32 protein-coding genes are annotated in these 45,185 nt (G+C 71.7%); 22 read left to right on the plus strand and 10 right to left on the minus strand.

The window, feature by feature from the left end; genetic code table 11:
* Positions 1-411: 411 nt before the first annotated feature.
* Together ACWEV0_RS25570 and ACWEV0_RS25575 are read right to left on the minus strand one after the other, a co-directional pair.
* Positions 412-1,833: a non-reducing end alpha-L-arabinofuranosidase family hydrolase gene (locus tag ACWEV0_RS25570; RefSeq protein ID WP_453151796.1), complete on the minus strand. Its 1,422-nt coding sequence runs from the start codon at positions 1,831-1,833 to the stop codon at positions 412-414.
* Between the two features lie 405 nt (positions 1,834-2,238).
* Entirely contained in the window at positions 2,239-3,021 is a 783-nt protein-coding gene (locus ACWEV0_RS25575; protein ID WP_453151830.1) for a helix-turn-helix transcriptional regulator, read from the minus strand.
* Positions 3,022-3,165: 144 nt separating this feature from the next.
* Between ACWEV0_RS25575 and ACWEV0_RS25580 the strand changes: the two genes are divergently transcribed.
* The 3 genes from ACWEV0_RS25580 to ACWEV0_RS25590 all read left to right on the plus strand — a co-directional run bounded on the left by ACWEV0_RS25580 (position 3,166) and on the right by ACWEV0_RS25590 (position 6,484).
* Positions 3,166-3,981, plus strand: coding sequence for a phytanoyl-CoA dioxygenase family protein (locus tag ACWEV0_RS25580; protein WP_453151797.1), 816 nt, complete (start codon positions 3,166-3,168; stop codon positions 3,979-3,981).
* On the plus strand, positions 3,978-4,268 hold the full coding sequence (locus ACWEV0_RS25585; protein ID WP_453151798.1) for a hypothetical protein: 291 nt from the start codon (positions 3,978-3,980) through the stop codon (positions 4,266-4,268). Before ACWEV0_RS25580 ends, ACWEV0_RS25585 begins: the two co-directional genes overlap by 4 nt.
* Positions 4,269-4,339: 71 nt before the next feature.
* Positions 4,340-6,484 carry an alpha-galactosidase gene (locus ACWEV0_RS25590; RefSeq protein WP_453151799.1) on the plus strand — a complete coding sequence of 715 codons (2,145 nt, stop codon included), beginning with the start codon at positions 4,340-4,342 and terminating at the stop codon, positions 6,482-6,484.
* 186 nt (positions 6,485-6,670) lie between these two features.
* On the opposite strand, the gene ACWEV0_RS25595 is transcribed toward ACWEV0_RS25590, so the two are convergent.
* From ACWEV0_RS25595 to ACWEV0_RS25625, 7 genes are all read right to left on the minus strand, one after another.
* Positions 6,671-8,656 carry a glycoside hydrolase family 31 protein gene (locus ACWEV0_RS25595; protein ID WP_453151800.1) on the minus strand — a complete coding sequence of 662 codons (1,986 nt, stop codon included), beginning with the start codon at positions 8,654-8,656 and terminating at the stop codon, positions 6,671-6,673.
* Positions 8,657-8,777: 121 nt separating this feature from the next.
* Positions 8,778-10,331, minus strand: coding sequence for an alpha-L-arabinofuranosidase B (locus ACWEV0_RS25600; RefSeq protein ID WP_453151802.1), 1,554 nt, complete (start codon positions 10,329-10,331; stop codon positions 8,778-8,780).
* Between the two features lie 166 nt (positions 10,332-10,497).
* On the minus strand, positions 10,498-11,040 hold the full coding sequence (locus tag ACWEV0_RS25605) for a phosphotransferase (RefSeq protein WP_453151803.1): 543 nt from the start codon (positions 11,038-11,040) through the stop codon (positions 10,498-10,500).
* 87 nt (positions 11,041-11,127) lie between these two features.
* Positions 11,128-13,410, minus strand: coding sequence for an alpha-xylosidase (gene yicI / locus ACWEV0_RS25610; RefSeq protein WP_453151804.1), 2,283 nt, complete (start codon positions 13,408-13,410; stop codon positions 11,128-11,130).
* Positions 13,407-14,864, minus strand: coding sequence for a GH1 family beta-glucosidase (locus ACWEV0_RS25615; protein WP_453151805.1), 1,458 nt, complete (start codon positions 14,862-14,864; stop codon positions 13,407-13,409). Before ACWEV0_RS25615 ends, yicI begins: the two co-directional genes overlap by 4 nt.
* Entirely contained in the window at positions 14,861-15,844 is a 984-nt protein-coding gene (locus tag ACWEV0_RS25620; RefSeq protein ID WP_453151806.1) for an acetylxylan esterase, read from the minus strand. The genes ACWEV0_RS25615 and ACWEV0_RS25620 overlap by 4 nt, the downstream gene beginning before the upstream one ends.
* 201 nt (positions 15,845-16,045) lie before the next feature.
* On the minus strand, positions 16,046-18,898 hold the full coding sequence (locus ACWEV0_RS25625) for a glycoside hydrolase family 3 C-terminal domain-containing protein (RefSeq protein WP_453151807.1): 2,853 nt from the start codon (positions 18,896-18,898) through the stop codon (positions 16,046-16,048).
* Positions 18,899-19,117: 219 nt separating this feature from the next.
* Here ACWEV0_RS25625 and ACWEV0_RS25630 point away from each other — a divergent pair, with 219 nt between their 5' ends.
* The 15 genes from ACWEV0_RS25630 to ACWEV0_RS25700 all read left to right on the plus strand — a co-directional run bounded on the left by ACWEV0_RS25630 (position 19,118) and on the right by ACWEV0_RS25700 (position 40,456).
* Positions 19,118-20,800, plus strand: coding sequence for a Tat pathway signal sequence domain protein (locus ACWEV0_RS25630; RefSeq protein ID WP_453151808.1), 1,683 nt, complete (start codon positions 19,118-19,120; stop codon positions 20,798-20,800).
* Complete coding sequence (locus tag ACWEV0_RS25635) at positions 20,797-21,744, plus strand: ABC transporter permease (protein WP_453151809.1); 948 nt, start codon at positions 20,797-20,799, stop codon at positions 21,742-21,744. The genes ACWEV0_RS25630 and ACWEV0_RS25635 overlap by 4 nt, the downstream gene beginning before the upstream one ends.
* Entirely contained in the window at positions 21,741-22,715 is a 975-nt protein-coding gene (locus tag ACWEV0_RS25640) for a carbohydrate ABC transporter permease (RefSeq protein ID WP_453151811.1), read from the plus strand. The genes ACWEV0_RS25635 and ACWEV0_RS25640 overlap by 4 nt, the downstream gene beginning before the upstream one ends.
* 92 nt (positions 22,716-22,807) lie before the next feature.
* Positions 22,808-23,836 carry a LacI family DNA-binding transcriptional regulator gene (locus tag ACWEV0_RS25645; RefSeq protein ID WP_453151812.1) on the plus strand — a complete coding sequence of 343 codons (1,029 nt, stop codon included), beginning with the start codon at positions 22,808-22,810 and terminating at the stop codon, positions 23,834-23,836.
* A 29-nt stretch (positions 23,837-23,865) separates the two neighbouring features.
* Complete coding sequence (locus tag ACWEV0_RS25650) at positions 23,866-25,851, plus strand: beta-galactosidase (RefSeq protein WP_453151813.1); 1,986 nt, start codon at positions 23,866-23,868, stop codon at positions 25,849-25,851.
* Positions 25,852-25,892: 41 nt separating this feature from the next.
* Positions 25,893-28,034, plus strand: a complete 2,142-nt coding sequence (locus ACWEV0_RS25655; protein WP_453151814.1) for an alpha-galactosidase — start codon at positions 25,893-25,895, stop codon at positions 28,032-28,034.
* 168 nt (positions 28,035-28,202) lie between these two features.
* Entirely contained in the window at positions 28,203-29,984 is a 1,782-nt protein-coding gene (locus ACWEV0_RS25660; RefSeq protein ID WP_453151815.1) for a cellulose binding domain-containing protein, read from the plus strand.
* Positions 29,985-30,068: 84 nt separating this feature from the next.
* The gene (locus ACWEV0_RS25665) at positions 30,069-31,580 is read left to right on the plus strand and encodes a glycoside hydrolase family 43 protein (RefSeq protein ID WP_453151816.1); all 1,512 of its coding nucleotides are present in this window, start codon (positions 30,069-30,071) and stop codon (positions 31,578-31,580) included.
* A gap of 47 nt (positions 31,581-31,627) precedes the next feature.
* Positions 31,628-33,370 (plus strand): cellulase family glycosylhydrolase, encoded by a 1,743-nt coding sequence (locus tag ACWEV0_RS25670; RefSeq protein WP_453151817.1) that lies wholly within the window; start codon positions 31,628-31,630, stop codon positions 33,368-33,370.
* A 77-nt stretch (positions 33,371-33,447) separates the two neighbouring features.
* Positions 33,448-35,187, plus strand: a complete 1,740-nt coding sequence (locus ACWEV0_RS25675; RefSeq protein ID WP_453151818.1) for a cellulase family glycosylhydrolase — start codon at positions 33,448-33,450, stop codon at positions 35,185-35,187.
* Between the two features lie 67 nt (positions 35,188-35,254).
* Positions 35,255-37,372, plus strand: coding sequence for a beta-galactosidase (locus tag ACWEV0_RS25680; RefSeq protein WP_453151819.1), 2,118 nt, complete (start codon positions 35,255-35,257; stop codon positions 37,370-37,372).
* A gap of 186 nt (positions 37,373-37,558) precedes the next feature.
* Positions 37,559-38,764 (plus strand): MFS transporter, encoded by a 1,206-nt coding sequence (locus tag ACWEV0_RS25685; protein WP_453151820.1) that lies wholly within the window; start codon positions 37,559-37,561, stop codon positions 38,762-38,764.
* Between the two features lie 32 nt (positions 38,765-38,796).
* Positions 38,797-39,222: a GlcG/HbpS family heme-binding protein gene (locus tag ACWEV0_RS25690; RefSeq protein WP_453151821.1), complete on the plus strand. Its 426-nt coding sequence runs from the start codon at positions 38,797-38,799 to the stop codon at positions 39,220-39,222.
* A complete protein-coding gene (locus ACWEV0_RS25695) occupies positions 39,219-39,593 on the plus strand; it encodes a nuclear transport factor 2 family protein (protein ID WP_453151822.1) in 375 nt (124 codons plus the stop codon). The genes ACWEV0_RS25690 and ACWEV0_RS25695 overlap by 4 nt, the downstream gene beginning before the upstream one ends.
* Before the next feature lie 17 nt (positions 39,594-39,610).
* Positions 39,611-40,456, plus strand: coding sequence for an aldo/keto reductase (locus tag ACWEV0_RS25700; RefSeq protein WP_453151823.1), 846 nt, complete (start codon positions 39,611-39,613; stop codon positions 40,454-40,456).
* Positions 40,457-40,498: 42 nt separating this feature from the next.
* Here the strand turns inward: ACWEV0_RS25700 and ACWEV0_RS25705 are convergent, their stop codons facing one another.
* Complete coding sequence (locus tag ACWEV0_RS25705; protein WP_453151824.1) at positions 40,499-41,599, minus strand: hypothetical protein; 1,101 nt, start codon at positions 41,597-41,599, stop codon at positions 40,499-40,501.
* 208 nt (positions 41,600-41,807) lie between these two features.
* Here ACWEV0_RS25705 and ACWEV0_RS25710 point away from each other — a divergent pair, with 208 nt between their 5' ends.
* The 4 genes from ACWEV0_RS25710 to ACWEV0_RS25725 all read left to right on the plus strand — a co-directional run bounded on the left by ACWEV0_RS25710 (position 41,808) and on the right by ACWEV0_RS25725 (position 45,121).
* Positions 41,808-42,998 carry a cytochrome P450 gene (locus ACWEV0_RS25710; protein WP_453151825.1) on the plus strand — a complete coding sequence of 397 codons (1,191 nt, stop codon included), beginning with the start codon at positions 41,808-41,810 and terminating at the stop codon, positions 42,996-42,998.
* 102 nt (positions 42,999-43,100) lie between these two features.
* On the plus strand, positions 43,101-43,292 hold the full coding sequence (locus tag ACWEV0_RS25715; protein ID WP_453151826.1) for a ferredoxin: 192 nt from the start codon (positions 43,101-43,103) through the stop codon (positions 43,290-43,292).
* Positions 43,293-43,595: 303 nt separating this feature from the next.
* The gene (locus ACWEV0_RS25720) at positions 43,596-44,690 is read left to right on the plus strand and encodes a nitric oxide synthase oxygenase (RefSeq protein WP_453151828.1); all 1,095 of its coding nucleotides are present in this window, start codon (positions 43,596-43,598) and stop codon (positions 44,688-44,690) included.
* Between the two features lie 68 nt (positions 44,691-44,758).
* Positions 44,759-45,121 (plus strand): hypothetical protein, encoded by a 363-nt coding sequence (locus ACWEV0_RS25725; protein ID WP_453151829.1) that lies wholly within the window; start codon positions 44,759-44,761, stop codon positions 45,119-45,121.
* Positions 45,122-45,185 lie beyond the last annotated feature (64 nt).

Below are 45,185 nucleotides of genomic sequence, written 5' to 3' on the forward strand. Positions count from 1 at the left end.
GGTGGCGCGCGGGGCCTCGTGCCTGGGCCGGCCTCAGGCCGGGTAGGGCAGGTCCGCCTCGCGCGGCCGGCCTGACGTGTACGGCGCCGTTCGGCCCGCCGGTCCGCAGCCGCCAGGAGTGCGGGCTGTCGGAGCTGACCCCGCCGGTCTCTCCGCGCGGCAGTACCGGCCCCGCGCCGTCCGCGCAGCACGGTGGCGGCTGCCGACCCCGGTCATCGGCGTGGGCACCATGTCGCTGACGGCACACGTCGGGCTCTTCGTGGCCTCCACGACGCCGAGCACGCCGCTCGGCGACAGCGGTCCGGCACCAGGCGCCCTGGAACCGGACGCGCACAGGGAAGGGACCCCGGCCACCGCACGGCCGGGGTCCCCCAAGGCGTTGAGTGCCGGCTCTCAGGTGAACCGGGCGGGTCAGCGCTGCAGGGTGAGCACGCCCGGCCGGTACGGCAGTTGCAGGTAGGGAGTGCCGTCCGAGGAGGGGCTCCTGCCCTGGTAGAGGAGCTGCAGGTTGCAGGGGTCGATGGTCATGGTCTGGTCGGGGTTGTTGCGGACCAGGTCACCGTGGCTGATGTCGTTGGTCCAGGTGGCACCGCTGTTGGCCTGGCTTGCGAAGGAGTTGCTCGGGGTGGCGGCCTGCGGGGTCCAGGAGCCGTTCAGGCTGGTGGCGGTGAACGAGCGGAAGTAGCGATGCTCGTTCGCGTCCCGAGCCTCGACGATCATGAGGTACTGGTTCTGGCCCTGGACCTTGTAGACCTGGGGCGCCTCGAACAGGTTCTGCACCGTGTCGCTCATGACCGTGGTGTACGAGGAGCCGAAGCTGCCGGGGAAGTTCCCGATCGGCATGCTCGCCCGGTAGACGCTGCCGTTGTCACCGGCGAAGAACAGGTACATGTTCTGGTCGTCGGCGATCAGGGTCGGGTCGATCGGGCCGCCGGTGGGGAGGCTGCCGGTGAACAGCGGCTGCGGCGCGGACCAGCCGGTGGGGTTGGTGGGGTCGCTGGACGTGCGGTAGGTGAAGGGCCAGGCGGTCCCCCACCCCAGTGAGGCCAGCACCCAGATGTTCTTGGGCGCGAAGTAGAACAGGGTGGGCGCCACCGCGGACGAGGGCATGGAGGTCTGGGTGGCCGAGGCCATGTCCGACCAGTTCGCGAAGGGAGCGAATCCCATCGACTTCCACGACGATCCGTCGGAGTAGGTCGCGTAGACCAGGTGCTTGCCGTTGTGGACCACGTCGGTGAAGTCCTTCAGCGACGCCCAGCCGTTCGCCGGCTCCGCCAGCGGACCGGTCGAGGTCCACCGGTACGTCGACGGAAGAGCACACGTGGTGCCCGTCCCTGACAGGCCGGTCCACTTCTGATTGTCGGCGCCACTGCAGTTCCAGAGCTGCACCGCCGTCCCGTTGGCCGTACCGCCGCCGCTGACGTCCAGGCACAGCCCGGACTCCACCCCGACGACCGAGCCGTCGGAGTTCACCCGCCACTGCTGGTTCGCGCCGCCGTGGCAGGCCCAGATCTCCACCCGGGTGCCGGCCGTGGTGGCGTGGCCCGGAACGTCCAGGCACTTGTTGCCGTACACCGTCAGCTGGTTGCCGGAGGTCAACGTCCACTGCTGGTTGGTCCCGCCCGAGCAGTCCCAGATCTGCAGCAACGCTCCGTCGCTCTGGCTGGCGTTCGGCACATCGAGACACCGGCCGGAACCCACACCACGCAAGGCGCCACTGGTGGCCGCCTGAGCCGGGGCTGCGACGAGCATCGACGCACACGCCACCACGGCCGCAACCACGGCGGTGAGCACTACGGACAGAGGCCTGCGGTGGGAACTTCGTCCACGCATCGAGATGTCCTATCTGTAGGGATGGAGCTGCCACACGGTCTGGTTGCCGTCGACACGCGCGCTACCTGACGGTGCGCCAGGAGGTGGGATCGGCCGGCAGGAAACCTCGCCCTTGCCCCTCGGGCTTCAGAAGTCCCGTACGGGCGCTTCTCCCGGCAGGGGCGAGGGAGCCGGCGGAGGGGTACACCCCGACCGGCCGTGCGCGAAGGCGTCGCCGTCAACCGGGTCGGCGAGGGGCGAAGTACAGCTCCGCACGGATGTTAGCGCTAACAATTCAGAGTTCGAAGTGAGCCTTCCTGTTGGGAGGCAGACGAGATCTTGAATGCGAGCGGAGTCAATACCCGCCCACCAGGGCCCGTCAAGACCGCTGCAACAACTTTCGATGACGGAGGCTGCGCAGGGTGTCTACCGGACGGAACGGGCGGCACGGATGCCGCGCGGGGAAGCCCCCAGTTCACGACGGCAGATCTTGTTGAACGCCTGCAGGTCGGGAATGCCGACCGAGGCGGCGACGGCGGGGATGGAGAGCGTGGTGGCGCGCAGGAAGTGCCTCGCCCGGTCCATCCGCCGGGCCCGGATGTAGCCGACCACCGTCTGCCCCGTGGCGGCCCGGAACAGCCGGGTCAGGTGGTTGTGGGAGACGCCGACCGTCCGCGCGATCTCCGCCACCGTCAGGGGCTCCGCCAGCCGCGCCTCGACCAGGGCCACTGCGGCCGCCACCGCGGGGTGGACGGCCTGCGCGCTCCGCCCCTGGGGTGGGGTGAGCCGGGCGACCCGCCACAGGGCACCCCACACCTCGGCGACCGCCCGTGACGGCGTGTGCGGCCAGGCGGCCAGCGCCTGCCGCAGCTGCACGGAGAGGAAACCCAGTTCCGGACCGGCCTGCTGGATCACCGGGATGCTCGTGGCCGCTCCCCCGGCACCCAGACGGAGGTGGACGTAGAGGTGCTCGGAGCGGCCCCGGTAGCGGTAGCGGACTTCGGCCCCGGGCGGTACGAGGCTGACCCGGCCGGGGCGGATCGCGTGCTCGGTGCCGTCGACCGTCAAGTCGGCGTCGTAGCCGTACAGATGGAGCTGCCACAGGTCCGGCAGCGAGAACACGTCCACGTGGCCGGCCGGCCCGTGCACGCCGATGCCGACGGCGGCGAGTTCCGGAGGCTCGTCGAGATGGGCGATGGCCGTGTGCATGGTCACGTGTTCTACCACGGCGTCCGCAGCACGATCCAGGGTCGTGAACCTCGGTTCACGGCAGGGGGGCAGGGTGAGAATCGACCACTACTGGGTGAACTCGGCCCACCCGGCAGGGCGGCGGGCGGGCCTAGCGTGGCCGTCATGGAGAACAGGCAGGAACTGCTCAGCTCAGTGCAGATGGCGCGCTTCGTCGCGCGCGGATCGCTGCGGCTGGACGCGGTGGTCCCGGCGGAGATGAACGCCGAGGGCCTGAAGGTGCTGGCTGACGACGTGCCGCCGGTGCCGTACGGGACGCCGTTGTCCGCGGCCTACCCCGAAGGCTCGTTCGTCCGCAGGCTGCTCGAACTGCCGCGGATCGCAGGGGCGCTGCGCAGCCTGGTGGGCGTCGAGCCGTGGGTGGACCACCACTTCGTGCACACCCGCGAACCCCACGGCGGCGAAGCCCAGCCGCTGCACGGGGACGCCATCATCGATGTCCGGCAGGACGCCTTCGACGTGCAGATGATGTACTACCCGCAGGCGGTGACGCTGGAGATGGGCGGCACCCTCAGCGTGCCGGGCAGCCATCTGCGCCGGACCAACGAGTCGGACACCGGCCGCTACCAGAACCTGCGCGGCCAGGACCGGCTGGTCTGCCCGGCCGGGACGGTGGTGTTTCTGCACCACGGCCTCTGGCACGGGGGACGGCGCAACGACAGCGACACGCTGCGCTACATGTTCAAGATCCGCTTCAATCCGACGGAGCGGCAACAACGGCTGTGGGACACCTCGGATCTCCACGATCCGCAGGTGAACGCGGAGTTGGACGCGATGTTCCCGTGGTACGAGTGGGCGACCGGTCGCCTGGAGCGGTACAACCGCATCCTGCTGTGGCGGGCGCTGACCGGCGACGACAGCTACGACCTCGACCACTGGGTGACCAGGGTCTCCAACCGCCCCGCGGGGAGGACGGCATGACGACCGACGCCGCCCGGCAGCAGATACTGGTGCTGTACCTCTCCAACTCCGCGCTGGACTCCCACGTCGTCGGCTGGGCGAGGTACGACGGCACCGGCCGCACCTCGCCCACCACCGGCGACAGCGACGAGCCGCCGTACGAGACGGGAGTCGCGGCGCTCCGGGACGGCTGGCGACTGTTCCAGGCCGCTCAGCTGATCCCGCCGTACCCGGGCCACGAGTACGACGTCTCCTTCCTCAAACACGAGTTCTTCTTCGAACGGATCGTCGACGCATCGGCGGCGTGACCCGCCCAGGGCATTTGTGAGCGCTGACCGAACTGACGGAACCGAAAAACCACCCCCTGAACGAGGACGAAATGACCGAGGCGAATCTCGTCGTGCTGTCGGCCGGTGACGCGGCCCTCGCGCTCGACGCCACCGGACCCGAGATGCCCCGGGTGCTGCACTGGGGCGTCGATCCCGGCTTCCGCGCCGGCGACGCCGCGCAGGTGCTCGACGCCATGGGCCGGACCTCGCGCCACCAGGCCGGGAGCCTGATGCCCTCCCAGGGGCGGGGCTGGGGTTGGTTCGGACGTCCGGCCCTCGCCGGGCACCGCGACGGCCGGGTCCGCCCGACGCGCTTCGAACTCTCCGAACCGGTCGCCGTACGCGCCCAGGACGGCCGGGGCGGCAGCCTCCACGTGCGGGCCCTGGACCCCGGCGCGGGGCTCGCGCTGGACACCGAGCTGCAGATGACGGAGCAGGGCGTGGTGCGGCTGCGCCACACCCTGACCAACACGGCGACGGACACCTACACCCTGGACGTGCTGGCGTGCGTGCTGCCGGTCCCCGCCCACGCCGCGGAACTGCTGGACTTCGCCGGCCGCTGGGCCCGTGAGCGCTCCCCGCAGCGCGCCCCGCTGCGGCAGGGCGTCTGGTCGAGGGAGAACCGGCGCGGCCGCACCGGCTTCGACGCCGGGCTGCTGCTCGCCGGAACCGGAGGCTTCGGCTTCCGGCACGGCGAGGTCTGGGGCGTGCACCCCGCCTGGAGCGGCAACCACGTCCAGTACGCGGAGCGGCTGGCCGACGGGACGACGGTCCTGGGCGGCGGCGAACTGCTGGACGCGGGTGAGATCCGGCTGGCGGAGGGCGAGTCCTACCGAACCCCGTGGGTGTACTTCGCGACCTCCGGCACGGGTCTGGACGGAATCAGCCGAGGCTTCCACGACATGCTGCGGGCCCGGCCACAGCACCCGGCCACCGCCCGGCCGGTCACCATGAACATCTGGGAGGCGGTCTACTTCGACCACGACCCCGAACGGGTACGCGCCCTAGCGAGCACCGCGGCGGCGGTCGGCGTGGAACGGTTCGTCGTGGACGACGGCTGGTTCCGGCACCGCCGCCACGACCGGGCCGGCCTCGGCGACTGGTACGTCGACGAGAAGGTGTGGCCCGACGGACTCCGTCCGCTCGCCGACCACGTCCACGGGCTCGGCATGCAGTTCGGCCTCTGGTTCGAGCCCGAGATGGTCAACCCCGACTCCGACCTGGCCCGCGCCCACCCCGACTGGTTCCTCGCCGACCCCGACCGCCTCCCGTTCGAGCAGCGCAGCCAGCACGTCCTGGACGTCGCGCACCCCGACGCCCACGCCTACCTGCTGGAGCGGATCAGCACCCTCGTCGGGGACGTGGGCATCGACTACATCAAGTGGGACCACAACCGCGACCTCGCCGACGCCGTCCACGACGGCCGACCCGGCGTGCACGCGCAGACCACGGCCGTCTACCGGCTCCTGGACGAACTGCGCGGCCGCCACCCCGGGCTGGAGATCGAGTCCTGCTCCTCCGGCGGGGCCCGCGCCGACCTCGGCATCCTCGAACGCACCGACCGGATCTGGGGATCGGACAACATCGACCCGATCGAACGCCAGGCCATCCAGCGGTGGACCGGCCTGCTCCTGCCCCACGAGCTGATCGGCTCCCACATCGGCTCCGCTCCCGCCCACATCAGCCACCGCGACACCACGCTCGCCTTCCGCTGCGCCACCGCCCTGTTCGGACACGCCGGCATCGAATCCGACATCTCGAACTGGTCGCAGGACGAGCTGAACACGCTCACCACGTGGGTCAGTGCCTACAAGCAGCTGCGCCCGCTGCTCCACGGCGGCGACGTCGTCCGCACCGACCACCCCGACCCGGCCGCCTGGGTCCACGGCGTCGTCTCGCGGGACCGGACCCACGCCGTCTTCGCCTACGTCCAACTGGACACCTCCGTCGCCGAGAACGGCGCGCCCGTACGCCTCCCGGGGCTCGAGCCCGCGACCCGCTACGCCGTGCGGGTGCGCCCCGAACTCTCCTCCCCCGAGGACACCTGGCCCGCCTGGGCACGGCGTACGACCGCACTCACCCTGACCGGCCGGTACCTGGCCAAGGTCGGTCTGGCCTCCCCGGGCCTGGCCAACCGCCCCGGCCACGCGTTGGTGGTCGAGGCGCAGGCGCAGGCGTCGGCCGCGCAGAAGTAGTCGTCCGCCCACCGCAGGGCTCCCCGCCCCGACCGCAGGAGCAGGACCCTGCGGTCGGGGCGGGCCGGTGTGCCGCGGACCGGCGGGCTCCGGCTCGGCACGTCGGCAACCGGATCTTCTCGGGCCGGTGCTCAAGGGCCCCTACGACGACGACCACCTCAAGGACACCGCCCACGTGGGGGCGGGCTACCAGCCGAGACTGGCCGCGACGTCGGCGCCTTCCCGTACGAAGACCGGGATGCGCTCCAGCGGGGCCCCGGCGTCGAGCGTCGTTCCGCCCTCCAGCACACCGCCGGTGGCCGGGTCCCGCCAGCGGGTGCCGGACGGCAGGTACACCCGGCGGGCCCGGACGCCCGCCTCGTACACGGGGGCCACCAGCAGGTCGGGGCCGAGCAGGAACTGGTCGTCCACCTCCCAGGCGTGTTCGTCCTCGGGGAAATCGAAGAACAGCGGACGCATGGGCGGGGCGCCGGTGCGGTGGGCGTCCTCGGACAGCCGGTGCAGGTACGGGCGCAGGCGCTCGCGCAGCGACAGGTGGTCGCGGAGGATGCCGTACGCCTCCTCCCCGTACGACCAGACCTCGTTCGGCCCGCCGGTCATGTCCGTGGCGAAGGCGGGGTGGTTGGGCTCGCGGTCCCCGTGCAGCCGCATGACCGGGCTGAAGGTGCCGTACTGGAACCACCGGATCAGCAGTTCACGGTACTCCGGGTCGTCCGGGTCGCCGCCGAAGAAGCCGCCGATGTCGGTGTTCCACCAGGGGATGCCGCTCATCGCGACGTTCAGCCCCGCCCTGATCTGCCGCCCGAGGGAGTCGAAGGTCGTGGGGATGTCGCCGGACCACAGCAGGGCGCCGTACTTCTGGCTGCCCGCCCACGCCGAGCGGACCAGCGACAGCGGCCGGTCCTCGCCCGCCGCGCGCAGGCCCTCGGCCACCGTGCGGGCATGCTCCAGCGGGTAGAGGTTCGCGGCCTCGGCGGCCGGCCCTGCCGCGTAGACGGCGCGCTCGGCGAGGCCCGGGGGCACGTCGGGTTCGCAGGCGTCCAGCCAGAGGCACGCCACGCCCAGCGAACGGTAGTTGTCGTTCAGCCGCTGCCACAGCGCGGCGCGCGCTCCGGGGTGGGTGGCGTCGTAGTACGCCATCGGGCGGATCAGGGCATCCCCGCCGAACCGGGAGGGCCACGGGAAGGTGAGCAGGCCGCCGTCCGCGTGCCGCACGAGGTGTCCGGCCGCGCGCAGTTCCTCGTACGCGTCGCTTCCGGGCTCGACGGTGGGCCACACCGAGACGGCGAGCTTCACACCAAGGTCCGACAGTTCCTTGACCATGGCGGCGGGATCGGGCCACTCGCTCTCCTCGAAGCGCCAGTCGCCCATCCTCGGCCAGTGGAAGAAGTCGCAGACGATGACGGACAGCGGCAGTCCCCGCTCCTTGTACTGCCGTGCCACGGCCAGGAGTTCGTCCTGGGTGCGGTAGCGGAGTTTCGACTGCCAGAAGCCGGACGCCCACTCGGGGAGGAGGGGCGGACGGCCGGTGGCCCGGGTGTAGGAGTCCAGGATCCGGGCCGGGGTGTCGCCGGCGGTGATCCAGTAGTCGATGCGCCCGCCGCCGTCGGCGGTCCACCGGGTGGTGTCGGCGCCCAGTTCGACGCGGCCGGTGGCGGGGTTGTTCCACAGCAGTCCGTAGCCGCGCGAGGAGTGCAGGAAGGGGACGGCCGCCACGGTGTTGTGCTGAACGAGGTCGATCACACAGCCCTTCTGGTCCAGGCGCCCGTGCAGGTGCTGCCCCAGGCCGTGCAGCCGTTCGCCGTCGTAGGCCTCGAAGGACTGCTCCGTCCGGCCGCCCGTCGCGTGGACGCGGGAGCCGGCATGGTGCGCGTGCGGGCTGCGCTCGGCGAGGAGTTCGCGGCCCGACGCGGCATCGACGAACCGCAGCCGGCCGTCCGCCGCGGCCTCGACGGCGATGCAGCCGTTGACCAGACGGGCGGAGCCGTCGTCCGAAACGGACACCTCGGCGTGCGGGGCGGGCCGCGGGTTCTCCAGCGCACCGGGGGCGGTGGGGTCGATGGTCCCGGACGAGGCCCGCACCCGGACGGCGTCCGGGCCCCAGGGCTCGATACGGAGGATCTCTGCGGCGGTGTGCCGTTCCAGGGCGCCCGCTCGGATGCTGTAGGACAAGGGTCGGTTCCTCTGCTCCTGGAGTCGGTCGGGTGGTGTCACGCGGTTCGTCGTGGACCGGCCCGCCACCGCCGGCGAAGCGGGGGCGGGCCGGTGCGCGCGGTGGTGCTGCCCCGGTGGCTCAGCCCCAGGGCTGGGCGATGAGCCAGCTGGTGTCGGCGGCCCAGCTGGTGCCGCTGTCCCAGCTGTTGGAGCCGCCGTTGCTCGCTATGTAGGCCGTGTAGTTGTAGTGCCGGATGTACTTCGCCGGGAAGTTGACGGACTGGAAGGAGGTGCCGACCCCGCTGTTGCCCCTGGTGGGGCAGAAGGTGGCGTCCTGGGCGAAGGCGCCGGCGCCGTTGTCGAAGTCCAGGTAGAGCTCGTAGTCGTAGTGGTGCAGGAACTGCCCGGGGTTGTTGGCGGACTCGAAGGAGAGGCAGGAGCTGTTGGCCAGGCCGGCGCGGACGATCCAGGTGGCGTCGGCCTTGTCGGTGGCCGAGCTGGAGGACCCGGTGCTGGAGATGACGACCTTGTTGTCGGCGTCGTTGTGGCGGAGGAAGTGCGAGGTGCAGCAGGGCGCGGTGGTGGCCTGCAGGGAGATCCGGGAGCCGGGAGTCAGCGTGCCGGTGCCGGTCGAGCCGCTGTTGTAGCCGGCGGCGGTGATGTTGGCCTGGACCGCGTTCTCGGTGGCGTCCGACGGGTAGCCCTGGGTCATGACCCCTTCGTAGAAGGTGCCTTGGGCCCACTTGCTGTTGTCGCCGCCGATGCCGAGGATGATCGCGCCCTCCTTGTGCATCGGGTTGTAGCCGGTGGCGTTGGGGCGTGCGCCGTTGTAGAAGGTGGACAGGCCGCCCGACTGGGCGTCGCCACCGCGGAGGGCCCACTGGTTCGGACCGCCCTTGAGCATGGCGGTCAGGAATCGGTGGTTGACGCTGGGGTCGTTGGCGTTGAACCCGCGGTTGACCCCGGAGAACAGGCCGTTCTCCAGGTCGGCCATGACCCAGGGGCCGTTGCCGCTGCCCCAGCCCCAGCTCTTGTTGTTGCCGAAGTAGAGGGCTTCCATGTGGCCGTTGCCGGTGTCCAGGTTGTTGGTCTCGGCGTTGCCGTAGTCGAAGCAGCAGCCGCCGTTGAAGTGCGTGCCGTCGAAGATGGCGTACATGCCCTCGGGCTGGTCGCCGGTGGCGATGCCGTTGGTGTTGTTGTTGCGGTAGCCGGTCCCGGGGGCCACGTAGACGCCGTACGCCTTGTGCCCGCCGACGGTGACCGGCGCCTCGAAGGCGTTGGCGAGGTTGTCCGGCCCGCCGGCCGCCCCGCCGGCAGGCGCCTGGGTGAGGTGGTTGCCCTTGCCGGACTGGTCGTAGAGCACGGTGATGACGCAGCTGGTGCCGGCGCAGAAGGAGTCCTGCGCGGCGGCGTCGGCGTATCCGCCGGCGCTCAGCGGGGCGATGTCCCTGGTCGCGTTGTCGGAGGCGCGCCTGAGCTGGTACAGCGGGCCGTCGTACGCCCCGTACAGGGCCCGGGTGGTGCTGTGCGCCGCCACGCACGGCGTGCCACCGGCGCGGTAGATGTCGCACGGACCCTGGGTGGCCGCCTGCGAGGTCCCGGCCGTGGCGGTGAGCAGGCCGACGGAGAGCGCGGCGGTCGCACCGACCGCGAGGAGGGCCCGCCCGGCCCTGCGGATCGACGATTTGATCATGAAGCACTCCATTCACAGGTGGGGGGTGAGGTGAGCGGTCCGGTTCGGGCTCCGTCCCTCGTCGTCGTCGCCGGACCCGGCTCGGGCTCCCGCTCGTCAGCTCCAGGGGGCGGCCGCGAGCACTCCTTCGCGGGTGGAAGGAGGAAGGCTACTGATTTTGTTAGCGCTAACAATTTTCACCGGAGGGGGCGCGCGTGATGACGGAACGGACACCTCCCGTGCCGCAACGGGCATCACTATGGCCAGCCGCCAGGACGCCGTCAAGACATCGCGCATCGACGGACGGTCCAGCCTCAACTGCCGGTTGGTACGTCGCATCGGTCCGGCAGCGTGCGGGGCCGGGGTCGGCCGTCACCCCAGGGCCCGGAGGCGGGTGACGGCGTCGGCGAGCATCCCACAGGACGATGAACTCCTCGTCCGCGTCGAGCAGTTCGGGTGCCGGGACGCTGCCCTCCGGCAGGTCCGCGAGCCGCCGGTAGACCATCGTCTCCGTCCCGAGGATGCCCCGCTCGTAGTGGAGCACCGGTGCGTCGGGCGGTGGGGCGGGCTTGACGACGGCGGGTCGGCCGTCGTCCAGCAGGACGCGGTAGGCACTGTTGGACCAGCCGTCGGTCAGCTCGTGTTCCAGGCGGCACCCCACGCCGGCGGAGCCGCGCGGCAGGGCGTCGAGCGCGGCGGGCGTCAGGTGGCGCTTCGTGCGGCTCTGCATACGGCACTTCCGGGCGTGGGTCGGGCGGAAGGGGTCGAGGTCACGCGCCACGGTGCGGTGGCGCGTGACCTCGCGTCGGGGCCGGCCTCAGGCCGGGTAGGGCAGGTCCGCCTCACGGGTACCCGCCGGGCTGACGTGCACGGCGCCGCTCGGGCCGCCGATCCGCAGCCGCCAGGAGTGCGGGCTGTCGGTGGTCACCCGGATCCGGTCGCCGGTGCGGCGCAGGTGGAAGCGGGCGCTCTCGCCCGGGCCCGCGCTGCGCGGGATCACCACGGTGCACTCGGCGCCGTCGCCGAAGGCGTGGACCCGCAGCTCGACGCCCTCGGCCCAGGCGGAGACCGGACGCTGGTCGTCCGCCCCGAGCGGGATGACCGAGTCGGGGCGGGCGAGCAGCGGCAGGGTGTGGAAGTCGTGCTGCTCGCGCACCCACCGCGGGCCGGTGACCTGGTCGCCGGTCAGGATGTTGGTCCACGTCCCCTCGGGCACGTAGTACTCGACGGTGCCGTCCTCGGTGAAGACGGGGGCGACGAGCAGGTCGTCGCCGAGCAGGTACTGCCGGTCGAGCGTGGCGGCGGCCGGGTCGTCCGGGAACTCCAGCACCATCGCGCGCATCACCGGCAGGCCGGTGGCGTGCGCCTGCTGCGCGGCGCGCTGGAGGTAGGGCGCCAGGCGGTGCTTGAGCAGGGTGAACTCGCGGGTGACCGCGACGGCCTCCGCGCCGAAGTCCCACGGCACCCGATAGGACTTGCTGCCGTGCAGCCGGCTGTGCGAGGAGAGCAGGCCGAACTGCGTCCAGCGCTTGAACACGGCCGGGGTCGGGGTGCCCTCGAAGCCGCCGATGTCGTGGCTCCAGAACCCGAAGCCGGACAGACCGAGGGACAGGCCCCCGCGCAGCGACTCGGCCATGGCGTTGAAGTGCGACTCGCAGTCGCCGCCCCAGTGCACCGGGTACTGCTGGCCGCCCGCGGTGGCGGAGCGGGCGAACAGCATCGCCTCCCCCTCCCCGCGCTCCTCGCGGAGCAGCTCGAACACCGCCTGGTTGTACAGCTGGGTGTAGTAGTTGTGCATCCGCTCCGGGTCGGAACCGTCGTGCCAGACCACGTCGGTGGGGACGCGCTCGCCGAAGTCCGTCTTGAAGCAGTCCACCCCGACGTCCAGCAGCGCGCGCAGCTTGCCGGCGTACCAGTCGCGGGCGGCGGGGTTGGTGAAGTCCACCAGGGCCATGCCCGGCTGCCACAGGTCCCACTGCCACACCGTGCCGTCCGCGCGCCGCACGAGGTAGCCCTCGCGCATGCCCTCGGCGAACAGCTCCGACTTCTGCGCGATGTACGGGTTGATCCACAGGCAGATGCGCAGCCCCTGCTCCTTGAGCCTGGCGAGCATGCCGGCCGGGTCCGGGAAGGTGTCCGGGTCCCAGTGGAAGTCGCTCCACTGGTACCCGCGCATCCAGAAACAGTCGAAGTGGAAGACGCTCAGCGGGATGCCGCGCTCGGCCATGCCGCCGACGAAGCCGTTGACGGTGGCCTCGTCGTAGTCGGTGGTGAAGGAGGTGGTCAGCCACAGGCCCAGCGCCCAGGCCGGGGGCAGGGCCGGGCGGCCGGTGAGCGCGGTGTAGCGCTCCAGGATCGCCTTGGGGGTCGGGCCGTGGACGACGAAGTACTCCAGCGACTGGTCCTCGACGCTGAACTGGACCTGGCCGACGGACTCGGAGCCGACCTCGTAGCTGACCTTGCCGGGGTGGTTGACGAAGACGCCGTAGCCCCGGTTGGTCAGGTGGAACGGGACGTTCTTGTAGGCCTGTTCGCTGCTGGTGCCGCCGTCGGCCTGCCAGATGTCCACCACCTGGCCGTTGCGGACGAACGGGGTGAACCGCTCGCCCAGGCCGTAGACCAGCTCGCCGACGCCCAACGAGAGCTGTCCGAGCATGTGGTGGCGGCCGTCGGCGTCGGTGACGAAACCCGTGCCGCGCTCCCCCACCGAGGTCAGCACCCGGCCGTCGGCGGTGAACTCCAGCTGCCACGGCTTGGAGGTGTCCACCCGCAGCGTCAGCTCGCCCGAGCAGAGTTCCACGACGTCGCCGTCCCGGCGCACCTTCCCGGCGCCCTGCTCGGCGCCGGGCAGCGCGAACTCCGGCCCGCGCCGCACCGAGCCGGCGTGGTGGGTGGCGCGCACCCCGATCACGCCCTCGGCCGGGGACCAGCACTCGACGGTGAGCAGCGGGCTGTTGAGCGTGTCACCGCGGCCGCGCACGTGTCTGACGGGCGCGTAGAGGGTCATCCGGTCCTCGCCGGTGCGGAGGTCGGCGACCTCGGTGGCGTAGCGCGCCGTGACACCCGGGCGCATCAGCCAGTAGCCGTCGGTGAACTTCATCGGGCAGGTTCCTCCGTCCGCGCACGGTGCGCGGTGATCAGGCCCCGGTACCAGTGGTAGCTGTCCTTGGGCGTTCGGGTCAGGGTTTCGTAGTCGACGTGGACCAGGCCGAAGCGCTGCTCGTAGCCGCGGGCCCACTCGAAGTTGTCCAGCAGGGACCAGACGTAGTAACCGCGCACGTCGACCCCGGCGGCGATGGCGGCGGCGACGGCGGCGAGGTGGCCGGCCAGGTAGTCGATCCGTTCCTGGTCGTGCACCCGGCCGTCGGGGGTGAGGCTGTCGGCCTCGGCGGAGCCGTTCTCGGTGATCCAGAGCGGCGGGAGCCGCGGGTAGCGGGCGTGGAGCCCGGTGAGCAGCTCGGTGAACGCGGACGGGACGACGGGCCAGCCCATGGTGGTGAGGCGGCTGCCGTACGGGTTCGGTTCGCTGACGCCGATGTCCGTGGCGGTGCGCAGTTCGGGGTCGGCCTCGCGGTGCGGGGCGGCGGCGACGGTGACCGGCCGGTAGAAGTTGATGCCGACGAAGTCCAGCGGCGCGCCGATCAGTTCGAGGTCTCCCGGCAGGCGCCAGGGACCGTCGGCCAGCCCCGGCCAGGTCTCGGCCTCGTGCGCGGGGTAGCGCCCGGCGAACAGCGGCTCGGTCCAGACCTCGTTGTGCAGGACCTCGGCGCGGCGCAGTGCGGCGAGGTCCTCGGACCGGCCGGAGGCGGGGTGGAGGCGGTCGAGGTTGAGCGTGATGCCGACCTGTCCCACGCCCGCCGCGTGGAGCGCCTGGACGGCGAGCCCGTGGCCGACGAGGAGGTGGTGGGCCGCCGCCAGTGCCCCGCGGCCCTCCTGCGCGCCGGGGGCGTGCCGGCCTTCGGCGTAGCCGACGAAGGCGGAGCAGAACGGCTCGTTGAGGGTGATCCAGCGCTCGACCCGGTCGCCGTAGCGGTCGGCGGCGAGGGCCGCGTACTCGGCGAACGCCTCGGCGGTCTCCCGCACCCGCCAGCCGCCGCCCACGGTGGAGCCGCTGTTCTGCGGCGTCTCCAGGGCCTGTGGCAGGTCCCAGTGGTACAGGCTTGCGGCGGGCGCGATCCCGGCGGCCAGCAGTGCGTCGATCAGCCGGTCGTAGAAGTCCAGGCCCTTGGGGTTGACCGGGCCGGTGCCCTGCGGCAGCAGGCGCGGCCAGGAGATCGAGAAGCGGTAGCCGTCGACCCCGAGCCCGCGGAGCAGCGCGATGTCCTCCGGGTAGCGGTGGTAGTGGTCGCAGGCGGTGTCGCCGGTGGCACCGCCGAGGGTGCGGCCCGGGGTGTGGCTGAAGGTGTCCCAGACGGACGGGCCGCGGCCGTCCTCGTCGTGGGCGCCCTCGATCTGGTAGGCGGCGGTGGCGGCGCCGAAGCGGAAGCCGGCGGGCAGCTCCGGGAAGGCCGGGGACGTCACGGGTGTCCCGGCGCCGGAGGGCACGGCGCTCACAGCTCCGGTGCCAGCCCGCGCTCGCGCAGCCAGGCCAGCTGGGCGGGCGGGGTCGAGCCGCAGCCGCCGGCGTGGTCGGCGAACGGCCACACCGTCATGGTGCGGTCCTCGCCCGCGTAGTGGTTGAAGGCGGCGTAGACCGTCCGGGGCGGGCAGATCGGGTCCATCAGGCCGACGCTGAACAGGGCCGGAGCGGTGGCCCGCTGGGCGAAGTGGACACCGTCGAAGTAGTCGAGGGTCGCGAAGGTCGGCTGCAGACGGTGCCGGCTGTGCCAGCGCAGGTACTTGACGAGTTCCTGGTACGGACCGTCCAGGGAGGTCTGCGCGCCCTCGCGGTAGTGGCACAGGAACGGGACGTCGGGCATCACGGCGGCCACCCGGTCCCCGATGAGTCCGGCGACGGCGAGGGACAGGCCGCCGCCCTGGCTGCCGCCGGCCACGACGATCCGGTCGGCGTCGAGACCGGGCAGCTGCGCGACGGCGTCGACGGCGCGCACGCAGTCGGTCATCAGCCGCCGGTAGTAGTGGTTCTCGGGGGAGTCGATGCCCTTGGTCATGAAGCCCCCGACCCACTGGGTGGCGTCGCCCATGGCCCCGTCCGGGGTGTCGTGGCCCTGGCCCCGGCTGTCGACGACGAGCTGGGCGTAGCCGGCGGCGGACCAGAACAGGTGCTCGGTCGGCAGCCCGCGACCGCAGCCGTACCCCTGGTAACCGACGACGACGGGCAGCGGCCCGTCCACGCCGCGCGGGCGCAGCAGCCAGGCGGCCACCGGCTCGCCGTTCCAGCCGGGGAAGCGCACGTCGTCGACCTCGACGGTGCGCAGTCCGTACTGCGCGGTGACGCGTTCGGCCTTGACCGCCCCGCCGTGCGAGCGGGCCTCGGCGAGGGTGCGCTGCCAGAACTCGTCGAAGTCCTGTGGGGCGGTCGACTCGGGCCGGTAGCCGACGAGTTCGTCGACGCCGAAGTCGGTGACGGGCATGAGGGATTCCTCCGGGTGCTGCGAGTTCGAGGTCAGGTGGTGGGGTGTGAGCATTGACGTGCGGGCCGCCTCCGGGCGGCTGGTGACTGCGGGTCGACGCCCATGTGGCGGGCGGGATCGCCCGGGCGGTGAGCCAGGCTGGAACGGGTGGCGGCCCGTCTTCCCCCCGGGACGGGCCGCCGGTCTGTGGGGCGGGAGGCGTCAGCCGGCCGCGAAGCGGAAGACGGAGAGCCGGTAGTCGCCGTGCAGGGTCAGGCTCAGGTCGTGCACGCCGTCGAGCGGGGCGGCGAGTTCGGCCGTGACCGTCGTCCAGGCGTAGCGGTCGCCGGTCACCGGCACGTCGATGTCGGCCAGCACCCGGCCGCCGGCCCGGACCTCCAGCCGGGCAGCGCCGTTCGCTCCGTCCGCGCGGGCGGTCTCGACCTCGACCCGGACGGCGCCGGAGAGGTCGGCCTCACGGAACAGCAGCGTCGCGGGCTGCCCGGGGTGGGCGGGCGTGACGGCGTCGCCGTCGGCGCGGGTGGCGTCGACGACGGTGATGTCCGTGTGGTCGTCGAAGTCGACGGCCCGGACGGTCCGTCCGACGACGGCGCGGGCAGCGGGCGCCGTCCCCGTCACGGTGAGCGGCGTGACGAGGACCTCGTCCTCGGCCGACCGCGCCACGACGACCTCGTAGTCGCCGGGGTCGACGGCGAAGGCGCCCGTGGCGACGTCCCAGTGGGCGAACCGCTCGGCCGGCAGCCGGAACGTCAGTTCGCGGGTCTCCCCCGGCTCCAGGCGGACCTTGCGGAAGTCGGCCAGGCGCACCCGGGGCGCCGCGTAGCGGGCGTCCAGGGCCCGGACGTAGACCTGGACGACGTCGCCACCGGATCGCCCGCCGCGGTTCTCCACGGTGACGGTGAGGTCGACCACGCCGTCCGGGCCGATCGACGGCTGCGACAGGCGCGGGTCGCGGTAGGCGATGTCGGTGTAGGACAGCCCGTGGCCGAAGGGGTAGAGGGCGGCGCCCTGGTGGTACTGGTAGGTCCAGCCGGCCTTGATGATGTCGTAGTCGAGCGGGGCGGGGAGCGGGTCGCCGCCGCGGTACCAGGTCTGCGGCAGCCGGCCTGCGGGCTCGGCCTCGCCGAGCAGCACGGCGGCCAGCGCGTGGCCTGTCTCCTGCCCGCCGTGGGAGGTCCACACCACGGCGGGCAGGTGCTCGTCGGCCCAGTCGACGGCGTAGGGGTAGCTGCTCATCAGCACCAGTGCCGTCTGCGGGCGGGCTTCGGCGACGGCGCGCAGCAGTGCCTCCTGGCCCTCGGGCAGGCGGATGTCGGCGCGGTCCTCGGTCTCGCGGCCGTTGATCATCGGGTGGTTGCCGAGGACGACGACGGCGGCGTCCGCCGTCGCGGCGGCTTCGCGCGCCTCGGCGCGGCCGTCGCGCAGCAGCTCGCGCTGCCAGCGCTCGGCGGCGTCCGGGGTCTCGGCGGTGACCGTCACCCGGCCGTCGGTCGGGTCCACCGCGGCGTAGCGGCCGGTGAACACGTTGCACAGCAGCACGGTGTCCTCGCCGGCCGGTTCGAACCGGAAGGTCTCCTTGACGAACCAGGCCTTGATGACGTCCTGGTCGGCGGCCAGGCCCTCGTCGTCCTGGAGGGTCAGGTAGCGGCCGCTGTCGACGGCGCGCAGCGTGGAGGCGCCGCCGCCCCAGTCGGTCACGTCGAAGGAGGTCTTGCCGAGCAGGTCACCGGTGGTGCGCGAGCGCAGGGCGATCCGGTCACAGCCCTCCACCCGGACGATCTCGCCGCCGTGCGGGGCGAGGGCCGCGGCGAGGCCGGTGGCCAGGCCGACCTGGTACGGCATGGTGCCGCTGTACCAGTCCTCGAAGAGCGCGTCGGCGAGCGGGCCGATGACGGCGATCCGCGGCGTGCGGGCGGGGTCGAGCGGCAGCAGGCCGTCGTTCTTGAGCAGGACGGCCGACTCGACCGCGGCCTGTCGGGCCAGGGCCCGGTGCTCGGGGCAGTCGATCACCTCGGGGCCGGTCCCGGCGTACGGGTCGAGGTCGGGGTCGAACTCGCCGAGGCGGAAGCGCACTTCGAGCTGGCGGCGGACGGCGCGGTCGACGTCGGCCTCCTCGATCAGGCCGCGTTCCAGCGCCTCGCGCAGCCGGCCGACCACGGTCTCCGTGTCCTCGCCGTGGTCGGTGAAGCTGTCGATGCCGGCCTTGAGCGCGGCCGCGTGGGACTCGGCGTGGTCGTCGAAGTAGTGCTCCGGGTCGACCAGGTTGGACGGGGCCTCGGCGTCGCTGACCACGAACAGGTCGTGCCCGGTCGGCCGGGCCCAGCGGCGCAGCTCCGTCTCGATCAGCGGACTCACGTGGCAGGGGCGGCCGTTGACCAGGTTGTAGGCGGCCATCGCGCCGGTCGCGGCGCCCGAGGCGATGACGGGCCGGAAGGCTGCGAGGTCGTACTCCTGGAGCACGCGCGGGCGCAGGGCGGAGGAGGTGGTGCAACGGTCGTCCTCGTTGTTGTAGGCGAGGAAGTGCTTGAGCACCGGGGCGGCCCGCAGGTAGTCCGGGTGATCGCCGGTCAGACCCCGGCAGAACGCCTCACCGATGCGCGCGGTGTGCACCGGGTCCTCGGAGTAGCCCTCCTCGTTGCGCCCCCAGCGCGGGTCGCGCAGCAGGTTGAGCACCGGGGCCCAGACCTGCAGGGAGTTCGCCCCGCGCTCGGGGCTGCCGACGGCCGGCGGGCGGTGGTAGTGGAAGGCCCGCAGCTCGGTGGAGACCGCCTCGGCCACCCGGCGCACCAGCTCCTCGTCCCAGCTGGCGCCCAGGCCGACGGCCTGCGGGAACACCGTCGCCACGCCCAGCCACGAGACGCCGTGCAGGCCCTCGCTGCCGGTACGGAAGGGGCCGACCCCCAGTCGCGGCACCGCCGGCGCGTACTGGTGCAGCATCGCGAGCCGTTCGTCGGGCGTGAGCCGCTGGAGCAGGTCGTCGACACGCTCCCGCAGGGCGAGCGTGGGATTGCGGAAGCCGGGCAGGCCGGCAGCTGACACGGACACGGAACTCACGTGGAACACCCTTCGGGCGGCTCGGCTCGGCGACCGGATGATCGAAGCGTTTCGACGCTGGCATGTGTCCGGCGGGACTGTCAACTACCCCGGGAACAAACGGTTTTGGATTTGTTCAGGCTCTTGCCCAACTGGTAACGCGTCGTTAGTGTCGCCGAAACATCCAAGCGCTTCGACGCTTCGGTGCTTCAACGCTTCGACGGAGAGGGCCACGCCACCATGAGATCCGGGTTGAACCGCAGGAGCTTCCTCACCACCGCCGCCACGGTCGCGGGAGCCGCCGCGATGGCGCCCCTGCTGTCCGCCTGCGGCAGCGGCTCGGGCAAGAAGGCCGGGGCGAACACCAAGGAGGGTCTCAAGGCCGCGCTGCCGGCCTACGTACCCAACGCCAACGCGGTCAAGCCGGACATAGCCCCCGTGCAGGGCAAGGGCGACGCCGCGACCGACCCGGCCTACCTCTCCTACCCGGCCTCGCCGCCCTCCAGCGTCTCCGGCGTTCCCGGCAAGGGCGGCAGCTACACGGCGATCACCCCGCTGTGGGGCACGGCCCCGCCGGTCGGCAACTCCTTCTACCAGGCGATGAACAAGGCACTCGGGGTCGACCTGACCGTCAAGCCGACGGACGGGATCAACTACAACACCATCATCCCGACGATGACCGCCGCCAAGAAGCTGCCGGACTGGATCAACCTGCCGTCCTGGCTGAACGACGCCTTCAACACCGGTGGGCTGGCCGGCACCCAGCTCGCGGACCTGACCCCCTACCTGTCCGGCGACAACATCAAGAAGTACCCCAACCTGGCCGCTCTGCCCACCGGCGCCTGGCAGCACGGCGTCTGGGGCGACAAGCTCTACGGGATTCCCTGCTTCTCCACCAGCTTCGGCATCCCCGGCGCCACCTTCTACCGCCGGGACATCCTCGAGGCCCGGGGCATCACGGCCGACCAGATCAGGTCCGCCGACGACCTGATGAACCTCGGCAAGGAACTGACCGACGCCAAACGGGGCGTGTGGGCCTTCGACGACGTGTGGACCTACCTCCAGTTCTCCTGGAACGTCCCCATGAGGTGGAGGGTCGACAACGGCAAGCTGGTCCACCCGTTCGAGACCCAGGAGTTCCTGGAGGCCATCGACTGGCACAACCGCCTGGCCACCTCGGGCTACATGCACCCGGACGCGCTCGCCGGTGACGTCGCCAACGGAGCCACCCGCTTCTACAGCGGCAAGACGCTCATCGGAGGCGGCGGACTGGGCGCCTGGAACCTGGCCGACCACCAGTCCGGCACCGCCGCGGACCCGAACTACCGGCGCGGCGCCTTCAACGCCATCACCGCCGACGGCAAGGGCACGCCGGTGGTCTACATGGGCGCCGCCGCCAGCATGATCAGCTACCTCAACGCCAATCTGAGGCCGGAGCAGATCCAGGAACTGCTCGCCGTCGCGAACTACCTCGCCGCGCCCTACGGAACGGCCGAGTACACCATGGTCAACTTCGGCGTCGAGGGCGTCCACCACACCCGGGTGAACGGCATGCCGACCTTCACGGAGGAGGGGAAGAAGGACGTCCAGGTGACGAGCTACCCGTTCCTTGCCGCCGCCCCCTCCGTGACCAGCAACCCGGGCGGCGAGCAGATCACCAGGGACTACGCGAGCTGGTCGGCCGCCAACGTCAAGTACCTCACCAAGCCGCCCTTCTGGGGCATGAACCTCAGCATGCCGCCGTCCATCGCCTCGGCCTCGGCCGCGCAGAACGTCAACGACACCCTCAAGGACTGCTACCACGGCAAGAAGAAGGTCTCCGAGTTGCAGGACGCCATCGCGAGCTGGCGGTCCGGCCCCGGGGAGCGACTCAAGCAGTGGATGACCGACAACGTCCTCGACAAGTACGGCACCGGCCAGTGAGCACCGCGGCCCCGAAGCACCCGGCCGGCCCCGCACGGCTCAACTGGCGGACCAGGCTGCGGCGCGACAAGTCCCTCCTCCTGATGACGGTGCCCGCGGTCGTCCTGCTCCTGGTGTTCAACTACGCACCGCTGTTCGGCATCGTCACCGCCTTCCAGGAGTACGACCCGCTGGTCGGGGTATGGCAGAGCGAATGGGTCGGGTTCGACCAGTTCCAGCAGCTGCTCGGCGACCCGGCGTTCTGGGCCTCGATGAAGAACACGCTGTACCTCAGCTTCGTCCAGCTGATCCTCTTCTTCCCGGTCCCGATCGCCCTGGCCCTGCTGCTCAACTCGGTGATCAGCGAGCGGGTCCGCAACTTCTTCCAGTCCGTGGTCTACCTGCCGCACTTCTTCTCGTGGGTGCTGGCGATCACGATCTTCCAGCAGATGCTCGGCGGCGCCGGCGTGCTCAACCAGTTCCTGCGCCAGCACGACATCGGCACCTGGGACATCATGACCAACCCGCACACCTTCGCCCTGCTGGTCACCTCGCAGGCGATCTGGAAGGAGGCGGGCTGGGGGATCATCGTCTTCCTCGCGGCGCTGAGCGCGATCAACAGCGAGCTGTACGAGGCCGCGGCCGCCGACGGCGCGGGACGGCTGCGGCGGATGTGGCACATCACGCTGCCGGGGCTGCGCGGGGTGATCGTGCTGATGCTGGTCCTGCGGCTCGGCAACGCCCTGTCCGTCGGGTTCGAGCAGTTCCTGATCCAGCGCGACGCCGTCGGCCACGAGGCCGCGGACGTCCTGGACACCTTCTCCTTCTACTACGGCATCGCCACCGGCGGCTACAGCTACGGCGCGGCGGCCGGGCTCTTCAAGAGCGTGGTCTCCCTGCTGCTCATCTGGGGCGCCAACAAGCTGGCGCACGCCTTCGGCGAGGACGGGCTGTATCGCAAATGACGAACGCACTCACCATCGGTTCACGGGGCGAGAAGCGCCGCACGGCGGCTACAGCGGCCCGACGCCGGACCCGCTCCGCCCGCCCGCCCTGGGACGAGCCGCCGACCCCGGTCGGCCAGGCCGCGAAGGGCCTCACGCTCGGCGGGACGCTCGCCGTCATCCTGGTCCCGCTCTGGATCATCGTCCTGACCAGCTTCTCCACCCCCGGCGCCATCAACCGGGCCGGCGGCCTGGTGATCTGGCCGGACGGCCTGACCACCGAGACGTACCGCCAGATGCTCAGCGACTCGACGATCATCACCGCGCTGGGGGTGAGCCTGGGCATCACCGTGGTCGGCACCGTGCTGTCCATGGCGGTCTCCATCCTGTGCGCCTACGGCCTCTCCCGGCCGCGCTCCCTCGGGCACCGCTTCGTCCTGCTGCTGCTGATCACCACGATGTTCATCAGCGGCGGCCTGATCCCGAGCTTCCTGGTCGTCACCGGCCTCGGCGGCTACGGCCAGTGGTGGGCGCTGATCCTGCCGAGCGCGGTCTCCGTCTTCAACATCCTGGTGCTGCGCGCCTTCTACCAGGAGACCTCCTCCGAACTGATCGACGCGGCCCGGATGGACGGCGCCGGGGACTGGCGGATCCTGTGGTCCGTCGTGCTGCCCACCTCACGCGCCGTCACCGCCGTCACCGCGCTGTTCTACGCCGTCGGGTACTGGAACTCCTTCTTCAACGTCATGCTCTACATGCCGACGGACAGTCAGAAATGGCCGCTCCAATACGTGTTGCTCACCTATGTCAACCGGGCGAACGGCCTGCCCGGGTCCGTCAACTCGGGCTTCGGGAACACCCATGTGCAGACCGCGCCGCTGTCGCTGCAGATGGCGGTCGTGGTCCTCACCCTGGTACCACTGGTGATCGTGTACCCGTTCGTGCAGAAGCACCTGCGCACCGGTGTCCTCACCGGAGCGATCAAGGGCTGAGCCGTCCGCACCGGTTCGGCGCGCCCGCCGCCGGACCAGGACCGGACCGGGCACACGCCCCTCAACGGAACCGACACGAAGGAAGCAGCGCGATGGTGACACTCGCCGATGTGGCCAGGCACGCCGGCGTCTCGTCGAGCACGGTCAGCTACGCCCTCAGCGGCAAGCGGCCGATCTCCGACGAGACCAGAACCCGCATCGAACGGGCCATCACGGACCTCGGCTACCACCCGAACGCGGGCGCCCGGGCCCTGGCCGGCAAGCGCTCGCACATCATCGCCCTGGTCGTGCCGCTCAACCCCGAGGTGCACGTGCCCACGATGACGGAGATCGCCATCGCCGTCACCGTCGCGGCCCGGGAACACGGCTACGACGTCCTGCTGCTCACCAACGACGAAGGCCCCGAAGGCGTCCGCCGGGTCGCCGCCACCGGACTCGCCGACGGCGTCATCCTGATGGACGTCCGGCTGGACGACGACCGCATCCCGGTCCTGCGCGCCGAGGACATCCCCGCCGCACTCATCGGCCTGCCCGACGACCCCACCGGACTCTCCTGCGTCGACCACGACTTCGCCACCGCCGGCGCCCTGTGCGCCGACCACCTCGCCGACCTCGGCCACCGCGACGTCGCCTTCATCGGCTACAGCAGCGGCGTCTACCGGCGCCACTCCGGCTACGCCGAACGCACCCTGAACGGCTTCCGCTCCCGCGCCGAACGGCGCGGCCTGCGCTTCCTCCACCGGCCCTGCGAGGGCACCTACGAGAGCACCGCGGGCACCCTGGCCCGCATCCTCGCGGACCGCCCCGAGACCACCGGGTTCGTCGTCCAGAACGAGGCCGCGATCGGCCCACTGCTGAGCCTGCTGCGCGCCAGCGGACGGACCGTGCCGGAGGACGCCTCCGTCATCGCCATCTGCCCCGACTCGCTGGCCGAGCAGCACGCACCGCGCCTCACCTCCGTCACCAGCCCGAAGAAGGACCTCGGACAGGTCGCCGTGGACCAGGTCATGGCGAGGATCGCCGCGACCACCGCGGGCGGGCAGCCCGACGACCAGCTCCTCCTGATGCCACCGGAACTCGTCGTCCGCGAAAGCACCGCACCGGTCCCGCACCACAGTTGACACCACTACCGGAAAGACGGTTCCCCCCCATGGACATCCGCCGGCTCACCGACCGCCTCGGCGGCCTCGCCTACGGCGGGGACTACAACCCCGAGCAGTGGGACGCGGAGGTGTGGAAGCAGGACGACGAGCTGATGCGCCGGGCGCGCGTCAACCTCGCCACCGTCGGCGTCTTCTCCTGGGCCCTGATGGAACCCGAAGAGGGCCGCTACGACTTCGACTGGCTCGACGCCCACCTCGACCGGCTCCACGCGGCCGGCGTCGCCGTCGACCTGGCCACCCCCACCGCCTCCCCGCCGCCCTGGTTCACCCCGGCCCACCCGGACGCCCTGCCCGTCGGCCCCGACGGCACCCGCCTGACCCACGGCAGCCGGGACACCTACTGCCTCACCGCCCCCGCCTACCGCCAGGCCGCCCGCCGCATCGCCACCGCTCTCGCCGAACGCTACGGCGACCACCCCGCACTCGCCCTGTGGCACGTCCACAACGAGTACGTCACCCTCTGCTTCTGCGACCACACCGCCGCCGCCTTCCGCGTCTGGCTGCGCGCCCGCCACGGCTCCCTGGACGCCCTCAACGAGGCCTGGGGGACCGCCTTCTGGAGCCAGCACTACACCTCGTGGGAGCAGATCCTCCCGCCCCGCAAGAGCCAGTGGCACCGCAATCCCGGCCAGGCCCTGGACTACAAGCGCTTCTGGTCCGACGAAACCCTCGCCGCCTACCGCGAGCAGCGCGACGCGATCCGCGCCCACAGCGACCGGCCGGTGACCACCAACCTCATGGTGCCCGACTACCAGAACCTGGACCTGTGGGCCTTCGGCCGCGAGGTCGACCTGGTCTCGGTCGACCACTACCCCAGTGCACCCGGCGTCGACGCCGCCGCCCACGCCGCCTTCGACGCCGACCGGGCCCGCTCGTTCGCCGGCGGCGCCCCCTGGCTGCTGATGGAATCGGGCACCAACACCGTCTACGTCGGCGACCGCGTCCTCCCCAAGGAGCCGGGCGACATCCTGCGCCACTCGCTCGCCCACATCGCCCGCGGCTCGGAGGGTGCGCTGTTCTTCCAGTGGCGCCAGTCCAAGGCCGGGGCCGAAACGTGGCACTCGGCGATGGTCCCGCACGCCGGGCCGGACAGCCGCACCTTCCGCGAGGTCACGGCGACCGGCGAGGCCGTCGCCCGGCTCGGCGAGCTCGCCGGCTCCACCGTCCGGGCCGAAGTCGCCGTGCTGCACGACTCCGACGCCTGGTGGGCCATGAACGTCGACGGCCTCCCGTCCGCCGAGCTCGGCTACTACCCCGCGCTGCGCCGTGCCCACCAGGCGCTGTGGGACGCCGGCCTGGCGGTCGACTTCGCCCACCCCGAACACGACCTCAGCCGCTACGGGGTCGTCCTCGCCCCCGCCCTCTTCCTGCTCACCGACGCGGGCGCCGAGAACCTGTGCCGCTACGTCGCCGACGGCGGCACCCTGCTCGTCCAGCACTTCAACGGCATCGTCGACGAGCGCCTGCACGCCCGGCTCGGCGGCTACCCGGCCGCCCCGCTGCGCGAGGCCCTGGGCATTCACGTCGAGGAGCACCGCCCGCTGCCGCAGGACGAGGAGATCGCACTCTCCGACGGCTCGACGGGCTCCTCCTGGAGCGAGTCCCTGCGCACCGAGGGCGCCGAGGCGCTCGCCACCTACACCCGCGGCATGCTCGCCGGCAGCCCGGCGCTCACCCGCCACGACTTCGGCTCCGGCCACGGCTGGTACCTCTCCACCCGCCTCGACGACGCGAGCTACACCGCGCTGATCGGCCGGCTGCTCACGGAGGCCGGGGTCGTCCCGGACCTGCCGGGCCTGCCGGCCGGCGTCGAGGCCGTCACCCGGCGCGCACCGGACGGCCGCGGCTGGCACGTGCTGATCAACCACCTCGACGAGCCCGTCCCGCTGCCGCAGCCCGGTCACGATCTGCTCACGGACGCCACGGTGAGCCGGCTGCCCGTCGGCGGCTGCGCCGTCCTGCGCGAATTGTGAGCGCTCACAAAGTCTCTCCCGCCTCATCGAGGAAGGCCACCATGAGCGACCCGCACGAGACGATTCGCTGGGGCCACGACGCCCTGGAGCTGGAGATCGCCCTGGGCGAGCACGGCACCCCCCGCCTGGTCCGCCTCGGCGCCCCCGGCGAGAAGAGCACCGCCCCCCGCCCCGGCGCACCACTGCCGCTGGTGGAGGTGACGACCGCCGGTCTCGGCCGCTACTGGTCGGGCCGGCACCTCGTCAACAGTGCCCTCGGCGGACGGTTGCGCCACCGCTCCCACCGCACGACCCGGGACGGCGACCGGCACGTGCTCACCGTCGAACTCCACGACCCGGAGACCGGCCTGACCGCCGAGGCGGTCTACCGGTCCCCGGACGGCCTGCCCGTGCTGCGCGCCGAGGTGCTGCTGCGCAACGAGGGGGCGGCGACGCTGCACCTGGAATCGGTCGCCTCGCTCGTGGCGGGCTGCCTCACCGGGGGCGACCCGGTGGATCTGGACACCGCCGACCTGCTGTGGGCGGAGAACGAGTGGTTCGCCGAATGCCGCTGGCACCGCCAGCCGCTGCGCATGTCCTCGCCCGAACGGAGCGGCCGCTTCCACACCGCCTCCGGCCGCAGCACTCGCGTCGTGGCCGGACAGGGCGTGTGGTCCAGCTGCGGCCACCTGCCGATGGGGGGCCTGACCGACCGGGAGTCCGGCCGCACCTGGCTGTGGCAGATCGAGCACAACGGCGGCGGCTGGCGCTGGGAGTGCGGGGTGCGCGACGACACCGCCTACGCGGCGCTGTACGGGCCGAACGACGCCGACCACGGCTGGCGCCACCCACTGGAGCCGGGCGCCGAGTTCCGTACCGTGCCCGTGGCGCTCGCACTGGCCCCGAGCGGCGGCCCGGACGACGCCTTCGCCGCCCTCACCCGCTACCGCCGCGCCACCCGCCGCCCGCACCCCGACCACCGGCGGCTGCCGGTGATCTTCAACGACTACATGAACTGCCTGATGGGCGACCCGACCACGGCCAGGCTGCTGCCCCTGGTCGACGCCGCCGCCGAGGCCGGCGCGGAGTACTTCGTCATCGACGCCGGCTGGTACGACGACGGCGGCAACTGGTGGAGCTCCGTCGGGGCCTGGGAGCCGTCGGCCTCCCGTTTCCCCGGGCCGAAGGGGATCCACGAGGTCCTGGACCGCATCCGGGAGCGGGGCATGGTCCCCGGACTGTGGCTGGAGCCGGAGGCGGTCGGGGTGAACAGCCCGGTCGCCCGGTCCCTGCCGGAGGAGGCGTTCTTCCGCCGCGACGGACGGCGCGTCGAGGAGGGCGGGGGCCGGTACCACCTGGACCTGCGCCATCCGGCTGCCCGCGCCCACCTGGACCGGGTGGTGGACCGCCTGGTCGGGGAGTGGGGCGTCGGCTACCTCAAGCTCGACCACAACACCGACCCGGGCTCCGGCACCAGCATGCATCCGGGAGAGGCACCGGCGGCCGGCCTGCTCGGCCACAACCGGGCCCAGCTCGACTGGCTGGACGGCATCCTGGACCGGCACCCGGACCTGGTGATCGAGAACTGCGCCTCCGGCGGCATGCGGATGGACCACGCCCTGCTCTCCCGGCTCCAGTTGCAGTCCACCAGCGACCAGCAGGACCTGCTGCGCTACGCACCGATCGCGGCGTCGGCCCCCACCGCCGTCACGCCCGAGCAGGGCGCGGTCTGGGCCTACCCGCTGCCCGAGGACTCCCCCGACGAGGTCGCCCTGACCATGGCCAACGCGCTCCTCGGCCGCATCCACCTCTCCGGGCGGATCTCCGAACTCTCCCCGGAGGCACGGAACCTGGTCCATGAGGGGGTGACCGTCCACAAGTCGATCCGCGCCGACCTGCCACAGGCGCTGCCCGCCTGGCCGCTCGGGCTCCCGGGCTGGGAGGACCCGTGGATCGCCCTGGCCCTGCGCACCCCGGCCACGACCTACCTCACCGCCTGGCGGCGCTCCGGCGAGGACACCGTCAGGGACCTCGCCCTGCCCCACCTGCTCGGCGCCGACGTCCGGGCCGAGGTGCTCTACCCGTCCGACAGCAAGGCGTCGGCCACCTGGCACCCGGACACCTCCGCCCTGACCCTGACCCTGCCGGCGGCCCCGTCCGCCGTCCTGCTGCGCCTCACCTCGCGGCCGAGCGTACGGAGTTGACGATCGGCCGGACGATCGCGCGCGGCCCGCCGCGCCGACCCGCGTTCCGACCAAGCAGTCGAGCGTCCGGGCCCGATCCTGCAACCGCGCGGGCCCCTGCCGTCCAGATCGCGGGAGTTCGTTTCCCCACTCGAACACCTCGCACCCCCACCCCACTGGAGGGACGCAATGAAATGGTCAGCCCGCACATGTCATGATCGCGTCATCGCTGCCACGGCAGCCCTGGCGCTCGCGGCCACCGGCGCGATCGCCGCCGTCGCACCGCCCGCCGCCGCCGCACCGCCCGCCGTCACCGCCAGCACCGTGTCGGTGTCGGTCGACGCCGCCCTGCAGCTCGCCACCGTTCCCGCCACCGGCGTCGGCGTGAACATCCCGGTCTACGACGCCAACATGAACGCCGCCGCCACCTCCGGCCTGCTCGGCACGGCCGGCATCAACACCGTCCGCTACCCCGGCGGCAGCCACTCTGACGTCTACCACTGGCAGACCGGCACCGCCGACGACGGTGCGTACGTCGCTCCGAACACCGGCTTCGACGCCTTCATGGGCACCGTGCGCGCCGCCGGAGCGCAGCCGATCATCACCGCCAACTACGGCTCCGGCACCCCCCAGGAGGCCGCCGCCTGGGTCAGGTACGCCAACGTCACCAAGGGCTACGGCATCAAGTACTGGGAGATCGGCAACGAGGTCTACGGCAACGGCGAGTACGGCGCCAAGTGGGAGTACGACACCCACAGCAGCAAGAGCGCCACGACCTACGCGAACAACGTGCTCCAGTACGTCTCGGCCATGAAGGCGGCCGACCCGAGCGTCAAGATCGGCGCGGTGCTGACCACCCCCGGCTACTGGCCGGACGGCATGGTCGGGCCGGGCGACACCATGGACTGGAACCACACGGTCATGTCGATCGCCGGCTCCAAGATCGACTTCGCCATCGTGCACGCCTACCCCACCAGCACCAGCCCGGCCGACCTGCTCACCAAGCCGCAGGCCCAGAACGCCGGCATCACCGGCGCCGTGCGCTCGCTGATCAACCAGTACGCCGGATCCAACGCCCCCAACGTCGGCATCGCGGTGACCGAGGCGAACGCCCAGGCCTACCTGGACACCTCCCCCAACGGACTGTTCGCCCCGGACAACTACCTCACCTGGCTGGAGAACGGCGCGTTCAACGTGGACTGGTGGGACCTGCGCAACGGCACCGACTGCACGAACGTGACCACGGTCGAGGGCGCCACCGACTACGACGACGGCGGCATGGTCTCCAGCGGCTCCCCCTGCGAGCCGGCCGTCAACACGCCCTTCCCCGCCTACTACGGCATCCAGATGATCAGCAGGCTGGGCGCGCCCGGGGACACCCTGGTCAAGGCCGCCAGCTCGTCCTCGCTGCTCACCGCGCACGCCGTCCGCCGCGCCGACGGCGACGTGGCCGTCATGCTGATCAACAAGGACCCGAGGAACGACGCCACGGTGAACCTCTCCTACACCGGGTTCACCCCGTCCTCCGCCACCCCGACCGTCCATTCGTACCTCAAGAACGCCCACGGGATCGGCACGGCCCAGTCCGGCAGTCCGACCATCCAGACCGTGCCCGCCTACGGCATCACGGTCGTCCAGATGCACCCGACCAGCGCGCCCTGCCGGGTCGTCTACAACAAGAACGAGTGGCAGGGCGTCATGGTCGGCTCCGTCACCGTCGTCAACAACGGACTCGGCCAGGTCAACGGCTGGTCCCTCGGCTTCGACTTCCCCGGCGACAACAGCATCACCAACAGCTGGAACGCCTCGGTGTCGCAGAGCGGCCCGAGCGTCAACGCCGGATACGTGTCCTACAACGCCTCGGTCCCGCAGGGCGGCAGCGTCCAGTGGGGATTCAAGGCCACCTGGTCCAGCAGTGACGCCAACCCCTCCGCCTTCCGGTTCAACGGCGCCTCCTGCGCGATCGGCTGAACCCGACGAGCCGGTGGTGTCCCGGGCTCCCCAGGGCCCGGGACACCACCAACCCGACATGCGCCTCCGAAAGGAACCGACCACGTGTCAGACCAGCCCCAGCCGACCGGCACCCTCCCCAACCCGGTGATCCCCGGATTCCACCCGGACCCGAGTGTCTGCCGCGTGGGCGACGACTACTACCTCGTCTGCTCCAGCTTCGAGTACTTCCCCGGCATCCCCGTCTTCCACAGCCGCGACCTGTTCAACTGGACCCAGATCGGCAACGCCCTCGACCGGCCGAGCCAGCTGCGCCTGCCGCGCGAGTCCCCGTCCTCCGGAGGGATCTACGCCCCCACGCTGCGCCACCACGACGGCCGCTTCTGGCTGATCGTCACCAACGTCAGCGGCGACGGCAACCTGCTCTTCACCGCCACCGACCCGGCCGGACCCTGGTCCGACCCGATCCGGCTGCCCGGCGTCCACGGCATCGACCCGGACCTCGCCTGGGACGAGGACGGCACCTGCTGGTGCACCGTCGCCGGCGTCTCCCAGGTCCGCCTCGACCCGGCCACCGGCGAAACCCTCGGCGAGCCGAAGCGGATCTGGTCCGGCGCGCCCGGCGCCATGGCCCCCGAGGCTCCGCACCTGTACCGGATCGGCGAGTACTGGTACCTGATGATCGCCGAGGGCGGCACCGAGCGCGGCCACGCCGTCTCCATCGCCCGCGGCACCTCGCCCTCCGGCCCCTTCGAGCCTTGCCCGGCCAACCCGGTGCTGACCCACCGCGGCATCAACAGCCCCATCCAGAACACCGGGCACGCCGACCTCGTCCAGGCGCCCGACGGCTCCTGGTGGATGGTGCTGCTCGCCGTCCGGCCGCGCGGCGGCACCCCCGCCTGGTACGTGCTCGGCCGGGAGACCTTCCTCGCCCCGGTGGAGTGGGTGGACGGCTGGCCGGTGGTCGGCCCGCTCGCCCCCGAACTGCCCACCCCTGCCTGGCCGCTGCATCCCGCGCCCGCCGTACCGGCCCGGGACGACTTCGACCAGGCCGAGCTGCACCCCCAGTGGATCTCGGTGCGCGAGCGCCCCGAGCACCTGTGCACCACGAAGGAACGTTCCGGCTGGCTCACCCTGCGCGCCGCGGGTGCCTCCCTGGACGAGAACGACGTGGTGTTCGTCGGCCGGCGCCAGCAGGACCTCGGCTGCCGGGCCCGCACGCTGATCGATCCCGCCAGGGGCCGCGGCGGCCTCGCCGTCCGCATGGACGAGGAGCACCACTACGAGATCGAGGCGGCCGACGGCGAGGTGAAGGTCTTCGCCCGGATCGGCTCGCTGCGCACCGAGGTCGCCTCCCGGGCGGTGCCCGCCGGAGCCGTGGTGCTCGGTGTCGATGTCGTCCCGCGGCCGACGCGCGGCCCGCGCACCGGTCCCGACGACGTCGTCCTCGGCGTCGAAGAGCCCGACGGCACCTTCACCGTGCTCGCCACCCTCGACGGGCGCTACCTGTCCACCGAGGTGGCCGGCGGCTTCACCGGCCGGGTCATCGGCATGTACGCCGCCGCCGGCACCGTCCACTTCGACCGCTTCGACTACGAGTCGCTCCCGCTTCCCTGACCACCCGTCAGGGCATTCCACTCCTGTTCCACACGAAAGGGACACCCGTGAACGACGCACAGCAGACCGCACGCCCGCTGGGCCGCCGACTCCACCGCACCGCCTGCCTCGTGGCGGCGCTGGTCACCGCGGGCAGCCTCGCCGTTGGCACGGCCGTCGCCGCACCGGCCGACCAGGCCAAGCACCGGACCCCGGCGGTCTCGGTTCCGAGCGACCCGATGGCCGCGGTCGCCGCGATGCAGCCCAGCTGGAACCTCGGCAACACCTTCGACGCCCTCCCCGACGAGACCTCCTGGGGCAACCCGCTCACCACCAAGGCGACCTTCGACGGCCTCAAGGCGCAGGGCTTCCGCAGCGTCCGCATCCCCGTCAGCTGGTACCCCCACCAGTCCGCCACCGCGCCGTACACCATCGACGCGGCGTGGATGGCCCGGGTCAAGCAGGTGGTCGACTGGGCCCTGCAGGACGGCCTCTACGTCGAGATCAACGTGCACCACGACTCCTGGCAGTGGATCAGGTACATGTCCACCGACCACGACAACATCATGGCCCGGTTCAACTCGACCTGGCAGCAGATCGCCGCCGCTTTCAAGGACGAGCCCCGCACGCTGCTCATGGAGAGCATCAACGAGCCGCAGTTCGCGGACGCGACCGACGCCCAGCGAACCCAGTACCTGCGCGAGCTCAACACCTCGTTCCACGACATCGTGCGCAACTCCGGCGGACAGAACAAGGACCGCCTGCTCGTCCTGCCCTCGGAGGAGACCAACAACGCCCAGCACTGGCTCGACGACCTGTCGACCACAATGACCTCGCTGCACGACCGCAACCTGGTCGCCACCGTGCACTACTACAGCTGGTACCCGTTCAGCGTGAACATCGCCAACGGCCCGACCTACGACGCCACGGCTCAGGCCGACCTGCACGACGGCTTCGCCCGGGTGCACGACACCTTCGTCGCCAGGGGCATCCCCGTCTACCTCGGCGAGTACGGCCTGCTCACCTCGCCCTACTCCGGCGTGGTCGAGCGCGGCGAGATGCTCAAGTACTTCGAGCACGTCAACTACGAGGCGCGGGTCAACGGCATGACCTCCGCCGTCTGGGACGCCGCCAACGACTTCCTGAACCGCTCCACCATGCAGTGGATGGTCCCCGAGATGAAGGCGCTGATCCAGACCTCCTGGCGGACCCGCTCGGGCACCGCCTCCACCGACAACGTCTTCGTTCCGAAGTCCGGCTCCATCGCGGCGCAGACCATCACGCTGAACCCCAACGGACAGTGGTTCACCGGGGTGTGGCAGGGCGACACCCCGCTGCTCCCGTACCGCGACTACACCGTCAACGGCAACCAGCTCACCCTGACCGCCGAGGCCCTCACCCGGCTGGCCGGCAACCGGGCGGCCGGGATCAACGCCACCCTCGAGGTCCGGTACTCCGACGGCGTGCCGTGGAAGCTCTTCGTGCGCTCCTACGACAAGCCGGCCATGGCCGACGCCACCGGAACGGCCGCCGGGATCACCATTCCGACCCGGTTCAACGGTGCCCTGATGGCCAACGTGGAGTCCACGTACGCCGACGGCACCGCCGCCGGCCCGGCCTCCTGGACCACATACCAGTCGTTCGACAACTTCCGCGCCGACTACGGCGCCGACACCACCATCAAGCCCGACTTCATCACGTCGCTGAAGGACGGCGCCCCGGTGACGCTCACCTTCCGCTTCTGGACCGGCGACACCGTCACCTACCACATCACCAAGTCCGGCGACACGGTCACCGGCACCGCCTCCTGACCGCAACCCTCCCGCGTCCGAAGCCCCTGACCACCCGTCAGGGGCTCCCCCACCCTGTTCACCCGAAGGGACACCCCGTGAACGACGCGCAGCAGCAGACCGCACGCCGCCGCCGACGCCACCGGACGGCCGGCCTGGCGGTGGCGCTGGTCACCACCGGTGCGCTGACCGCCGTCCCCGCCTCCGCGGCCCCGGACGCCCCGGACGCCGCACAGTCCACCAGTATGTTCGTCCCCAAGGACCCGATGAACGCGGTCGCCGCGATGCAGCCCAGCTGGAACCTGGGCAACACGCTGGACGCGATCCCGGACGAGACCTCCTGGGGCAACCCGCTCACCACCAAGGCGCTGTTCGACAGGATCCGGTCGGAGGGCTTCCGCAGCGTCCGCATCCCCGTCACCTGGTCCGGCCACCAGTCCGCCACCGCGCCGTACACCATCGACGCGGCGTGGATGGCCCGGGTCAAGCAGGTGGTCGACCTGGCGCTGGCGGACGGCCTCTACGTCGAGATCAACGTCCACCACGACTCGTGGCAGTGGATCAGGTACATGTCCACCGACCACGACAACATCATGGCCCGGTTCGACTCGACCTGGCAGCAGATCGCCGCCGCTTTCAAGGACGAGCCGCGCAAGCTGCTGATGGAGAGCATCAACGAGCCGCAGTTCGCCGACGCGACCGACGCCCAGAAGACCCAGTACCTGCGCGAGCTCAACACCTCGTTCCACTCCATCGTCCGGGGCAGCGGCGGAGTGAACAAGGACCGCCTGCTCGTCCTGCCCTCGGAGGAGACCAACAACGCCCAGCGCTGGCTCGACGACCTGTCGACCACGATGAACTCGCTGCACGACCGCAACCTGGTCGCCACCGTGCACTACTACAGCTTCTGGCCGTTCAGCGTGAACGTCGCCAACGGCACGACCTACGACGCCAAGGTCCAGGCGGACCTGACCGAAGGCTTCGCCCGGGTGCACGACACCTTCGTCGCCAAGGGCATCCCCGTCTACCTCGGCGAGTACGGCCTGCTGAGCGAGCCCAACTCCGGCATCGTCGAGCGAGGGGAGATGCTCAAGTACTACGAGCACGTCAACTACGTGGCCCGCGCCAACGGCATCACCACCGCGCTCTGGGACGACGCCAACTACCTGAACCGCGACACCCTGCAGTGGCGTGACCCGGCCCTCATGGCGCTGATCAGGACGTCCTGGACCACCCGCTCGGGCACCGCCTCCACCGACAACGTCTTCCTGCCGAAGTCCGGCCCCCTCGTGGCCCGGACCATCACCCTGAACCGCAACGGCCTCTGGTTCGCCGGGCTCTGGCAGGGCGACCGCCCGCTGATCCCGTTCCTCGACTACACCCTCGACGGCGACCAGCTCACGCTGACCGCCGACGCCCTCACCCGGCTGGCCGGCAACCGTGCCGACGGGGTCGACTCGACCCTCCAGGTCCGGTACTCCGGCGGCATGCCCTGGCAGCTCAACGTGCGCACCTCCGCGCAGCCGGTGCTCTCCGACGCCACCGGAACGGCCGCCGGGCTCACCATCCCGACCCGGTTCAACGGCGACCTGCTGGCCAACGTGGAGTCCACGTACGCCGACGGCACCGCCGCGGGCCCGTACGGCTGGACCACGTACCAGGAGTTCAACAACTACGCCGCCGACTACGACGCCGACACCACCACCGTCAAGGCCGGCTTCATCGAGTCGCTGAAGGACGACGCCCCGGTGACGCTTACCTTCCGCTTCTGGAGCGGCGCCACCGTCACCTACCACCTGACCAAGTCCGGCGACACGGTGACCGGCACCGCTTCCTGACCGCCGTCCTCCCCGCCCCGGCCGCCGCTCCCCAGGCGGCCGGGGCCTCACCCTGCCGAGGTTCCGCATGTTCCCGCTGCCCCCGCGCGTGCTGTTCGGCGCCGCCTACTACCACGAGTACCAGCCGTACGAGCGGCTCGAGGAAGACCTCGACCTGATGGCCGAGGCGAGGTTCACCGTCATCCGGGTCGGCGAGTCGGTCTGGTCCACCTGGGAGCCCGAGAACGGCCGGTTCGAGCTGGGCTGGCTGGCCCCGGTGCTCGACGGCGCCCACCAGCGCGGCATCGCGGTCGTCCTCGGCACCCCCACCTACGCCGTGCCACCGTGGCTGGCCCGGCAGTACCCGGAGATCGCCGGCGACCGGGCGACGGGTGATCGGATGGGCTGGGGCGCCCGCCAGGAAGCCGACTTCTCCCACCCCGCCTTCCGCTACCACGCCGAACGCGTCACCCGGGCGATCCTCGACCGGTACGCCTCGCACCCGGCCGTCGTCGGCTTCCAGGTCGACAACGAGCCCGGCCTGCGCCTGCCGCACAACCACGGCGTCTTCCAGCGGTTCGTCGATCACCTGCGGCACACCTACGGCGACGTGGAGACCCTCAACCGGGAGTGGGGCCTGGTCTACTGGTCGCACCGGCTCTCCACCTGGGCCGACCTGTGGCAGCCCGACAACAACCAGCAGCCGCAGTACGACGTCGCCTGGCGGGCGTTCCAGGCACGCCAGACCACCGAGTTCGTCGTCTGGCAGGCCGGCATCGCGCGCGAGTACGCCCGCCCCGGCCAGTTCGTCACCACGTGCCTCTCCTACCACCACCCCGCGCTCGACGACGACGAGCTGACCGACGGCCTGGACGTCACCGCGGGCAACCCGTACTACGACATGCAGGACGCCCTCGCTCTGCCCGACCCCACGCCCGAGGACCACGAGCAGCAGTGGAAGACCAGCGGCGTCTGGGCGCTGTACCAGAGCGCCGACCGGATCTTCTCCTCCCGCCAGGAGCCGTTCCTGGTCACCGAGACCAACGCCCAGGCCATCAGCGGCACGTCGGAGAACCGGCCCGCCTTCGACGGCCAGTGGCGGCAGGCCGCCTGGGCCCTCGTCTCGCGCGGTGCGCGGATGATCGAGTACTGGCACTGGCACACCCTGCACTTCGGCGCCGAGACGTACTGGGGCGGCGTTCTGCCGCACAGCGGCAGGCCCGGCCGGGTGTACGCCGAACTCTCCCGCCTGGGCGTCGAGTTCGAGAAGGCGGGCGATGTGGTCGCCGGAATCGAGCCGGATGCCGACATCGCGATGGTCTTCTCGATGCCCAGCAAATGGCTGATGCAGAAGTACCCGCCGCTGGCGAAGCCGGACGGCACCCACGACGCGGCCTCCTACCACCGCGTCTTCGACCCGTTCTACCGCGGCGCCTTCGAGGCCGGCCGCCAGGTCCGGATCCTGCACGCCCGCCAACTGCACGACGCCCGCGGCGAGCGGGCGACGCCGGCACCCGACCTGGCGGCACGGCGCCACCCCGTGCTTGTGGTCCCCGGGCTCTACCTCGCCGAGGATTCGCTGCTGGACTGGCTCGTGGCCTACGCCGAGGCCGGCGGCCACCTCGTGCTCGGTCCCCGCACCGGCTACGCCGACCACGAGGCCCGGGCGCGCCACGAGACCGCTCCGCCGCGGCTCGCCGCCGCCGCGGGTGCGTGGTACGACGAGTTCAGCAACCTGGCCTCGGACCTCCCGCTGCGCATCGTCCCGGACAGTCCGCTGGAGCTTCCGGCGGGCGCGACCGCGACCCGGTGGGTCGAGGGCCTGACGGTCACCGACGCGACGGTGCTGGCCGGCTACGACCATCCGCACTTCGGCCGCTGGGCCGCCGTCACCACCCACGCCCGCGGCGCGGGCCGGGTGACCTGCGTCGGCACGGTGCCCGGACGCGACCTGGCCCGGGCGCTCGCCGCCTGGCTGGCCCCCGCTCCCGCGAGCGGCTGGCGCGATCTGCCCGCGTCCGTCACCGCCACCACCGGTACGGCACCCGACGGGCGCCGCGTCCATGTGGTCCACAACTGGAGCTGGCAGCCGGCCCGAGCCCTGGCTCCGGTGGACCTGGCCGACGTACTGGGCGGCCCCCCGGTGCCCGCCGGCGGGCCGGTCTCCCTCGGCGCCTGGGACGTGCGGGTCTTCGTCACGCGCTGAGATCAGGTGATCAAGGGCCTCGTGCTGCGGGTCCGGTGCTTCGGCACCGGGCCCGTTCCGCGTTTTCCCCTGCAGCCACCGGCTTCCAGAGCGCACCCACTACCTGCGGTTGCATATATGCCGCGCGTGCAACTATTGTGAGGTCACGCAAAGCGCTCACTCAAGCAATTACGGAAGGGTGGAGCCATGCCGCTCGCACTCCTCGCCCTCGCAGTCGGGGCCTTCGGTATCGGCACGACCGAGTTCGTGATCATGGGACTGCTGCCCGAGATCGCCGCCGACTACGGCGTCACCATCCCGACCGCGGGCCTGCTGGTCACCGGCTACGCGCTCGGTGTCGTCCTCGGCGCGCCGCTGCTCACCGTGCTCGGCAACAAGGTGAGCCGGAAGCGGATGCTCATGCTGCTGATGGGACTGTTCGTGATCGGCAACGTGGTCTCCGCGCTCGCCCCGACCTTCGGGATCATGCTGACCGGCCGCGTGATCGCCTCGCTCGCGCACGGGTCGTTCTTCGGCATCGGGTCCGTCGTCGCCGCCGGGCTGGTCGCGCCGGAGAAGAAGGCCGGCGCCATCGCCACCATGTTCACCGGGCTGACCGTCGCCAACATCGTGGGCGTGCCGCTGGGCACGTTCATCGGGCAGGCCGTGGGCTGGCGCACGACCTTCGCCATCGTCGCCGTGCTCGGCGTGGCCGGACTGCTCGGGATCGCGAAGCTCGTCCCCGCCATGCCACGGAGCGAGGGCGCGCGGCTGCGCGGCGAGCTGAAGTCCTTCCGTAACCCGCAGGTGCTGCTCGCGATGGCGATGACGGTGCTCGGCTTCGGTGGTGTGTTCGCCGCGATCACGTACATCGCCCCGATGATGACCCACGTGGCCGGCTACTCCGACGGCTCCGTGACCTGGCTGCTCGTGCTGTTCGGCATCGGCATGTTCCTGGGCAACCTGCTCGGCGGCCGGTACGCCGACCGCGCCCTGATGCCCATGCTGTACGCGACTCTCGGCGGCCTCGCGGTGGTGCTCGCGCTGTTCAGCCTCACCGCGCACGACAAGATCCTCGCCGCGATCACCATCCTGCTCGTCGGAGCGCTCGGCTTCGCCACGGTGCCGCCGCTGCAGAAGCGCGTCCTCGACCAGGCACACGGCGCGCCGACCCTGGCCTCGGCCGTCAACATCGGCGCCTTCAACCTCGGCAACGCGCTGTCCGCCTGGCTCGGTGGCCTCGTGATCGCCGCCGGCTTCGGCTACACCTCCCCGAACTGGGTGGGCGCCCTCCTCGCCGCCGCCGCGCTGGTCCTCGCCTTCTGGTCCGCCGCCCTGGAGCGCCGCTCCTCCACCCGTGCTGCCGTGCGTGAGCCCGAGGCCGCCGCGGCGCCCCTCCCCGTACACCACTGACCCCCGCTTCGCACCGCCTCCCAGGAGAAGTCATGAGCACCACCACCGCCGTCGCCCCGCTCACCACCGCGGACGCCGAGACACTGATCACCGCCGCCCGTCGCGCCGCCCAGGCGGCCGGGGTCACGGTCAGCGTCACCGTCCTCGACGCCGGCGGCCACCTGCTCGCCTTCCGGCGCGACGACCAGGCCGTCCTGATCTCCGGCGAGACCAGCACCCGCAAGGCGTACACCGCCCTCCAGCTGAATGCCGCGACCGCCGACCTGGTCGACCTGGTCAAGCCCGACGGCCCGTTCCACTCCCTGCCCACCGCGCTCGACCGGCCGCTGCTCTTCATCGCGGGCGGTCTCCCCGTCCACCGCGACGGGCGCATCGTCGGCGCGATCGGCGTGGGCGGCGGCGCACCGGAGCAGGACCACGGCTTCGCCGCCACCGCCCTCCGGGAGCTGTCCCGATGACCGAGACCAGCGCCCCCATCCGCACCCCGCAGGAGGTCTTCGCCGACCACGGCAACCGCCTCGGCACCGGCGACCTCGACCTGATCGGCGAGAACTACACCGAGGACGCGGTCCTCGTCACTCCCGAGGGCGTCCTGACCGGACGCGAGGGCGTGAAGGAGGGCATCGGCCGGCTCCTCGCCGACCTCCCGGGCGCCGACTGGCGGCTCACCCCGCAGTTCGCCGGGAACATCCTGTTCCTGCAGTGGTCCGCCGCCACCGCCACTCACCAGGTCACCGACGGCGTCGACACCTTCGTCTTCCGTGACGGTCTCATCAGCGCCCAGACCGTCCGCTACACCCTCTCCCCGCGCTCGCCGCGCGCCAAGTGAAGGAACACCCGCACACCATGGCATCCTCCGCCGCCCCCACCCCTGCCGTCCCCACCGTCACGCTCGGCAACGGCGTCGAGATCCCGCAGCTCGGCTTCGGCGTCTTCCAGGTCCCCGACGACGCGACCACCGCCGCCGTCACCGCCGCCCTGGAGACCGGCTACCGCAGCATCGACACCGCCGCGATCTACGGCAACGAGGCCGGCGTCGGCCGCGCCCTCGCCGCCTCCGGACTGCCCCGCGAGGAGCTGTTCGTCACCACCAAGCTGTGGAACGCCGACCAGGGGTACGACGCCACGCTCCGCGCCTTCGACGCGAGCCTCGCCGAGCTGGGCCTCGACTACGTCGACCTGTACCTGATCCACTGGCCGGCCCCGGCCCGCGACCTGTACCGCGACTCGTGGCGGGCCCTGGAGCGCCTCGCCGAGGAGGGCCGCGTCCGCGCCGCCGGCGTCTCCAACTTCCAGCCCGGCCACCTGCTGCGGCTGCTCGACGGCGCCACGCTGACCCCGGCCGTCAACCAGATCGAGCTGCACCCCGGCCTGCAGCAGGCCGAGCTGCGGGCGTTCCACGCCGACCACGAGATCGCCACCGAGGCGTGGAGCCCGCTCGCCCAGGGCGCCGTCCTCGACGACCCGGCCGTCACGGCCGTCGCCGACCGGTACGGCAAGTCCGCCGCCCAGGTCGTCATCCGCTGGCACCTGCAGCTCGGCAACATCGTCATCCCCAAGTCGGTCACCCCGGCCCGGATCCGCGAGAACTTCGAGGTCTTCGACTTCGCGCTGACGGACGAGGAGATGCGGGCCATGGCCGCGCTCGACCGCGGGCTGCGCACCGGCCCGCACCCGGACGAGCTCAACTGACCCTTTCGCCACCCCCGCCCGGAGCGACCGAGTTCGGTGCGGTCAGGTGACGAGGAGCGACACGACCGCGAGGAGCACCACCGCCGCCAGGGCGATCGCCGCGAACTGCCAGACCCTGCGCCGGGAGGGCAACCGGAGCACGTACGGCGTGGTCGTCGTCGGGATCACGAAGTAGTCGTGCGGGTCCTCGGCGAAGGTCACCCGGGCGACGGAGAGGTGGCGCACGGAGATCCGGCGGGTGATCTCGCCGGGGCGGGGGCGCAGCCGCGGGGCCAGCAGGCGGGCGACCTCGGCGGCGGTGCCGGCCGGCAGGGGCGCCTGCTCGCCGGAGGCCTTCACGGGCGTCCAGTCGCCGCGATCCCGGGCCTGCCGGCCGGCGCGGTACGGGAGTTCGTTGCCGGGTGTGATCCTTTCCGTGTCCGGCTTCCATTCGATGACGCCCTCGGTCCAGGTCACGATCCGGCCCGTACCGGCGCAGCGGTCGCACGGCCCCGTACCGTCGCCGGAGCACTTGGGGCAGGTGCGCGTCCCCTTCCCGCCGCATCGTGAGCAGTGCTGCTTGCCGCGCCCGCCGCAGGTGGCACACGCGGAGTCCCGGGCGCCGCACTGCCGGCAGGTGACGCGATCCTCCTTGTCCCGGCCGGTTCCGTCGGATCCCCCGGGTCCGTCGGGTCCGTCGGTCCTGCCTGGGGTCTTACGGGTGCGGCGGCCGGTGCCGTCGCACCGCAGGCAGCTGTCGAGGCCGCGGCACGTCTCGCAGGTCACCCACGGCTCGCAGCGCAGATCGCCCGCTCCCTGACAGCGCCCGCACTGGACGATGCCGTTGCTGCAGGCGTCGCAGGACCGGTCCCGCACGGTCCCGCGCCGCACGAGCGTGTGGGTGACCCGGGTCGCCGGGTCGCGCGGGGCCGGGATCACGTGCTCGTCGATGTCGGACTCGTACACCGGCCGCTCGGACAGGTCGACGGGGCCCCGGTGCACTTGCGCCTTCTCACTGCGGCTCTCGATGCTGCGCACGATCTCCCCCTCCACCAGGAGGTGCCGGGTGATCTTCGCTTCCTCCGGGCGAAGCGCCCGCGACGATGCATCACGCTGCTTCAGGCTGCGCCGCACCGCCGCGAGAACGTCCTCGTCACTCAGCACGCTTTCCCAACCCCCTTGGTCCTCCGACGCCGTGTGCGACACGCGAGACGTACCCACAAGGGGCGCTTGCCATGACTCCGAATGGATGCGCTCGTTCCGGCGGTTTGGCTGAACTGCGTGTAGACCAAATAGATGCCTGAGGCATGTAGTGGAGATCGCACCACCGACCGAAGCGCCAGAACCGCCGACCGCCGTATGCGAGGTCCCCATGACCGAAGCCGTGGCCTTTCCCCAGGACCGCACCTGCCCCTACCACCCCCCGACCGCCTACGACCCGCTCCGCGAGGAACGCCCGCTGTCCCGGGTGACCCTGTGGGACGGACGCGAGGTGTGGATCGTCACCGGACACCAGGCCGCGCGGGCACTGCTCGCCGACCAGCGCCTGTCCACCGACTCCACCCGCACCGACTTCCCCCTGCCGACGGAACGCGCCACGGCCCTGCGCCGCCGCCGGCGCGCCGCGCTGCTCGGATGGGACGACCCCGAGCACAACACCCAGCGCCGCATGCTGATCCCGAGCTTCACGCTCCGCCGGGCGGAGGGGCTGCGGCCGCGCATCCAGGCGATCGTGGACCGACTGCTCGACGCCATGGAGGCGGCGGGGCCGACGGCCGAGCTGGTGAGCGCGTTCGCGCTGCCGGTGCCGTCCATCGTGATCTGCGAACTCCTCGGTGTGCCGTACGAGGACCACGAGTTCTTCGAAGAGCAGTCCCGGCGGCTGCTGCGCGGGCCGACGGCCGCCGACACCGAAGCGGCGCTGAAGCAACTCGAGGACTACCTGGGCGACCTGATCGACCGCAAGCGCGCCGAGCCGGGCGAGGGGGTCCTCGACGACCTGGTCGCCCGCCAGGTCCAGGACGGCGGGCCCGACCGGCAGGAGCTGGTGCAGCTGGCGACGATCCTGCTGGTCGCCGGGCACGAGACGACCGCGAACATGATCTCGCTCGGTACGTACACGCTGCTGCGCCACCCGTCCCGCCTCGCGGAACTGCGCGCGGACCCCGGGCTCGTACCGGCGGCGGTGGAGGAGCTGCTGCGGTTCCTGTCCATCGCCGACGGGCTGCTGCGGGTCGCGCGCGAGGACGTGGAGGTGGCGGGCGTCGTGATCCGGGCGGGCGAGGGCGTGGTGTTCTCGACGTCCGTGATCAACCGGGACGGTTCCGTGTACGCGGATCCGGACACCCTGGACTGGTCGCGGCCGGCGCGGCACCACGTGGCGTTCGGGTTCGGGATCCACCAGTGCCTGGGGCAGAACCTGGCGCGGATGGAGCTGGAGATCGCACTCGGGACGCTGCTGCGCAGGCTCCCGGGGCTGCGGCTCGCGGCGCCGGCCGAGGAGATCCCGTTCAAGCCGGGGGACACGATCCAGGGGATGCTCCGGCTCCCCGTGACGTGGTGATCCGGCACATCGTGACCGGCGCACCGCGACCCGGCACACCGCGACCCGGCACATCGTGATTCGGCCACGGTGATCCGACACAAACCGAGAGGAAACCTGCGGATGCGCATCTCCATCGACACCGGTGTCTGTATCGGGGCCGGCCAGTGCGCGCTGGTCTCGCCCGACGTCTTCACCCAGGACGACGACGGCTTCGGCACGGTCGTACCCGGTCGTGAGGACGGTTCGGGCGGGCCGCTCGTACGGGAGGCCGCGCGGGCCTGTCCCGTGCAGGCGATCACGGTCGCCGAGTAGGACGACCGGAGGCGGAAGCCCGGCACCATACCAGCCCGACCCGGCTCCCATGCGGTATTCGACTACTCTCCACACTTGCGCATGTTCGTACGGTAGTCATGGGGGCCGGGAGGAAACACCTTGGTCTTCAGTCTGAGTCGCCGCCGGAAGTCTGTCCCGGCGCCCGTGCACACCCCTGCCCCAGCCCCCGTCCCTGCCCCCGCTCCTCTTGCCGGCTCCGTCCCCGCGAGCAGCGGCTGCCCCTACGCGGCGGGCGCTGCGAGCGGGGCTCCCGCCGCCCCGGTCCGGAGCCCGCTGCCGTGGGTGGACCGGCTGCATGCGGTGGACTTCGTCCGCCGGTTCCATCAGGAGCAGCCGCACGCGGGGGGCGTGGCGGCGGCGGAACGGCGGATACGTGAGGTGCTGGCCGAGATCGACCGGACCGGCACCTACGAACACACCCCGGAGGAGCTCGCCTTCGGCGCCCGCGTCGCCTGGCGCAACGCGGCACGCTGCATCGGCAGGCTGTACTGGCGCAGCCTCGTCGTACGGGACCTGCGGCACGTCACGGACGCGGACGACATGGCGGCCGAGTGCTTCGAGCATCTGCGGCTCGCCGGGAACGCCGGCCGGATCCGGCCGGTCGTGTCGATCTTCGCGCCGGACCGGCCGGGGCGGCCCGCGCCGCGGATCGTCAACGACCAGCTGGTCCGCTACGCCGGTCACCGCACGCCCGACGGGCGCTGGATCGGCGACCCGCGCGGCGCGGAGATGACCGCGCGGGCACGGGAGTTGGGCTGGAAACGGGACGAAGAGCCGTTCCAGGTACTGCCGTTGATGGTGCAGGAGCGCCCCGGAGCGGACGCGCCCCGGCCCGAGTGGTACGAACTGCCGGACGACAGCGTGCTCGAGGTGCCGCTGTCCCATCCCGAGCACGCGTGGTTCGCGGCACTCGGCCTGCGCTGGTACGCGGTGCCGGCGATCAGCGACATGATCCTGGAGATCGGCGGCGTACGGTACCCGGCGGCGCCGTTCAACGGCTGGTACATGGGCACCGAGATAGGCGCCCGGAACCTCGCGGACACCGAACGCCTCGACCTGCTCCCGGTGGTGGCCGACCGCCTCGGCCTCGACCGCTCGTCGGAGCGCACGCTGTGGCGGGACCGGGCGCTGGTCGAGCTCAACGTGGCGGTGCTGCACTCCTTCCAGGAGGCGGGGGTGACGATGGCCGACCATCACACCGAGTCGGAGCGCTTCATCCGCCACATCGCCCAGGAGAGCCGCCAAGGCCGCCCGACCCCCGCCGACTGGAGCTGGATCGTCCCGCCGCTCTCCGCCTCGACGACCCCGGTCTTCCACCGCTACTACGACCCGGTCGACCCGGCGCTCCGGCCGGCGTTCCTCCCGCGCGGGTCGTAGGGCACGGACGTTCGCCTATCCTGCTCGCGAAGACCTACGGGGGAATCGACGGGAACGGGGGAAATCGTATGAACTGGATCTGGGTGGTGGCCATCCTGTTCTGGACGGGCGGGTTCGCATGGATCGCCGACAACGCCCGCACGGCGCTCAAGCACCGCCACGAGCGCAAGATGGAGCTTCTCGAGTCGGCGCGGCAGGAGCGGCTGGCGATCGAGTCGGCGAACCGGGGGCCCGAGCCGGTCTGCGGGTGCACGCACCACCTGGCGAAGCACGACAAGCAGGGCCGGTGCCACGAGCGCGTGGAGATTCCGGTCGCCTGGGACGAGAACAAGAAGCCGCTGCGCTACGAGGCCGGGCAGTGCAACTGCCAGCAGTACGTGGGGCCGCAGCCGCTGTCGCAGGTGTACGCGGAGGAGCTGACCGACCTGTAGATGCCGGCCCGACCGAGCAGCGGTGAGCCCCCGGGAGTCGACGTCCAGGGGCGGCTGCCGGGCG

The organism is Streptomyces sp. NPDC003943, from assembly GCF_053605265.1.

Bases quoted from the DNA above. Each gene is read 5' to 3' on its own strand.
- ACWEV0_RS25570 (WP_453151796.1), bottom strand. From the start codon at position 1,833: ATGCGTGGACGAAGTTCCCACCGCAGGCCTCTGTCCGTAGTGCTCACC.
- ACWEV0_RS25575 (WP_453151830.1), bottom strand. From the start codon at position 3,021: ATGCACACGGCCATCGCCCATCTCGACGAGCCTCCGGAACTCGCCGCC.
- ACWEV0_RS25580 (WP_453151797.1), top strand. From the start codon at position 3,166: ATGGAGAACAGGCAGGAACTGCTCAGCTCAGTGCAGATGGCGCGCTTC.
- ACWEV0_RS25585 (WP_453151798.1), top strand. From the start codon at position 3,978: ATGACGACCGACGCCGCCCGGCAGCAGATACTGGTGCTGTACCTCTCC.
- ACWEV0_RS25590 (WP_453151799.1), top strand. From the start codon at position 4,340: ATGACCGAGGCGAATCTCGTCGTGCTGTCGGCCGGTGACGCGGCCCTC.
- ACWEV0_RS25600 (WP_453151802.1), bottom strand. From the start codon at position 10,331: ATGATCAAATCGTCGATCCGCAGGGCCGGGCGGGCCCTCCTCGCGGTC.
- ACWEV0_RS25605 (WP_453151803.1), bottom strand. From the start codon at position 11,040: ATGCAGAGCCGCACGAAGCGCCACCTGACGCCCGCCGCGCTCGACGCC.
- yicI (WP_453151804.1), bottom strand. From the start codon at position 13,410: ATGAAGTTCACCGACGGCTACTGGCTGATGCGCCCGGGTGTCACGGCG.
- ACWEV0_RS25620 (WP_453151806.1), bottom strand. From the start codon at position 15,844: ATGCCCGTCACCGACTTCGGCGTCGACGAACTCGTCGGCTACCGGCCC.
- ACWEV0_RS25630 (WP_453151808.1), top strand. From the start codon at position 19,118: ATGAGATCCGGGTTGAACCGCAGGAGCTTCCTCACCACCGCCGCCACG.
- ACWEV0_RS25640 (WP_453151811.1), top strand. From the start codon at position 21,741: ATGACGAACGCACTCACCATCGGTTCACGGGGCGAGAAGCGCCGCACG.
- ACWEV0_RS25645 (WP_453151812.1), top strand. From the start codon at position 22,808: ATGGTGACACTCGCCGATGTGGCCAGGCACGCCGGCGTCTCGTCGAGC.
- ACWEV0_RS25650 (WP_453151813.1), top strand. From the start codon at position 23,866: ATGGACATCCGCCGGCTCACCGACCGCCTCGGCGGCCTCGCCTACGGC.
- ACWEV0_RS25655 (WP_453151814.1), top strand. From the start codon at position 25,893: ATGAGCGACCCGCACGAGACGATTCGCTGGGGCCACGACGCCCTGGAG.
- ACWEV0_RS25660 (WP_453151815.1), top strand. From the start codon at position 28,203: ATGAAATGGTCAGCCCGCACATGTCATGATCGCGTCATCGCTGCCACG.
- ACWEV0_RS25680 (WP_453151819.1), top strand. From the start codon at position 35,255: ATGTTCCCGCTGCCCCCGCGCGTGCTGTTCGGCGCCGCCTACTACCAC.
- ACWEV0_RS25685 (WP_453151820.1), top strand. From the start codon at position 37,559: ATGCCGCTCGCACTCCTCGCCCTCGCAGTCGGGGCCTTCGGTATCGGC.
- ACWEV0_RS25690 (WP_453151821.1), top strand. From the start codon at position 38,797: ATGAGCACCACCACCGCCGTCGCCCCGCTCACCACCGCGGACGCCGAG.
- ACWEV0_RS25695 (WP_453151822.1), top strand. From the start codon at position 39,219: ATGACCGAGACCAGCGCCCCCATCCGCACCCCGCAGGAGGTCTTCGCC.
- ACWEV0_RS25700 (WP_453151823.1), top strand. From the start codon at position 39,611: ATGGCATCCTCCGCCGCCCCCACCCCTGCCGTCCCCACCGTCACGCTC.
- ACWEV0_RS25710 (WP_453151825.1), top strand. From the start codon at position 41,808: ATGACCGAAGCCGTGGCCTTTCCCCAGGACCGCACCTGCCCCTACCAC.
- ACWEV0_RS25715 (WP_453151826.1), top strand. From the start codon at position 43,101: ATGCGCATCTCCATCGACACCGGTGTCTGTATCGGGGCCGGCCAGTGC.
- ACWEV0_RS25725 (WP_453151829.1), top strand. From the start codon at position 44,759: ATGAACTGGATCTGGGTGGTGGCCATCCTGTTCTGGACGGGCGGGTTC.